Source organism: Pseudoroseomonas sp. WGS1072 (genome assembly GCF_049340465.1).
Lineage (GTDB): Bacteria > Pseudomonadota > Alphaproteobacteria > Acetobacterales > Acetobacteraceae > Pseudoroseomonas.
The window spans coordinates 1-56,918 of sequence record NZ_JBMPSU010000002.1 but is presented as its reverse complement, the minus strand read 5'-3'; the positions used below and the strand labels follow the sequence as shown (position 1 = coordinate 56,918).

Below are 56,918 nucleotides of genomic sequence, written 5' to 3'. Positions count from 1 at the left end.
GGCGCTCGGCGTCTACATCGTCGTGTTGGACTTCGGGGAGTACTGGCGGCACCGCTTCCAGCACATGTTCAGCTGGTGGTGGGCGCTGCATGCCATCCATCATGCTCAGCGGCAGATGACCTTCTGGACGGATGATCGCAACCACATCCTGGACGACGTGATCGGCGCCGTCTGGTTCGGCGGCATCGCCCTGCTGATCGGCGTGCCGCCGGGGCAGTTTCCCATCGTCGTCGTGGTGCTGCGCCTGGCGGAGGCGATGAGCCACGCCAATGTCCGCCTCTCCTTCGGCCGGGTCGGCGAGCGTCTGCTGGTCTCGCCGCGCTTCCACCGGCTGCATCACGGCGTGCTGGGCTCGGGCGAGTCGGGCAGGAACTTCGCCGTGCTGCTGCCGGTCTGGGACTGGATCTTCGGCACCGCCGACTTCCGGCGCGATGTCTTCCCGCGCACCGGGGATCCGGATCTGCCGGAGGAGATGGCGACGGGCGGATGGCTGCGGCAACAGGCCGTGGGGCTGCGCCGCATGGGCGCGGCGCTGTTCGGCCGGAGCTGACACCCGCCGGGGCAGGCACCTTTGGCCGAGCGGACCCCCTCAGGCGGAAGGTCCCACCCGGTGCTGGCGCAGGATGCGGCCGGTCGCCGCGTCCACCTCCGCCAGGCTGACCTCATAGCCCCAGAGCGAGGCCAGCAGCTCCAGCGTCACCCGTGCATCGTTCTCCACCAGCAGATGGCCCGACTGGGTGCGGTGCTCCAGCATCAGCCGCCGGTCGCCGCCGAGGTCGACATCCACGACCAGGATCTCGGGCGCCATGCGGCCGATCTCGTAGGTGCCGGCGAGGGAGCGGCGGATCTGGCGATAGCCCTCCTCGTCATGGATGGCATCGACCGTCAGATGCGGGCGGGCATGCTCGTCACGCAGGCGGAACAGCCGGAAGTCGCGGATGACCTTGGGCGAGAGGTACTGCAGCAGGAAGCTCTCGTCCCGGTATTCGGACCAGGCGTGGCGCAGGGTGCCGAAGGGGTCCCGGTTGCCGGCGAAGTCGGGGAACCAGCGCCGGTCCTCCGCCGTCGGCTCGGTGCAGATGCGCTCGATGTCGCGCATCACCGCGAAGCCCAGCGCATAGGGATTGAAGCCGCCGAAGCGCGGATCGTCGAAATCCGGCTGCGTCAGCACATTGGCGTGGGAGGACAGGAACTCCAGGAAATGCCCGTCATGGATCCGGCCCTGCTGATGGAACCGGTTCATGATGTAGTAGTGCGTCCAGGTGGCGCAGCCCTCGTTCATCACCTTGGTCTGGCGCTGCGGGTGGAAGTACTGCGAGATCAGCCGGACGATGCGCAGGATCTCCCGCTGCCAGGGCGCCAGGCGGGGGCCGAACTTCTCCAGGAAGTAGAGCAGGCTCTCCTCCGGCAGGCGCAGCCGCCGCTGCCGCTCGGCGACCGGGTCGGCCGCGGCGGGGGCGGCGCCGGTCTGCGGCAGGGTGCGCCAGAGATCGTTGAAGACCCGCTCGTCATGCTCCCGGCGCTCGCGCTCGCGCTTCTCCTCCGCCTTGAGGTCGAGCGGCTTGCCGGCGGTCGGGTGATGCACGCCCTGCGCCGAGAGGGCATGGGCGGCATCCAGGATCCGCTCCACCGCGGCGCGGCCGTGGCGTTCCTCGCAGCGGGCGATGAAGCCGCGGGCGAATTCCAGATAGTCCAGGATGCCGGAGGGATCGGTCCATTCCTGGAACAGCCGGTTGTTCCGGAAGAAGTGGTTGTGGCCGAAGGCGGCGTGGGAGATGACCAGCGCCTGCATCGTGGCGCTGTTCTCCTCCATCAGATAGCTGATGCAGGGCCTGCTGTTGATGACGATCTCATAGGCCAGGCCCTGCAGGCCCTTCCGGTACAGGCCCTCGTGCTGCATGAAACGCTTGCCGAAGGACCAGTGCTGGTACATCAGCGGCATGCCGTTCGAGGCATAGGCATCGAGCATCTGCTCGGCGGTAATGACCTCGATCCGGTTCGGATGGACCGAGAGGCCAAGCTCCTTCTCGGCGATCTCCTCGGCGGCGTCATGAATGCGGCGCAGCGTGCCGAAATCCCAGTCCGCGCCCTCGAACAGCAGCCCATCCCCGCTCATGGCGCGCGCTCCCTCGCCCGGGCCTCGCCGCGCGAGAAGAGGCTGCGGAAGACCGGGAAGATGTCGCGCTGTTCCGAGACGCGGCGCAGCGCCAGCCGCTCGGCCCGCGCCGCCAGCCCGGCATAGCCGCGCCAGAGGTCGCTGGTGCGGTGCAGCAGCGCCTCGGGCGTGCCGATCTCGATATAGGCGTAGTGCTGCACGGCCGGCAGGATCTCGGCCTCCAGCAGGGCGACGGCGTGGCCCGTGTCGCTCGGATGGTTGTCGCCGTCCGAGGCCTGGGCGCCGTAGATATTCCATTCCGTGGCCGGGTAGCGCTCGCGCTGGATACGGATCATCTCCGTCAGCGCCGAGGAGACCACCGTGCCGCCGGTGCGCGGATCGTGGAAGAAGGCATCCTCGTCCACCTCCTGCGCTGTCTCGGTGTGGCGGATGAAGACCAGGTCGACGCGCTTGTAGCGCCGCTCCAGGAAGACGTTCAGCAGCAGGAAGAAGCGCTTGGCCATCTCCTTCATCGGCTCGGTCATCGAGCCGGACACATCCATCAGGCAGAACATCACCGCCTTGGAGGAGGGGCGGGGCACCTGCTCGAAATTGCGGTAGCGGATGTCGATCGGGTCGATGAAGGGCACCCGGCCACGCCGCCGCATCACCTCGTCCAGCTCCAGCCTGGCCGCTTCCAGCCGGGCGGGATCGGCGCCGCTCGCCTCCAGGGTCTCGATCTCCGCCTCCAGCGCCTCCGCCTCAGCCGGCTTCGGGCGGCGCAGCCCGATGCGGCGGGCGAGCGACTGGCGCATGGTGCGGCCGAGGTCGAGCTGGGCCGGATTGCCGGAGACGGTGAAGCCGGCGCGGGACGGGGCGGGCTTCTCCATGTCCTTGATCTGGCGCTTCACCAGATCGGGCAGTTCGAGATCGTCGAAGAACAGGTCGAGGAACTCGTCACGGGTCAGCAGGAAGCGGAAGCTGTCCTCGCCATCGCCCTGGCCGGCGCCGGGACCGCTGCCGCCACCCCCGCCGCCGCCGCCCGGCGGGCGGGGGATGCGGTCGCCGGTGGAGAAGCTCTTGTTGCCGGGCAGGACATGCTCGCGCGCGCCGCCGCTGAAGACCGTGTGGAAGCCCGGCTCGGCCAGCGTCCTGGCCGGAACGGTCACCGCCTCGCCGCGCCCGTCCTCGCCCTTGCCCGCATCCCGCAGCGAGCGCGCGGCGATAGCCGCCTGGGCCGCGCGGGTCACGGCCGCCTTGGCCCGGTTGAGCACGCGGACCCGGTTCTCGAGGCTCTTGCCGTGGGGGTTGGGCCGTCGGTCGATGATGTCCAAGTCGGACGCCTCCCTCTGGTGGCCTCAGGCCGACTGCTTCACGCGCATGTACCATTCGACCAGGCGGCGGACCTGGCGCTCGGTATAGCCGCGCGCGACCATCCGGCTGACGAATTCGTCATGCTTCCGCTCGGTGTCCCCATCCTTCTTGGAGCCGAAGGAGATCACCGGCAGCAGATCCTCCACCTGGCTGAACATGCGCTTCTCGATCACCTCCCGCAGCTTCTCATAGGAGGTCCAGGACGGGTTGCGGCCGCCATGGTTGGCGCGGGCGCGCAGCGCGAACTTGACCACCTCGTTGCGGAAGTCCTTCGGATTGGCGATCCCGGCGGGCTTCTCGATCTTGGTCAGCTCCTGGTTCAGCAGGTCGCGGCTCATCAACTGGCCGGTGTCGGGGTCCTTGAAGTCCTGGTCCTCGATCCAGGCATCCGCGTAATCCACGTAGCGGTCGAAGAGGTTCTGGCCGTAGTCGTGGTAGCTTTCCAGATAGGCCTTCTGGATCTCGTGACCGATGAACTCGGCGTAGCGCGGCGCCAGCTCTCCCTTGATGAAGGCGAGGTACTGCCGCTCCACATCATCGGGGAACTGCTCGCGCTTCACCGCCTGCTCCAGCACATACATCAGGTGCACCGGATCGGCCGAGACCTCGGAGGGATCGTGGTTGAAGGCGGCCGAGAGCACCTTGAAGGCGAAGCGGGTGGAGATGCCCTCCATGCCCTCGTCCACGCCCGCGGCGTCGCGGTACTCCTGCATGGTACGCGCCTTGGGGTCGGTCTCCTTGATGTTCTCGCCGTCATAGACACGCAGCTTGGCGAAGATGGTGCTGTTCTCGTGCGGCTTCAGGCGCGAGAGGACGGAGAAGCGGGACAGCATCTCCAGCGTGTGCGGGGCGCAGGGCGCGCGGGCCAGCTCGGAGCCGCGGATCAGCTTGTCGTAGATCCGCGCCTCCTCGGTCGCGCGCAGGCAGTACGGCACCTTGACGACGCAGACGCGGTCGATGAAAGCCTCGTTGGTGCGGTTGTTCTTGAAGCTCTGCCACTCGGCCTCGTTGGAATGGGCGAGCACGATGCCGGTGAAGGGAATGGAGCCGATGCTTTCCGTGCCGACGTAGTTGTTCTCCTGCGTCGCCGTCAGCAGCGGGTGCAGCATCTTGATCGGCGCCTTGAACATCTCGACGAATTCGAGGAGCCCCTGATTCGCCCGGTTCAGGCCGCCGGAATAGGCATAGGCGTCCGAGTCGTTCTGGCTGAACTGCTCCAGCTTGCGGATATCGACCTTGCCGACCAGGGAGGAGATGTCCTGGTTGTTCTCGTCGCCCGGCTCGACCTTGGCGATGGCGATCTGCCGCAGGCGGGAGGGGTAGAGCTTGACCACGCGGAAGCGCGAGATGTCGCCGTCGAACTCGTCGAGCCGCTTGATCGCCCAGGGTGAGGCGATGCCCGAGAGGCGGCGGCGCGGGATGCCATAATCGCCCTCCAGCATGGCGCCCATGCGCTCGGGGTCGAAGAGGCCGAGCGGGCTCTCGAAGACCGGGCTGAGCGCGTGGCCGGCCTTCAGCACATAGATCGGCTGCTCCTCCATCAGCGCCTTCAGCCGCTCGCCCAACGAGGACTTGCCGCCGCCGACAGGGCCGAGCAGGTAGAGGATCTGCTTGCGCTCCTCCAGCCCCTGCGCGGCGTGGCGGAAATAGGCCACGATGCGCTCGATCGTGTCCTCCATGCCGTGGAACTCGCTGAAGGCCGGGTAGAGCCGCATGGTGCGGTTCATGAAGATGCGGCCGAGCCGCGCGTCGCGCGCGGTGTCGACGAGCTGCGGCTCGCCGATGGCCTTCAGCATCCGCTCGGGCGCCGAGGCATAGAGGCTGGGGTCGTCACGGCACGCTTTCAGCCACTCCGCCAGGGACATGTCCTGCTCGCGGCGGTCCGCCTGCAGGGAGGCGTGGAGGCGGAAGAGGTCGTCAGCATGTCCCATTTGTCTCGCTCCTACCTTCGCGGTGGTCCGGGCGGCGGCGGCCTTGGATCGCGCCGCCCGTCAGCGTGCTCGTTCAGCGTTTCCGGGGGCCGGGCGGCGACGCCGCCTCGCCTCCGATTCCCCCGGCCTCCGGCCCTGGCATGGCCCTCGCGTCCCGTCTCCGCCGGCGACGCCTTCCCGCCGGGAGGGGAAGACCCGGGCCGGCTTCCGCAGTGCAGCGTAATCCGCAAATCTGTCATGCTGCACACGAAAAGGTGTAATTCGGCAAAATTCGTTCAACCTGTGCCTTCGGCACCACGCCGGCCGGGCGGCGCACCGAACCCTGGAAAAGAATCTGGGTCGGAAATGGAATGCCGCAAGCGCGCGGCGCTCCTGACCAGCCAATACGGCCTCTTGGGCTGGCCGGCCGGCCGCCATCCTCACCCCTGGCGGGGTGCTCGCGGAATGGGATGTCCGTGCCGCATGAAGCCTTCAATCGCATCACTCGAGAGGCATCCGGCGGTTCGGCGGGATCGCCGGTCCCGCACGGGACGCCATCGGCGGAAAGCGTGCCATGAGATTCCCATGGGCGCGACAGATGTTACATCGTCGTGGCAGAAAGCCGGGACATCATCCCGGAAACGCACAATCGAACGGGAGGAAGGGAGAGAGGATGCAGGAGCAGGACACGCCATTGCTGGTCCGGCGCCAGGGCGCCGTCGTCCGGCTGGTGCTGAACCGTCCGGCGCGGCGCAACGCGCTGAGCGCGGACCTCATCGCCCGGCTGCGCGAGGCGCTGGAGTCGCTGCGGCGGGATGCGGGCGCGCGCATCGTCGTGGTCAGCGGCGCGGGTGGCCATTTCTGCGCCGGGCTGGATCTGGGCGAGGTGGGGGCGGCGGAGGCCACCGACGCCAAGCTGGCGGCGCAGCTCGAACGCAACCGCAGCATCGGCGCCTGCTTCGAGGCGCTCGCCGCCCTGCCGCAGGTGGTCATCGCCCAGGTGGAAGGCTCGGTCTATGCGGGAGGCCTGGGCTTCGTCTGCGCCGCCGACATCGCCCTGGCCGACGCCTCCGCCCGCTTCGCCGCGCCCGAGGTGCGGCGTGGCCTGGTGCCGGGACAGATCCTGCCCTGGCTGGTGCGCCGCATGGGCCGGAGCGCCGCCACGCGCCTGGTGTTGCAGGCGGGCGTCCTCGATGCCGGCGCCGCGGCGCGGGCGGGGCTGGTGCATGAGGCGGTGGAGGATGCCGCCGCGCTCGACCGGCGCGTGGCCGAGGTGATCGCGGAGCTGCTGCAGGGCGCGCCCGGGGCGCTGGCGGAGACCAAGCGGCTGATCGCCGCCCTGGGCCCGGTCTCCCCCCCGGCCTATGCGGAGACCGCGGCGCAGGCCTTCGCCCGCGCCGCGGCCGGGGAGGCCGAGGAGGGCATCGCCGCCTTCCGCGAGAAGCGCCCGCCCGCTTGGACGCGGGGCTGAGCCGCGGCGGCAGCGGGGGAGGGACGGTTTGCCGGCCACCGGCCGCCCCTATATCGCGTCGCACAATGCCCCTGCTCCCCGCTCCCGGCTCCGAGACGCTCATGCCCTGTCCATCGCCACACCTGCCGCGACCGGCGCGGCGGCACGCCTTCCCGACGGACCGCGCCGCGCGGCGGCCGACGTGACGGCGAGCGGTCAGGAGAGGGCCGAGGCGCGCCCCGGCGAGGGGATGGACGGCGCCATGGTCCTGGTCTTCGCCCTGGCCTGCGGCGCCATGGTGGCCAACCTCTACTACGCCCAGGCGCTGATCGGGCTGATCGGCCCGGCCCTGAGGCTGCCCGACAGCCTCGCCGGCCTCACCGTCACCGTGACGCAGCTGGGCTATGGCGCCGGGCTGCTCCTGCTGGCCTCGCTCGGCGACCTGGTGGAGAATCGCCGGCTGATCCTGCTCACCGTGGGCGGCACCGGCCTGGGGCTGGCGGGCATCGCCGTATCGGGCTCGGCCGCCGGTTTCCTCGCCGCCTCCTTCGTGGTGGGCTTCTGCGCCGTGGGCGCGCAGGTGCTGATCCCGCTCGCCGCGCACCTCGCCGAGGAGCGGAACCGGGGCCGGGTCATCGGCAATATCATGGGCGGGCTGATCGGCGGCATCATGCTGGCCCGGCCGGCGGCCAATATGGCGGCGGCCGGCTTCGGCTGGCGCGCCATCTTCTGGTTCTCGGCCGGACTGATGCTGGTGATCCTGGCGATGCTCTGGCGCATCCTGCCGCGTCGGTCTCCGCGCAGCGGCCTGCACTATGGCCAGATCCTGGTCTCGACGCTGCATCTGCTGGCCCGGCAGCGGGTGCTGCAGCGCCGGGCCGCCTATCAGGGCCTGGTCTTCGCCATGTTCAACCTGTTCTGGACGGCCGTGCCGCTGCTCCTGGCCGGGCGCTTCGGCCTGGACCAGCGCGGCATCGCCCTCTTCGCCCTGGCCGGGGCGGGGGGCGCGCTCGCCGCGCCACTGGCCGGGCGGCTGGCCGACCGGGGCCTGGTCTGGCAGGCCACCGGCCTCGCCCTGCTGGGGCTGCTGCTGGGCTTCCTGGCCGCCGGCTGGATGGCGGCGGCCGGCTGGCTGCTGGGCCTGGCCGTCGTCGCCGTGCTGCTCGATGCCGCGACCCAGACCAATCAGGTGGCCGGCCAGCGGGTGATCTACAGCCTGGCCGCCGAGGCGCGGAGCCGGCTGAACGCCGGCTACATGACGGTGGTGTTCCTTTGCGGCGCGGCGGGCTCCTGGCTCGGCGCCTTCACCTTCACCCATGGCGGCTGGTGGGCGACCGTGCTGACCGGTGCCGGCCTTGCCGTGATGGCGCTGCTGATCTTCGCCACGGAGCGGCGGCCCCGGTAGCGGGGCCCGGTAGCGAGAGCCCGGTAGCGGGGCCCCGGCTTCCGGGCGCCCTTTCCCGCGGGCGCGATCCGCGTCAGCATGGCGGCGGCGTCCTCCGCCCGGCGGGCCTGGCCCACGGGACCGGCACGACTGCCACACCCGGCCGCGACGGCGCGGCCCCCCAAGGATTGCGCGCGATGGGCGATACCCCCAGGATCATGCTGCTGACCGGCGCCAGCCGCGGCATCGGCCATGCCACGGTCAAGCGGTTCCAGAGCGAGGGCTGGCGCATCCTCAGCGTCTCGCGGCAGCCCTTCTCGGAGGAATGTCGCTGGCCGGGCGCGCGCTGGGGCCATATCCAGGCCGACCTGTCCAACCCCGACCAGGTGCAGGCGCTGATCGCCGAGGTGCGCGAGCGCCTGCCGGGCGGCCGGCTGCATGCCCTGGTCAACAATGCCGGCATTTCCCCCAAGGGGCCGGGCGGCGCGCGGCTCGGCGCGCTGGACAGCGACCATGCCGTCTGGACCTCGGTCTTCAACGTCAACCTCTTCTCCACCGCCGCCCTGGCCCGCGGGCTCTTCCCGGAGCTGAAGGCGGCCGGCGGCAGCATCGTCAACGTCACCTCCATCGTCGGCTCCCGCGTGCATCCCTTCGCCGGCGCGGCCTATGCCTGCTCGAAGGCGGCGTTGGCGGCGCTGACGCGGGAGATGGCGCATGAATTCGGCGCCCATGGCATCCGGGTGAACGCCATCGCGCCCGGCGAGATCGACACCGCGATCCTTTCCCCGGGCACCGAGGAGATCGTCGAGCGGCAGATCCCGATGCGCCGCCTCGGCCGGGCGGAGGAGGTGGCCGAGACCATCCTCTTTCTCTGCTCCGCCGCCTCCTCCTACGTGAACGGGGCGGAGATCCACATCAACGGTGGCCAGCACGTCTGAGCCACGCAGGGCGGAAGGTCGCGCATGCTCAAGGGACTTCACCCCTATCTGACGCCGGAGCTGCTGCGGGTCCTGGCCGCCATGGGCCATGGCGACACGCTGGTCCTGGCCGACGCCAACTTCCCCGCCGCCGCCCGGGCGCGCCGCCTGCTGCGCTTCCCCGGCCTCGAGGCCGATGCCGTGCTGCGCGCCATCCTGACCGTCCTGCCGATCGACGACTTCATCGACGACCCGGTGCGGGTCATGGCCGTGGTGGGTGATCCGGCGGCGCGGCCCGAGGCGGTCCAGGCCTTCGCCGCCGTCCTGGCCGAGGCCGGCGCGCCGCCGCCCGTGGCCATCGAGCGCTTCGCCTTCTACGAGCAGGCGGGCGCGGCCTTCGCCATCCTGCAGACCGGCGAGCGGCGGCTCTACGGCAACATCCTGCTGACCAAGGGCGTCATCGCGCCATGAGCGGCTGGGTCGATGCCCACCACCATGTCTGGCGCCTGTCGCGCGGCGGCTATGGCTGGCTGCGGCCGGCGCTGCCGATCCATCGCGACTACGGGCTGGAGGATCTGCGGCCGCAGCTCGGCGCCGTCGACACCACCGTGCTGGTCCAGGCCGATGCCACCGAGGCCGAGACGGCCTTCCTGCTGGAGGTGGCGCGCGGCTCCGGCGGGCTGGTGCGCGGCGTGGTGGGCTGGACCGACCTCGCCGCGCCCGGGGCGCCGGCGCGCATCGCCGCCCTGGCCGCCGATCCGCTGCTGAAAGGGCTGCGGCCGATGCTGCAGGACCTTCCCGAGGCCGACTGGATCCTGCGGCCGGAGGTGCGGCCCGGGCTGGAGGCGATGGCGCGCCACGGGCTGCGCCTGGACCTGCTGCTGCGCGCCGACCAGCTCGGCCTCGTGCCGGTCCTGGCACGGCGCCACCCGGATCTGCCGATGGTGATCGACCATGGCGCCAAGCCACCGATCCGCGAGGGATGCTGGCATCCCTGGGCCAGCCGGCTGGCCGCCGCCGCCGCCATGCCCTCGGTCCATTGCAAGCTCTCCGGTCTGGTGACCGAGGCCGCGCCGGCCTGGACGGAGCAGGAGCTGGAGCCCTGGGCCGGGCATATGCTGGCCTGCTTCGGGCCGGAGCGGATGATCTGGGGCAGCGACTGGCCGGTGCTGGAGCTGGCGGGCAGCTATCCGGGCTGGCAGGAGGTCACCTCCAGGCTGCTGACGGGATGCACCGGGGCCGAGCGCGCCGCCGTGCTGGGTGGCAACGCGCGCCGCTTCTACGGCCTGGGCTGACGCGGCCGGACCGGTGGCCGGCGAGGCCCCCTCTGGCCAGCCGGCCCGATCCGGCCCACCCTGCGTGCTCCCGCTCCGCCAATGGAGGCCCCGCGCCGCGCCATGACCGCTTCCGCTTCCCCTGCTCCGGTCGCTTTGCCTGAACTGCTGCGGCTGGGTGCCGTGCCCCTGGCACGGATGATCCGCGCGCGCGAGATCTCCGCGGTCGAGCTGATGCGCGCCTGCCTCGGCCATGTCGCGGCGGTGAACCCGGTCTGCAACGCCATCGTCTCGCTGCGCCCGGAGGAGGAGCTGCTGGCCGAGGCCGAGGCGGCCGACCGTGCCGTGGCGGCGGGGGCGGCGGTGGGGCCGCTGCATGGCCTGCCGCAGGCGATCAAGGATCTGGCGGCCACCCGCGGGCTGCGGACCACCCTGGGTTCGCCGATCTACCGCGACCAAGTGCCCCAGCAGGACGCCATCTTCGTCGCGCGCATGCGGGCCGCCGGCGCGATCCTCATCGGCAAGACCAACGTGCCGGAGTTCGGCTACGGCTCCAACACCTATAATCCGGTCTTCGGCGTGACGCGCAACGCCTACGACCCCTCGCGCATCGCCGGCGGCTCGAGCGGCGGCGCCGCGGTGGCCCTGGCCCTGCGCATGCTCCCGGTGGCCGATGGCAGCGACATGGGCGGCTCGCTCCGCAACCCGGCCGCCTACAACAACGTCTTCGGCTTCCGCCCCTCGCAGGGCCGCGTGCCGGCGGAGAATGCCGACCCGTTCTACACCCAGATGTCCACCGACGGGCCGATGGCGCGCAGCATCGCCGATCTCGCCATGCTGCTCTCGGTGCAGGCGGGGCGCGACGAGCGCGTGCCGCTCTCGCTGGAGGATCCCGGCTTCCGCTTCGAGGACCGGCTGGACTTCGACCCCGCCGGCCGCCGCCTCGCCTGGCTGGGCGATCTCGGCGGCCACCTGCCGTTCGAGGCGGGCATCCTCGAACTCTGCGAGCGGGCCTGCGGGCGCTTCAGGGCGCTCGGCGCCAGGGTCGAGGCGGCCCGGCCCGACTTCGACCCGGAGCGGCTGTGGCGCGCCTGGGTGGTGCTGCGCCAGCACAGCATCGGCGGCAAGCAGCGCGGCCTGATCGAGGACCCGGCGACGCGCGACCTGGTGAAGCCGGAGGCGCGCTGGGAGATCGAGGGCAGCCTGCGCCTGTCTGCGAACGACGTCTACGACGCCGGCGTGGCGCGCGGCGCCTGGTACCAGGCGCTGCAGGCCCTGTTCCGCCACCACGACTTCCTGCTGCTGCCGACGGCCCAGGTCTGGCCCTTCGATGCCGGAGAGCACTGGCCGAAGGCCATCGCGGGCCGCGCCATGGACAGCTATCACCGCTGGATGGAGGTGGTGGTCGGCGCCACCATGGCCGGCTGCCCCGCGATCAGCGTGCCCGCCGGCTTCTCGCCCGAGGGCCTGCCGATGGGCCTGCAGATCATCGGCCGGCCGCGCGACGATCTCGGCGTGCTGCGGATGGCGGCGGCCTATGAGACGCTCTGCCCCGAGCTGACCCGCCTGCCGCCGATGATCGCCGGATGAGCGTCCGGCGGGGGAGGGGCCTGCCGGTTCCTTGTGCCGCGGCGCCGAACGTGCTGGAAACGCTGGAAAGCCTTCCCCGAAGCCTCGGCCAGGAGCGGAACCGATGAACAGCCCGACCCCGACCGGACGCCCTTCCCCCGAGCCCCGCGCGCCGGCGGATGCGATGCCGCGGCTGGTCGGCGACATCGGCGGCACCAATGCCCGCTTCGCGCTCTGCGGCCCGGATGGACAGGTGCGGGAGGAGCGCAAGCTGCCGGTCGCCGACCATCCCGGGCTGATCGAGGCGGCCGAGGCCTATCTGGCGGGGCGCAAGGTGCGGGATGCCGTCTTCGCCGTGGCGACGCCGGTGCTGGGCGATACCGTCGCCTTCACCAACAGCGCCTGGCGTTTCTCGATCCGCGCGGCGCGGGAGCGGCTCGGCCTGCGCGACCTCGCCGTCATCAACGACTTCGTCGCCCAGGCCACCGCCATCCCGGCGCTCGGCGGCGAGGATCTCCGCGCGCTGAAGCCGGGCGAGGCGAAGGCCGGGCGGCCGAGGCTGGTGATCGGCCCCGGCACCGGCCTCGGCGTCGCCTTCCTGCTGCCCGACGGCCCGGCCTCCGGTGGCCGGGGATGGCGCGTGGCGCCGAGCGAGGCGGGCCACGCCTCCTTCGCGCCGCAGGACGCGCTGCAGGCCGAGCTGCTGCGGCGGCTGCGGGAGATCCATGGCGGCCATGTCTCGGCCGAGCGGCTGGTCTCCGGGCCCGGCCTGTTGCAGACGGCGCGGTCATTGGCGGAGATCCGCGGCACCGCCATCCGCTACGAGACGCCGCGCGATGTCTCGGACCGCGCCGCCGCCGGCGACTGTCCGACCTCGGCCGAGGCGGTGCGGCTGTTCTGCTTCCTGCTGGGCTCGGTGGCCGGCAACTACGCCCTGACCCTGCTGACCGAGGGCGGCGTGCATGTCACGGGCGGGCTCTGCCGCAACCTCGGCCCCCTGCTCGACAGGGAGGAGCTGATCCGCGGCTTCACCGCGAAGGGTCGTTTCTCGGGCTATCTGGAAACCATCCCGATCGGGCAGGTGTTGCGCCCGCATACCGGGCTGCTGGGCGCCGCCCTGCATCGCCACGTCTAGATCAGGGAGCGCGCCGATGCCGGGCAGCGAGACCGGAGGCGAGGAGAAGGGGGTCCGCCTCGTCTTCGACGGGCACGCCATCGAGGCACGGCCGGGCCTTTCCCTGCTGCAGGCCTGGATCGGCGCCGGGCTGCCCCTGACGGAGAATGTCGGCTGCCTCGGCCAGGGCGTCTGCGGCGCGTGCCGGGTGCTGGTGCGGCGGACGGGCGAGCGCATCGCCGGCACCGCCCTGGCCTGCGAGGTGGTGGCCGAGGAGGGGATGCAGGTCGCCTTCATCGATCATTTCCCGGCCCGGCGGCCGCACGCCTACGACCTCGAGGCGCTGGGCGACAGCTGGTCCATCCCCGAGCAGATCGATCGCGTCTTCCCCGAGGCGCGGCACTGCCGCCATTGCAGCGGCTGCGACCGCGCCTGCCCCAAGGGGATCGAGGTGCAGCGGATGGTCAACCTGGCCGCCGAGGGCCAGGTCTTCGCGGCGGCCGGGCTCTTCGACCACTGCGTCATGTGCAACCTCTGCGTCGCCGCCTGCCCGGAGCATATCGACCCCGCGCATCTCGGCCAGTTCGCCCGCCGGATGAGCGCCGCCCTGACCCTGCGCCCGGCCGACCTGATGCAGCGGCTGCACGAGATCGAGGGCGGCGGCCAGCGGATCGACCCGGACGCGCCCGGGGCCCAGCCACCCGCAGCCCCGCCGGCATGAGCGGCGGCCTGCCCTATGACGAGGCGATGCGGGCCTGGGCCGCCGCGGCCCCGGCGCCGGAGCGGGCCTGCCCCCTCGCCGTGCCGGAACTGCTGAAGGGCTTCCATCCCGATCATCGCCCCGGCGGGCTGGTGCCGCTGCGCGCCGGTCCGGATGCCGGGGCGACCGTGCCGCCCGAGCTGGCCGCGCTGCTCGAGGCGGATTCCCTGCTGGAGGACATCGACATCGCCGGAGCGCCGATCCTCGATGCCGACGTGCTGGTGCTCGGCGGCGGCGGGGCCGGGTGCGTCGCCGCGCTGACGGCGGCGCGGGCCGGCGCGCGGGTGCTGCTGGCCACCAAGCTCCGCATGGGCGATGGCAACACGGTGATGGCCGAGGGCGGCATCCAGGCGGCCGTGGGCGCCGAGGACAGTCTGCAGCGGCATTTCGAGGATACGCTGCGCGCCGGCCATTTCGCCGCCGACCGGGCGCTGGTCGCGGCCCTGGTGGGCGACGGGCCGGATTGCATCCGCTGGCTGATCCGCCAGGGCATGGGCTTCGACCTGACCGACGAGCGGCAGCGCATGGGCGGCACGCTGCTGCGCCGGAAGCCCGGCGGCGCCACGGCGGCGCGGCTGCTCTCCTACCGCGACTTCACCGGGCTCGAGATGATGCGGGCGCTGCGCGAGGCGGTGCTGCTGACCCCCGGCATCGCCCTGCTGGACCGCCATCCGGCGCTGGAGCTGCTGACCGACGACCGGGGCCGCTGCGGCGGCGCCGTCCTGCAGGACCTGGAGCAGGGGCGGCTGGTGCTGGCCCGCGCCGGCGCCACCATCCTGGCCACGGGCGGCGCCGGCCGGCTGCATCTCGCCGGCTTCCCGACCTCCAACCACTATGGCGCCACGGCGGACGGGCTGGTGCTCGCCTATCGCGCCGGGGCGCGCCTGCGCGAGGCGGACAGCTTCCAGTTCCACCCGACCGGCATCGCCTGGCCGCCGCACATGGAGGGCGCCCTGGTCAGCGAGGCGGCGCGCTCGGCGGGAGCGCGGCTGGTGAATGCGCGGGGCGAGCGTTTCGTCGCCGAGCTGGCGCCGCGCGACGTGGTGGCTTCCGCCATGCTGCGCGAACTGGCCGAGGGGCGCGGCGTCGTGCGCGACGGCCGGCACGGCCTCTTCCTCGATACGCCCAGCCTGGAGCGGGAGCAGCCGGGCATCCTAAGCCAGCGCCTGCTGACCCTGTCGCACCTCGCGCGTCGCGCCGGCTTCGATCCGGCGCGGGAGCCGTTCCTGGTGCGGCCGACGCTGCACTACCAGAATGGCGGCGTGGCGATCGACAGCGCCGGCCGGACCGCCCTGCCGGGCCTGCTGGCGGCGGGCGAGGTGACGGGCGGGCTGCATGGCCGCAACCGCATGATGGGCAATGCGCTGCTGGAGCTGGTCGCCTTCGGGCGCCGCGCCGGGGCGGCGGCCGCCGCCGGGGCGCGGGCCGAGCGGCCGCGCAACCTCGGCCTCAACCACCTCGCCGGCTGGCGACGCGGCCTGCTGGCCGCCGGGCTGGATCTCGGCCGCAAGGCGCCGCTGCTCTTTCCGCCCTATGGCAACGTCACCGCCGAGGGCCTGCTGGGGCGCGCCGCATGAAGGTGCTCACCGATCCGGCCGCCTGTGTCGGCGCCGACCTCGGGGCCTGGCTGGCCGGGGGCGGCGGCCAGGGCCTGGCCCGGGCCCTGGCCGACCCGGGCGCCATCCTCCCCGTGCTGGAGCAGTCCGGCCTGCGCGGCCTGGGCGGCGCAGGCTTCCCGACGCACCGCAAATGGGCTGGCGTCGCGGCGCAGCCCGGGCCGGAGCGGTGGATCATCTGCAACGGCAACGAGGACGAACCCGGCACCTTCAAGGATCGCTTCCTGCTGGCCGCGACGCCGCATCAGGTGATCGAGGGGGCGCTGATCGCCGCCCTGGCGGTGAAGGCGACCCAGGTGGTGCTCTACATCAACCCGCGCGAGAGGGAGGCGGTGCTCACCTGCCGCGCCGCCGTCGCCGCCTGGATGGCGCATCCGCTGGCCGCTTCCGTCTCGGCGGCGATCGGGCAGGCGCTGACGCTGCAAGTGCGGGAGAGCTCCGGCCATTACATCGGCGGCGAGGAGACCGGCGCGATCTCCAGCGTCGAGGGGGGCTTTCCCTTTCCCCGGCTGAAGCCGCCCTTTCCCTTCCAGCAGGGCGTGCACGGGGCGCCGACACTGGTGAACAATGTCGAGACCCTGGCCCATGTGCCGCATATCCTGCGGCACGGCGCCGCGTGGTACCAGGCCCTCGGCCTGGGCGGGGCGGCGGGCACCAAGCTCTACTCCCTCTCGGGCGACGTGCTGCGTCCCGGCCTGCACGAGCTGCCGATGGGCACCAGCCTGCGCGAGCTGGTCTTCACCCAGGGCGGCGGCATGCTGGCGGGGCGCGGCTTCAAGGCGGTCTTCACCGGCGGCCCCTCCAACACCCTGCTGACGGCCGGCGACCTCGACGTGGCGCTGGATTTCGAGAGCCTGCGGGCGCGCGGCTCGCGCCTGGGCACCGGGGCGATGATCGTGGTCGGCGAGGGCACCAGCATCCTTCGCAAGACGGCGGAGTATGTCGCCTTCTTCGCCAACAATTCCTGCGGCCAGTGCCCGCCCTGCAAGATCGGCACGCATCAGGTCTCGCGCATCCTGGAGCGGCTGGACACCGGAGCCGGCCGCGCCGGCGACCTGGCGGCGCTGGAGAACCTGGCGCGTCTGCTGCCGGGCAGCGGCCGCTGCGGGCTGGTGGACGGGGCGGCGACGGTGCTGGCCAGCTCGCTCGCGACCTTCCGCGCCGAATACGAGGCCGCCCTGCCGCGCGGCTAGTCGCGGGGGCACGCCGTGTGCCGCATCTCCACCAGGGCTTCGGGGGAATGCCAATCATGACCATGGAGACTGAGCGCTTTCACATCGTCACCGGCGGGCCCGGGGCGGGGAAGAGCACCCTGATCGCCGCCCTGGCGGCCGCGGGCGTGGCGACACGGCCCGAGGCTGGCCGGGCCATCATCCGGGACCAGCGGGAGATCGATGGCCCGGCTCTGCCCTGGCGCGACCGCGCCGCCTTCGCCGAGGCGATGGCGCTCTGGGACATGCGTTCGCACCGGGAGGCGGCGGAGCGGGCGGGGCCGGTGGTGTTCGATCGCGGCCTGCCCGATGTCATCGGCTATCTGCGCCTTTGCGGCCTGCCGGTCCCGGCGCATCTCGACCGCGCCGCCCGCCGCTTCCGCTACCATCGCCAGGTCTTCCTGGCGCCGCACTGGCCGGCGATCTTCCACGGCGACGCCGAGCGGCGGCAGGACGCGGCCGAGGCCGCGCGCACCTGCGGGATGATGGCCGAGACCTATCCGGACTATGGTTACGAGCTGGTGCCGCTGCCCCTCGCGCCGGTCACGGAGCGGCTGCGCTTCGTCCTGGCCCGGATCGGCGCTCCACTCAGCGCAGCGGCAGCAGCCAGGGCACCAGCGCCACGCTGACCGCCATGACGATCAGGGTGAAGGGCACGCCCACCCGCACGAAGTCGCCGAAGCGGTAGCGGCCGGGGCCCATCACCAAGGTGTTCACCGGCGAGGAGACCGGCGTCATGAAGGCGGCGGAGGCGGCCAGCGCCACGATCATGGCGAAGGGGTAGGGCGAGAGCTCCAGCTCCCGCGCCGTGGCGATCGCGACCGGCGCCATCAGCACCGCCGTCGCGGTGTTCGAGATGAAGAGGCCGATGAGGGCGGTCGCCGCGAAGAGGCTGGCCAGCAGCGCCTGGGGGCCGGCCTGTCCGACCAGCCCGATCAGCCCCTCCGCCGCCAGGGCGATGCCGCCTGTGCGCTGCAGCGCCAGGGAGAAGGGCAGCATGCCGACGATCAGCACGATGCTCTGCCAGTGGATGGCCTTGTAGGCGCTGTCGAGGTCGATGCAGCGGAAGCCCAGCATCATCAGGCACCCGATCAGCGCCGCATGCACGTGCGGCACCAGGCCGCTGACCATCAGCCCGACCACCACGGCCAGGCTGAGCAGGGCCTGCGGCGCGCGTGTGACGGCGGGCGAGGGCTCCTCCAGCTCGCGCGGCTGGTTCAGCAGCACGAAATCGCGGCGGCCGAGCTGCGAGCGGCGCAGCGCCTTCCAGGGGCCGACCAGCAGGAGCGTGTCGCCCGATTGCAGCTTCTCCTCCAGCAAACCGTCGGAGAAGCTCTTCAGCCCCCGGCGCAGCCCGGCGACGGTGAGGCCGTAGTGGCTGCGGAAGGCCGCCTCCAGCACGGACTTGTCCCTCAGTTCCGAGCCCGGGACGATGATGACCTCGGCCAGCCCCACGGCATGCGGCTGGGCGGCGGGGTCGAGGCCTTCCAGAGGCAGGGGATGGAGGCTGAGCTGGTCGCAGAGCAGGGCCAGCTGCTCCGGGCTGGCGGGGAGCGTCGCCACCAGCACGTCGCCACCCAGCAGCGTCACCTCCGCGGCGGCGTCCAGCATCTCGGCCGCGAGGCGCCGCCGCCGCTCGACCACCAGGACATTCAGCCCATGCCCGGCGCGCAGCCGCAGCGATCCCAGGCTGTGCCCGGCCAGGGGCGAGCCATGGCCCAGGCGCAGCCGGTGCAGCCGCCCCTCCAGGCTGTAGTCCCGGATCAGTTCCTGGAGGGTGGGGGCGGTGCCGCGCGCCTCGGCCACCGCCTCGGCCGCGCCGGTGAGCCAGCGCCGCGCCACCAGCATGTAGCCGATGCCGAGCAGCAGCACCGGCAGGCCGAAGGGCGTGAAGCCGAAGAAGCCGAAGCCCTCATGCCCCCACCGCTGCAACTCGCTGTTGACCACCAGGTTCGGCGGCGTGCCGACCAGGGTCAGCATGCCGCTGATCAGCGCGGCGAAGCTGAGCGGCATCATCAGCTGGCCCGGCGGCGCCTGGAGCCGCGCCGCGGCGCGCAGCACGACGGGGATGAACAGCGCCACCACGCCGGTCGAGCTCATCACCGAGCCGAGCAGGGCCACGATGAGCATGAGCAGCACGATCAGCCGCACCGTGCTGCCGGCGGCCCGCCTCACCAGCCAGTCGCCCAGGCGGCGGGCGATGCCGGTCCGCACCAGCCCCTCGCCCAGCACGAAGAGCGCCGCGATCAGCACCACGCTGGGGTCGCTGAAGCCGGCCAGGGTCTCGCCGATGGTCAGGATGCCGGTCAGCGGCAGGGCGACGAGCATGATCAGCGCCACGGCGTCGACGCGCGGCCGGTTGCGGATGAACAGCACGACCGCCAGCCCGAGCAGGAGCAGCACCAGGACAAGGTCGGCATTCATGCGCGCGGATCCCCTTGAGGCGGATGGCGACGAGGAGGGGCGATCCTCCTCCTGGGCGGGAGGGTCCCGGCACGGCCGGGGCAGCATGGGCCCAGGGATGACCCGGCGCGGCGCGCATCGCAACCCCGCCGGGACAGGGACGCCGTGGTGCCCGACTATCGCGGCAGCCGGGGAAGCCGCAGCCGGCCGCTGATGACCACCAGGCCGAGCAGCACCATGGCGGTGCCGAGCCATTGCACCGGCAGCAGCCGCTCGCCCAGCAGCAGGCCGCCGATCAGCGTGGTGTTGACCGGCACCAGCATCATGGCCAGGGGCGCCGCATTGGCGCCGGCGCTGGCCAGGATGGAGAAGTACAGGATGAAGGCGAGGGCGGTGCAGAACACGCCGAGCGCCAGGATCACGAGCCAGATGGCCGGAGAGGGCGGCGGCAGGGTCCAGGGCCGGTCGATCAGCAGCGCCAGCGGCAGCGAAAGCAGGGCGGCGGCGGTGATCTGGCCGGTCGCCGCGGCCACCGGCCGGACCCGCAGGCCACGGAGCCGGCGGCCGAGGATCGCCGCCAGGGCCTGGGAGAGGGCGGCCAGCATCGCCGCGCCGGCGGCGAGCAGGACACCGTCCGAACCGGGGATGCCAAGCATCGGCGCCATCAGCACCGCGACCCCCGCCACGCCGATGGCGGTGCCGGCCAGCCGCGTGGCGGTGAGCCGCTCGTCCTGTGTCAGCAGATGCGCGGCGATCGCGGTCAGGAAGGGCGTGGAGGCGTTCAGCACCGAACCGAGGCCGATACCGATCGTCTTCTGCGACCAGATAATCATGGTGAAGGGCACAAGGTTGTTGAGAATGCCCATGCCCAGGCAGGCCAGCAACACCTCGCGCCGGAGCGGCAGGCGCTGACGCAGAAGGGGCAGCAGCGCCGCGAGGACGGCCGCGGCAATGAGCGTGCGCAGCAGGACGACGGTCAGGGGCGGCAGCGCGGCGACCGAAAGCTTCATCAGCAGATAGCTGCAGCCCCAGAGAAGGGAGAGCAACGCCACCCGCAGCCAGACCGATGCCGTCACGCGTCACGCCCCCTCTCGGTGCAGCGCCTGGATGGCACCCGAGGCAGGTTGCCACAGGTCGCGCCGGCGCGGCAGTCCGATGCGCGGGCGGCTGTGGCACAGGATTGTGCAGGATGGCGCGAATATCGTCGCGGCGGGCCGGAACGGCGCCGCGCAAGCCGATTTGCCGCCTTGCCGCATCACCATGGCGCTGCCAAGCTTCGCGCGGAGGGCCAGGTTTCACCACGGTCCGGGATGCGGGATCGTTCGCCATGACCACCTTTCTGCTCCGCCGCCTGCTGCAGTCCATGGGCCTGTTGTTGCTTGTGTCAGTCATCGGTTTCGCGATCCTGCATCTCGCGCCCGGCGGCCCGCTCTCGCAGTTCGCCACGAGCGACATGTCGCAGGAGGATCTGGACCGCATCGCCCGGCAGCTCGGCCTCGATCGTCCGCTGCCGGTGCAGTATCTTGACTGGCTGTGGCGCATGTTGCAGGGCGACTGGGGCCGTTCCTTCCGCGATCAACAGCCGGTGCTGTCGATCATCGGCTCGCATCTCGGCCCCACGCTGGAGCTGATGCTGACCTCGACGCTGATCGCCATGCTGCTTGGCGCCTGGATCGGCATCCTCGGCGCCATTCGCCGCTACTCCATCTTCGACATGCTGGCGACCGTCGGCTCGATGATCGCGCTGTCCATCCCGACCTTCTGGTTCGGCCTTGTCGTCATCTATGTCTTCTCGGTCGAGCTCGGCTGGTTGCCGGCAGGCAACCGCTACACCGTGGGGGACGGCACCTTCCTCGACCGGCTGCACCACCTGATCGCGCCCTCGATGGTGCTGGCGCTGGTCAGCACCGCGATCTGGAGCCGCTACATGCGCTCCTCCATGCTGGACGTGATCAACCAGGACTATATCCGCACGGCACGGTCCAAGGGATTGCCGGAACGGCGCATCCTGCTGCACCACACCGTCCGCAATGCGTTGCTGCCGATGATCACCATCGCCGGCCTGCAACTGCCCTCGCTGCTCAGCGGCGCGCTGGTGACGGAGACGATCTTCACCTGGCCGGGAATGGGCCGCCTGTTCCTCGATTCCATCAGCTACCGCGACTATCCGACGGTGATGGGCATCCTGATGTTCAGCGCCGTGCTGGTGCTGCTCGGCAGCCTGATCGCCGATCTGCTCTACGGCGTCGCCGATCCCCGCATCCGCCTGTCCTGAAGGGGCGCCCCATGTCCACCACCGCCCCCGCGCCGACGGCATCCTCCGCCGCGCCGCCGCCCGTCGCCTTCCCGGCGTTGCGGCGATTCCTGCGGCACAGGCTCGCCATGCTCGGGGCGGGCGTGATCGTGCTGATGCTGGCCGGCTGCGTGATCGGACCTTCCCTGCTGCCCTTCACGGATGTCTTCATCGACATCCGCGCGCGCTTCTCGCCGCCCCTCTCCGGCGCGCATGTGCTGGGCACCGACCAGCTTGGTCGCGACATGCTGGCCCGGCTTCTGATGGCGGGGCGCATCTCGCTGGCCGTCGGCTTCGCGGCAATGGCCATCAGCATGGCGATCGGCGTCACCGTCGGGCTGGTCGCGGGATACTACCAGGGCATCCCCGGCATGGTTCTGATGCGCTTCGTCGATGCCATGCTCTGCTTCCCCAGCATCTTTCTGCTGCTGGCGATCTCGGCGCTGATCGAGCCCTCGGTGGAATCCATCGTGCTGCTGATCGCCATCACCTCCTGGATGGAGGTCGCGCGCATCGTCGAGGGGCAGATCCGCACGTTGCGCGAGCGCGACTTCGCGGTGGCCGCGGAAGCCATGGGCGCGCGGGATTCGCGCGTGATGTTCCGCGAGCTGCTGCCCAATGCCATGGCGCCGATCGTCGTCGCCGCGACGCTCAATGTGGCGCACGCCATCCTGGCGGAATCCTACATCAGCTTCCTGGGCTTCGGCATTCAGCCACCCACCCCGAGCTGGGGCAACATGCTCGACAATGCGCAGAGCTATCTGACCAGCGCGCCCTGGCTCGCGATCCTGCCCGGCGCCGCCATCGCCCTGGCCGTGACCTGCTTCAACTTCATCGGCGACGGCCTGCGGGATGCGCTGGACCCGCGCATGGAGGGGCGGTGATGGCCATGCCGGACGAGATGGCGCTCACGGATGTCCTCGATGTCCGCGGCCTCAACATCAGCTTCCACACCCGTCGCGGCATCCTGCCGGCGGTGCGCGATCTCTCCTTCCGGCTGGGCGAGGGCGAGACGCTGGCGCTGGTCGGGGAGTCCGGCTCGGGGAAGAGCATCACGAGCCTCGGCATCCTGCGCCTGACACCGCCGGCGCCCTTCTGCCGCATCGGGGGGCGGGTGCTGCTGCGCGACCGGAACCGCTCGGTGCACGACCTGACCGCCCTGTCCGAAGACGGCATGCGCGGCCTGCGCGGGCGCGTGGCGGCGATGATCTTTCAGGAGCCCATGACCTCGCTCAACCCGGTGCACAGCATCGGCGACCAGATTTCGGAGGCCGTGCGGCAACACCTTGGCCTTGGCCGCCGCGCCGCCCTCGAGCGGGCGGTGGAGCTGCTCGACATGGTGGGCATTCCCGCCCCGCGCCAGCGTCTCTCGGCCTATCCGCACCAGTTGTCGGGCGGCATGCGGCAGCGCGCGATGATCGCCATGGCGCTGTCCTGCGAGCCCTCGCTGCTGATCGCCGACGAGCCGACCACGGCCCTCGATGTCACCATCCAGGCGCAGATCCTGGAGCTGCTGCGCCGGCTGCAGGAGAAGACCCGCATGGGGGTGATCTTCATCACGCACAATCTCGGCGTGGTGGCGGAGATCGCCGACCGCGTCATGGTGATGTATGCCGGGCGCGTCGTCGAGCAGGCGGATGTGGTGCCGCTCTTCAAGACGCCGCGCATGCCCTATACGCGCGGCCTGCTGCGCTCCGTGCCGCGGCTGGACCTGGCGGGGCGGCGCGCGGGCGAGCTGGCGGCCATTCCCGGCAATGTGCCTGATGCGCTGTATCTGCCGCCGGGCTGCGCCTTCGCGCCCCGCTGCGACTATGCGCTGTCCGGCGTCTGCGATGTCGCCGTGCCGGATCTGGAGGCGGCGGGGGCGGGGCACTTCGTCCGCTGCGCCCGCTGGCACGAGCTGGCCCGGGAGGACGCGGCATGAGCGCGCCGGCGGATGTCCTGCTGCAGGTCGAGGATCTGCGGAAGTGGTTTCCGGTCGGGGCCGGCCTGCTGTCGCGGGCACGCCATCACGTCAAGGCGGTGGACGGCGTCTCCTTCGAGATCAGGAAGGGCGAGGTGCTGAGCCTCGTCGGGGAATCCGGCTCCGGAAAGAGCACGGTCGGCCGGACCGTCCTGCGGCTGGAGACGCCGAGCGGGGGCAGCATCCGCTTCGCCGGCCAGGATGTCACCCGCCTGAGCCGGGCCGCGATGCGGCCGCTGCGGCAACGGATGCAGCTCATCTTCCAGGACCCGTACGCGTCCCTCAACCCCCGCATGACCGTGGAGGATCTGGTTGCCGCGCCGCTCGACATCCACGGCGGCGCCGGAACGGCGGCGGAGCGGCGCACCAGGGTGGAGGCGGCGTTGCAGCTCGTCGGGCTGCCGCCGCAATCGATCACGCGCTACCCGCACGAGTTCTCCGGCGGCCAGCGCCAGCGCATCGGCATCGCGCGCGCCCTGATCACCGGACCGGACCTGCTGGTGGCGGACGAGCCGGTCTCCGCCCTGGATGTCTCGATTCAGGCCCAGGTGGTGAATCTTCTGCTGTCGCTGCAGCGGCGGCTCGGCCTGGCCATCCTCTTCATCTCGCACGATCTGGCGGTGGTCGGGCATATCTCCGACCGGATCGCCGTGATGTATCTCGGCCGGCTCGTGGAGGTCGCCGAGACACGACGCCTCTTCACCACGCCCCGGCATCCCTATACCGAGGCGCTGCTTTCCGCGGTTCCCATCCCGGACCCCACGCTTCGGCGCGAGCGGATCATGCTCAGCGGCGACCTGCCGAGCCCCCTCGATCCGCCCTCGGGCTGCTCGTTCCGCACCCGTTGCCGCTATGCGCTGCCCGATTGCGCCGCGGTGCGGCCGCCGCTGCGTGAGGTGGCGCCGGGCCATTTCAAGGCCTGCATCCGGGACGATCTGAACATGGCGGGCCAGGACTGGAGCGGATCGTAAAGGCCGAGAAACTCGAAGCGTGGACGAGTAAAGGTCACGCACTAATCCGCTACCACAAGATCAGTCACGATGGTTCCCGGCATAGATTCGAAGCCGTAAAGATACAATATCGTGAGGCGACAATCTCATCATGAGAGATTGACCTTGGTTGAAAGCCATTATTCATCTCGCCGAGACAGATGCATTGCATGATGAAACTTAAACCTCATCGACAGGCGGCAACTTCTGCCGCAACCAGGGCAATATCGGGTTGCGAGGCTTGAACTTAACATTTACAAAAATGTGAGCGAGCCGGGACCGGAGGAAAAGCCTTCCGGTTCAGAGGTATCGACCATTGACGAGATGGAAAGGGACACCGCCGCCGCCACAGGATCATGTGCAGGAAGGTGTGCGGGTCCCTTCGATCACCCTCACCATCCCATTTCACCTGCAGGATGATCGCGACGCTCCTCGTCGCTTCGCCTCGACACCTACTTCTTTCGACCGCGACTGGTCCTGGGATCTGTCATCTTCCGGGATGACATCGGGCATCTGATGCGATGCCCATCGCTGCGAGTGCGGTGATCGCCGCGCATCGCCAGATCCGGCTCCCGCCGGATCGGCGCCGATCAGGACGGTGCCAGCAATATCCGATGGTCGACAACCTTCCGGTTGTCGCCTCCGTGCGCGACCCGCGTACGCAAGCGGAGGCGGCCGCATGCCCGGCGCTCCTCCTTTCATCGCCTTCGCACGGGCCTGGCCGGATATGGCCGGGCGTGAAGGACCCCGCGCGCGTCCACCTCCAGGGTGACGCCATGACGGCTGCCGGCGCCCGGTGAGGGGCGGCGCGGCGCGCCATGCGGAGATTCCGCTGGCTAAACGATTTCTTAACGCACTGTCGCTTAGTCCTTAACGGATCGAGCTAGCAGCAAGGGATTTTCCATGGCCGCTCAGACCCCCATCCGCGCCGCTGACTTCATCGACAGCGTCGGCATCAACACGCATCTGTCCTGGGGCGGATCGACGAGTGCCTACGCCAACCGGACGGCGGTTCTGGAAGCCATCGACTATCTCGGTGTCTCGTTCATCCGCGACGGCTCGCCGACCGAGGGCTGGACCATGCCCCTGTACCGGACGCTGGCCGACAAGGGCATCCAGTTCAACATCGTCGTCACCGGGCCGGAGGTCACGCAGTACGGTAGCTACGCGAAGGATCTCCAGCGTATCGAGACCCTGCTGAAGACCCATCCCGACGCCGTTGTGTCGATCGAGGGGCTGAACGAGATCAACATGTTCGGCGTCACCTACAATGGCGTCAACACGGCGCATGACATCTCGATCGGCCGCGCGCTGCAGGCGAAGCTGCATGCCGAGGTCAATGCCCGCGCCCTGCTGGACGACATCCCGATCCTGAACCTGTCGGTCGGCGGCCTGACGGCGCAGGAGGCCGCGAAGCTCGGCGATCTCACGGCCTGGGCCGATTACGGCAACTGGCATGTCTACTTCGGCAATGGCGACCAGCCCGGCAAGAACATCGAATCCGGCGTGGCCAACGCCAAGAAGTTCTCCTCGGGCGATCCCGTGCAGATCACCGAGGCGAACTACTACACCGCGGTTCACGCCATGGAATGGGGCGGCGGCGGCGTCACCGAGGAAGTGCAGGCGAAGCTCAACCTCAACCTCCTCCTCGATGCCAAGCGGGCCGGTGTCGAGCGCACCTATCTCTATGAGCTGATGGACAACAGCACCAAGGCGGGCGCGACCTCGACCGTCGAGGGCAGCCTCGGCCTGTTCCATTCCGACGGCACGCCCAAGAAGGCGGCGACCGCCATCCACAACCTGCTCACCATCCTCGAGGATGACGGCGGCAATGCCGGCGGCTTCGCGACCAAGCCCCTGGACTTCTCGGTCAGCGGCCTTCCTTCCAGCGGCCGCACGATGCTGATGCAGGAATCGAACGGCAACTACGACATCGCCATCTGGGCCGAGCCGGACATCTGGAATGAGGCCAGCCGGACCGCGATCTCGGCGCCGAATTCCTCCGTCACCGTCAATCTCGGCAAGGTCGCCGGCACCATCAAGGTCTATGACCCGCTGATCGGCACCTCGCCCATCGCCACGGCGAGCAACACCAGCAAGATCACCGTCAATGTCTCGGATCATCCGCTGATCGTCGAGGTGATCGGTGTGAACGACGCCTCCGCCGCGGCGCCGATCGACACGGACAAGGCCGGACTGACGCAGACCATCGGCTCCGGCTCCGACAGCCTGTCGATCCGCATCAGCCAGGATGCCTGGAACGGCGACGCGCAGTACGCGGTGTATATCGACGGCAAGCAGGTCGGCAGCACCTTCACCGCGCATTCGCTGCACAACTCCGGTGTGACCGACACCCTGACCGTCAAGGGCGACTGGGGCGGCGGCGTGCACACCGCCGAAGTCAGGTTCCTGAACGACGCCTGGGGCGGCACCCCCACGACCGACCGCAACCTCTATGTCGAGAGCGCGACGATCGACGGCGCGAGCATCTCCGGCGCCGCCAAGGACCTGAAGTCGCCGGGCAGCGCGACCTTCACCTTCACCGCCTCGGACAGTGCCTCCGAAGCGCCGAGCGCGGCGCCGGCGCCCGCCGCCATCGTGCTCGACGGCAGCGACGCGCTGACCGGCGCGCTGGGCAACCAGAGCTGGGGCGGCGTCTCCGTCACCGGGCTCGGGATCACCGGCAGCGCGGCCAAGGTGAACAAGACCGCGGACGGCCTGGCCGTGCAGGGCAGCCGCTTCAACAACCAGATCGACCATGACCACGTCACCGGCCGCAGCGAGGCCATCACCCTGGACTTCGATACCGGCGTGGACTCGGCGACGATCCAGCTCAGCCGCATGGTGGCGAACGAGCATGGCTCCGGCGCGGAGCGTGGCGCCTGGAAGGCCTACAGCGATGCCGGCGTGATGGTCGCGCAGGGGATCTTCGACCCGACGCAGGGCACCAAGGTCGGCGACTCCTCCTACAGCTTCTCCATCGATCCCGCCGCCAGCTTCTCCAGCCTGGAGATCTCGGCGACGGGCTATGCGAAGCCGAACGGGGTGAATGACAGCTCGGACTTCGCCCTGGCCAAGATCACCTATCACCCCGACGCGGTGCTCTGACGCGACCGGCGGCCGGATGGAGACATCCGGCCGTCACGCGCGGCAGGATCAGCCGAGGCCGCGCAGCGCCACGAAGGCGCGGCCCTGGCCGGCGCCGTTGGACCAGCCGAGCAGGGCAGGGTCCGCGGCGCCTTTCGCCGCCACGGCGGTCCCGTCCTCCCCCTTCGCCAGCAGCCCATCCCTCACTTCGGCCGGGCATCGCACGGGCAGGGATGGCGCGGCCGTGACGACGATGGTCAGTTCGCCCTCCCGCGCATCCAGCATGCAGATCCCGGCCACCGGCGCATCGGAGCGCGTGCCGCGCCGGACCCGCCCTCCCGGTGCCATCTCCAGCACGTCGCCCTGCTTCACGCCGCCGCCTGTGGCCACCTGCAGGAACTGTCCCCGCCACTCGCCGGGTTCCTCCAGCTTCCAGTAGCGGTGCCCGTGCATGGTCGCGGCGGAGGGATGCAGCAGCGGCTTCCCGCTCTTGCGGCAGTTGTTGATGAGATGGCCGATATGGCCCTGGATCTCGCAGGCATGCGCGAAGTCGACGCGCAGCAGGGCCTCGTCGCCGGGCAGCAGGGCGAAGGGTTCCTTGAGCTGCAGCCAGCGCACATGCTCCGCCCGCTGGAAATCCCAGATGGCGCGTCGGCCGCGCCCATCCGCCGTCAGCCGGTTGGAATCCTGCCATTGGAAGTAGCAGGTGTCGAAGGTCGTGTTGCGGACCACGGCGCGGCGCGGCGTGTTCTCGTCCTGCAGCCAGGCGTTTCCCACATACTCGAACATGCAGTTCAGGAAGACACAGTTGCCGACCATGACCTCCATGCCGTTGCCGGCTTCCTTCATGATGGCGTAGGGACCGCCGCCGATGTAGCAGGAGATCATCGTGCAGCCGCCCATCTGCGTCGCCGGATGGACCGCGACGGCCGCCATCGTGCAGCCGCTGAACATGCACTTCTCGAACAGCAGGTCACCCCAGAGGTAACGGCTGGGGCTGGAGAAGTAGACATTGTAGTGGTTCTCGCGGCAGACCACGTCCTCGAAGCGGCTGTGGTCGCCAACGATGTCGAGGCCGGTGCGGAAGCGCCGCGCCCAGCAGCGCGTCATGCGCCGCCGCGAGCCCCATCCCCAGCCGCTCATCTGCGCCGGCGCCTTGCCCAGCACCGGCTTGTCGCCCGGACCTTCCAGGCAGATGTCCTGCCACAGCCCTTCATACATGCCGTCGCCCTCGCGCCGCCTGGGGCAGAGCACGGCGAAGCTGTCCGGTCCGAGATCCTGCGGCCAGCGGTAGATCGTGGCCAGCGGCCCTTCGCCCAGCCAGTTGACGGTGGTGCCGGGGTCGCCCCATTCCCGGCTTTCCGGGAAGGTGAGGGTCCGGTTGCAGACATAGCGACCGGCCGGGGAGACGACCACGCCGCCGCCCCGCGCCGAAACCATGTTGATGGCGCCCTGCGTGGCCGCCCAGTCGATCTCGTCCTCCAGGCTGGTGGCGTGCGGATAGTCGGCCCTGGCGGCGGCGAGGCTGCGGTAGCGCTGCTTCAGCGGATGGCTCCGCCCGTCGCCGATGGCGCCGAGGTCGCGCACCGAGACGAAGCCCTGGCCGCGCAGACCGGCGACGGTGAGGGGCCGGGCGACGCCGTCCCGGCCCAACGCATTCACCATCCCCTCGCGGTCCAGAGGGCCGGCGGGTGGCGTATCGGTCGCCATGGATCAGGCCACCAGCTGCGGCTCGGCCGGGCGGGCGGGACGATCCGGGGCGGAGCCGGGGGCGCGGCCCTGGCGGCGCATGGCGCGCGCCACCTCCTCGCGGATGCGGCGCTGGAAGACCGTGCGGTCGTACTGCGCGGCATGCCGGCGGATGGCCTGGGGGTCATAGGCATCGGGGTCGAAGCCGCTCAGCACGCCGGCCAGGCTGCCGGCCTCCTGCTCGGCGAAGAACTCACCGGTGACGCCGGGCCGCACCGTGTCCAGCGCGCCGCCCTGGCCGAGCGCGATGACCGGCCGGCCGGACGCCATGGCCTCCAGGGGGGTGATGCCGAAATCCTCGATCGCCGGCAGGATGAAGGCGGCGCAGCGCGCGTAGAGATCCGCCTTGCGCGCGCCATCCACACGGCCGACGAACTCGATGGTCGGGCCGGCCATCTGCTTCAGCCGCGCCGTGTCGCGCCCGTCGCCGGCGACCAGCAGCTTCAGGCCGAGCCGGTTGCAGGCCTCGATGGCGACATCCGCGCGCTTCCAGCCCACCAGGCGCATCAGCAGCAGGTAGTAGCCGTCATGCCGCGGCGCGACGTGGAACTCGTTGATGTCGATCGGCGGCGGGATCAGCGCGCTGCGGCGGCGATAGGTCTTGCGGATGCGCCGCTGCACCAGATCGCTGGTGGCGATCCAGTGATCCACGCCCTGCGCCGAGGCGATGTCGAGTCCGCGCAGCGGCGGGAGGAAGGGCGCGATCAGTCCGCGCTTGACCTTGCCGAAGCCCTCGCGCCGCGCATAGGCGTCGAAGTCCCAGAGGAAGCGCGAGGGCGAGTGGCAGTAGCAGACATGCGTGGTGTCCGGCCCGGTGGTGACATTGTGCGCGAAGTTGAAGGCGCTGCTGATCACCAAGTCGTAGCCATCCGTCACCAGGCTCTGCATGGCGAAGGGGTAGAGCGGGAAGACGATGCGGTGAAAGCGGTTGGCGCCGGGCAGGCGGTCGAGCCAGCTGGTGCGGATGCCCCAGTCACGGAAGCGCGGCGGCAGCAGGTCCGGATGATAGCTCGGCGCCATGATGGTGGCGTCCGGATAGATCGCGCGCAGCTCCTCCAGCACCTTCTCGGCGCCGCCATACTGGTTGATGACGTCGTGGACGATGGCGACCTTCATGCCCGGCTCTCCGCATGCGTGGCGACAACCTGGTCGTAGACCTCGGCGACCTTCCGGCAGAACACCTCGGGCGCGAAGACCTCGCGCGCCGAGCGGGCCGCCGCGGCGCCGAGCGCCGCGCCCTCCGGCCCGGCCGCGCGCGCGATGGCGGCGGCCAGGGCAGGGGCGTCGCCCGGCGCCACGATCAGCCCGGTATGGTCGTCCCGAATGCCCTCCTCCGTGCCGCCGACGCGCGTGGCGACGATCGGCCGGCCGAGCGCCATGGCTTCCAGCAGCACCATGCTGAGGGATTCGTGCTTCACCGAGGCCTGCACGACGACATCCATCGCCCGCATCCAGGCGCCGACATCGGCGCGGAAACCGGTGAAATGCACGCGGCCGCGCAGCACGGGGTTCTCGGCCATGGCGCGGATCTGCGCCTGGAAGCCGGCCTTGTCCTTCAGCGCTAGCGGGCCGACGATCCAGAACTGCGCCTGCGGATGGTCCCGCGCCAGCAGCTCCGCCGCACGCAGGAAGACGTCCTGCCCCTTGCGCGGCTCGATGACTCCGAAGACGCCGATATGCGGGCCGGGGCCGGTGACCTCGGCGGCGGGAGCGGGCGTCGGGCCGTCCAGCAGGCGCGCCTCGATGCCGTTCGGAATGACGCTGCCGCGGTCGAGATCGGCGCCGATGCTGGCCAACAGCGCGGTACCGGCGCCGGAGACGGCGATGTAGCGGCTGTAGTCACGCACCGCCTGGCGCAGCGCCAGCGCGTAGAGCGGACGGGCCGGCAGGGATTCATGGACGTGCAGCAGGATTGGCAGGCCGAGCGCCCGCGCCGCGCGGCGCGCATAGAGCGAGCCGACCGGATGATGCGCGTGGATCAACGAGACCTGCTCGTCGCGGCAGATCCGCTCCACCGCCGCGGCACCCTGGCGCCAGGCCAGCGGATAGCGCAGCAGCACGCGCGGATCGGCGGTGATGCGCATGCGGTCGAAGGGCGTGGGCGCCACGCGCAGCCCCTGCGCGCGCGCCGCCTCGGCCAGCTCGCCGCCGTCGGGGCAGGCCAGGATGGGCTCCCAGCCATGCCGGGGGAGGCCGCTGGCCAGGTTCAGGATGACCCGTTCCACGCCGCCCAGATGGCCGACGCGGTTGACGATCAGGACGCGGCGGCGCTCGGCGCGCGGGGGGAGGGCGTTCATGTGCGGACCGGCTCCGTCGCCGCCGGCCGCCGCGCGGGCGCGGGCGGCGGCGCGTCGGGAGCGGCATAGACCGAGGCGGGCGGGTCGGGCATCGGCGTGACATGCTGCCGCTCCCAGGCCTTGGCCTGCCGCAGGAACTCGCCGGAGGCATGCAGCCCGGCCCAGATGAAGCCGCGTGGCCCGAGCTTCCAGCAACCCGAGACGATGTAGATCCAGCCGAAGCGCAGCAGCGGCTTCAGGAACAGCATCAACGCGCTGGCCTTGCCGGTCTCGGACAGCATCCGGCCCTCGAGATCGGAGTTGCGGTCCAGCGTCTGCATCTGCGCCGAGATGGAGTAGTTGCGCCAGTGCAGCAGCGGCCCATCCAGCATGAGGGCGGCGCCGGGGACGCGGATCTCCTCATGCACCAGCATGGTCGGGTCCCAGTTGCCGAAGCGGCGGTTGAACAGGCGGATGAAGTTCATCCGCTTACTGCGCCGGCGCATGCTCGGCATCAGCCGGCCCAGGAATTCATCCTGGCGGTCCACCACATAGCCATTCCGCGGATCGGGGCCGGCGGCCAGCGCGGCCTGGATGGAGGCAGCGAGCTGCGGCGTGACGATCTCGTCGGAATCGATGGAGAGCAGCCAGTCATGCGTGGCCAGCTCGACGCCGCGCCGGTGCTGCTTGCCCCAGCCCAGCCAGTCCTGATGCACGACGCGCGCGCCGAGCCCTTCGGCGATCTCCACCGTGCGGTCGGTGCTGCCGGAGTCGAGGATCAGCACCTCGTCGGCGAAGGCGACGCTCTGCACCGCGCGGGCGATGCAGCCTTCCTCGTTCTTCGCCAGAATCAGGACGGTCAGCCTCGCGCGGGCCTCGCCGGAGGGCGACAGGGGGGTGGCGGTCATGCAAGATGTTCCCGTCTCGGCTGAAGGGGAGGCGTGGGATGTTCGGACGGCGCGGCCTGCTGGCCACGGGATTGGCTTTCCTGCCGGGCGGCCGGACGGCGCGGGCCGCCGGGACCTCGCTCATTCCCGCCGCGCATCCGGTGCTGGGCGATCATCTCGATCGCCTCCTGGAGCGACTGCCGGCCGGCACCCGGGCGGAACTCGCCGCGATGGGGGGCCGGCTGCGGCACGGTGGCCTGCTGGCCGAGGCCCTGCCTTTTCCCGCGGCGGCGCTCTTCGCCGGGTTTCCCGGCGGCATGGCGGCGGAGGAACTGCGGGACTGGCTGCGCCACCCCGAGGGGCTGCGGCTGTGGCGGCAGGGCTGGGCGGAGGCCGGCTTCCACGCCCTGCCCTGCGGTGTCCTGGAGACGCCCCTGGCCCTGCGGGCCGGTCCCGGAACCACCGCCGACGACCTCCGCCCCCGTGCCATGGCGGTGCGGCCAGGGCCCCTGGCCATGGCCTGGGAGAGTCTGCCGGCCGCGACGCAGGGCGAGGGCACGGATGCCGCCCTGGGCTGGGACAGGCCGGGGTGGGACAGGCTGGAGTGGGAGAGAAGCGGGCCGCGGGCCTTCGCCTGGCCCGCCGCCTACGGTCAGCTGATCGAACTCGCCATGCCGGCCGAGGACTGGCGCCGGCTTTCCGGGGCGGCGCGTGCCCAGCTGACTGACGCCTGTGCCCTGGCCCTGGCGGAGCCCGCCCGGCTGGAACCGGCGGCCCGGCCCTTGCCGCCGGCCCTGGCGATGGGGCTGGCCCAGGCCCTGGGCCATAGCCTCGCCCTGCTGGTGCCCGAGCCGGCGCGGCGTGCCTACGCGGCGGCGCGCCGGGCCCGCTGGATCGGCCCGGCCATGGCCTGACGGCTGCCGGGCCTGCCTCATGCGCCCTGCAATCCGCGACGCAACAGGGCGATGTCGGCCGCGCTGGGCAGCAGCGCCGGCAGCGGCAGCCCGAGCGTCCGACGCATGCCGAGCAGCAGCCCCGTCAGGCGCACCAACCCGCCGGCCAGCACCGCATAGGCGGCACCGATGGCACCGAGCCAGGGCACCAGCACCACCAGCGCCAGCGCCGTGGCGGCGAAGGAGACGGCCTGCACCGTCGAGGTGAAGCCGGGGCGGCCCAGGCAGAGGAAAAGCTGCATCGGCACCTGGCAGAGGCAGGAGATGGCGGCGCCGATCAGCAAGATATGAAAGATGCCGGCGGCGGCGGCGAACTCGGGGCCGTAGAGCAGGCGCAGCGCCAGCCCGCCCAGCACCCAGCCGCCGGCCACCATGCCGAACATGGCGTAGAGGATGACGCGGAAGAGCCGGTCGTGCATCGCCTTGGTCGAGGCTTCGTCCCGCCCGGCCATGGCCGGGAAGCCGACCGAGGCGACCGCCTGCTGCACCACCATCACGAGGCGCGACAGGCCGAAGGCGACGACGTAGAGGCCGAAATCCGCCTGCGACACCATCGTCACCAGCACCATGCGGTCGAGCGAGAGGGCGAGATTGGCCAGCACCGCATTGGGCGCGGCGCGGAGCGCGAAGGAGACGAGCGGACGCGCCTCCCGCCCGGCGCCGCGCCAGTGCGGCCGGCCCAGGCGCCACTGCCAGACCAGGAGCAGCCCCAGCACCAGCACCGCGCCGGCGAACATGCAGCCGGCCGCCAGCTCCGGCGTCATCGGCAGGGCCGCCGCGGCCACCAGGAGCAGCAGAAGATAGAGCAGCACATCGGCCTGATTGGCCGTGTTGGCCAGGCGGTACTGGCCGAGCGCGCTGAAGCTGTTCTTCAGCACCATGGCGATCAGCATCACCGGCGTGGCGGCCATCACCATGACCTGCGCGGCCAGGACGGTTTGCGGGTCGTAATTCCGGCCCATCAGCCAGGGCAGCAGCGCCAGCCCGACCAGGACACCGAGGGCCGAGAGGCCGAGGCCCAGGATGAGCGTCGCGCCCAGCACGGCGCCGGCGCGCTCCGGATGGCCCTTGGTGCGATAGACCTGCGCATAGGGCAGGCCGGCCAGCGCCATGGTGGCCAGGACCAGCGGCCAGAAGGTGATGGCGGCATAGGCGCCGCGCCCCTCCGGCCCCAGCATGCGGGCCAGGAAGACGCCGGTGGCCAGGTTCACCAGGGTGATGAAGGCCTGGCTGAACACCGTCTGCAGGAAGGCGAAGGCGGTGCGCTCGCCACGGACCAGCCCTCGCAGGCCGCGGCGGAGCGCGGCGCCGATCTCAGGCATGGAAATAGGCCGCGCGCAGCCCCCGGCGGTAGGCGCCGTGCGCCGGCGCCATCTTCGGATCGATGCCGTTCAGCACCACGCCGGCGATGCGCACCTCGGCCATCTGCAGGGCGGCGACGCCGTCCAGCACCGCCTCGCGATGCGACTTGCCCGACTGCGTGACCAGGATGGTCTCCTGCACCATGCGGCCGATCAGCGCGGCATCCGACACCGGGCCCACCGGCGGCGTGTCGACCAGCACGTAGTCATAGGCCTTGTCGGCGGCTTCCAGCAGATCGGCCATGGCCGTGGTCGCGAGCAGGTCCTGCGGCGCCACGGCCTCCCCCTCGAAACGGCCCGCCGGCAGGATGTCCAGGCCGGCGACACTGTCGGAGGCGACGGCGGCGGTGGCCGGAAGCCTGCCCGAGAGGACATCCACCAGCCCCTGCTCGGCCTCCCGGCCGAAGGCGGCGCGCGCCACGCCGGGGCGGCGCAGGTCGGCATCGATCAGCAGCACCCGGAGGCCCGAGGCGGCCAGGCTGCGCGCCAGGGCCAGGGCCAGGCTGGTCTTGCCCTCGCCCGGCAGGGCCGAGGTGACCGCCAGGCTGCGGATCCGGCCGATCCCGGTGCGGGGCAGCGCCAGCAGCATGCGCAGCGAGCGCAGGGCCTCCGCCGTGGCGGATTTCGGCTGATGCAGCACCTGCCAGTGCGGCGGGCGCCGGCGGGAGGTCTGCGGCAGCGCGACAAGCCCGCGCAGGCCGGTGGCCGCCTCCACCTCGCCGAGGTTGGCGAAGCCGGGGCGCAGACGGTCGCGCAGCATGGCGAGGCCCAGCGCGGTCACCGCCGCGACGACGCCGGAGATCGCCAGCAGCAGGCTCTTGCGCGGGAAGCTCGGCAGCAGCGGCGGCGTCCCGTAGGAAACCACGCGCGCATCGGCCTGCTGGATGCCCTCCTGCGCCGCGACCTGCTTCTGGCGGCTGAGCAGGTTCTCGTAGAGGGTGCGGGTGATGTTGACCTGCCGCTCCGCCTCGCGCGCAGGCGCGTCGTTGCGCTCATAGGCGCCCATCTCGCGCTCGAGATCGGCGACCGAGCGGCGCAACTCCATCTCCCGGGCGCGCGAGATCTGCACCTCGCTCTGCAACCCGCGCAGGACTTTGCCCACCTCCTCGCCGATCTTGCGCTGCACCTCGGAAACCTCGGCGCGCGCCGCGCGCAGGGACGGGTGGCTATTGCCGAACTGCGCGGCCATCTCGGCCTCGCGGCGGCGGGCGATCGCCTCCTGCTCACGCAGGCGCGAGATGGTGGCGGAGGCCTGCACGTCGGTGTCGGCATCGCCGGCGGCGGCCAGGCTGCGGCTTTCGCGCACGCGCTGCAGGCGGGCCTCGCGCTGCGCCAGATCGGCGCGGGCCATGGTCAGCTGGGCGTTCATCTCCGCCAGGCGCTGCGCCGTCAGGGAGGTGCCACCGGGCTGATAGAGCTGGAAGCGCTCGCGGTACTCCTGCAGCTCCCGCTCCGCCAGGCGCAGGCGATTGGCCTGCTCCTCCACCTCACGGTCGAGCCAGCTGCGCGCCGCGGTCAGAGCCTCGTTCTTAATCCGCCGCTGGTCCTCGATGTAGAGATCCACATGGCGGTTCACGATGCGGGTGGCGAGCTCGGGGCTGGACGCCTGGAAGGTCACGTTGATGACGAAGGAGCGGCCCGTATTGAAGACGGACAGACCGCGCTGATAGCTGGCGACCGCGATCTCGAAGCGCGTCTGCTCGTCGGGATCGCCGGCGAGAGCATCGGTCCAGCCGTCCAGCATTCGCGCCGCCGAGGTCAGGCCGGCGCGGCTGGCCAGATCCGCCAGGCCGCCCACGATGCGCGCGGACAGCGGCGGCGTCGGCTGGAAGTCGGCGAGCTTGGTCAGCTCGAGATCCTCGACGACACGGCGCATCAACTGCGGGCTGGTCAGGATCTCCACCTCGCTGCGCACGGCATTGCCGTCGATGCCTGTCGCCGGGCCGGTCAGCACCTCGCGCAATTCCGCGTAATGCAACTGGCGCGTGTTCAGCATCACCATCGCGCTGGAGGAATAGATGGGCTGAAGGTTGATGATCACCACGAAAGCGAGGGCGAGCCAGGCCAGGATCCAGAGCGCGATGAAGCGCCGCGAGCGCCGGAAGATCCCCGCCAGGGCACCGAGCGAGGTCTCCTTCGACGCATGCGATCCCTGCGGCAGGGCGAGAGCGGGGAGATGGCTCTCCCCTTGTCCGTCAGGAATGCGGGCCGGGATCATCGCGAAATCCTCTTGCAGGGGCCGGGGGACAGCGACATGGCGAGGCGTGGTGGCATCGGTGGGGGGCTCCGCTTGGCAGATCCTGGAAAGCCGGACCCGCCCCTACTGGGCGCTTCGACAGGCGGCCGAACATCCTGGAATGCAGGTTTTCTGGCCTTCGGCGAGCACTTGGCCGGATACTAAGTCACAGTGAACCGCAAGTAGAACAAGATAAAATTTGGTCAGATCCGCTTACGTGATCTCACATTTCTTTGACCTTCGGCGTGCCTGTCGATGCGCATAACGCATTGCAGCATTCCACCGCAAGCCAGTATCTATTCCGAGCACGACACAAGACCTGTAGCAAAAAAAATTCATATCTGGTTATTCAACCAAAAAGTTTCCCCTTGCGTGCGGGGGTGGATTCGTCACCCCTAAATGAACGCGCTTGGAGACCGATTGCATGTCAAGGCAAAATTATCGCGTCCTGGTTGCGGGCGGTTCGGGCTTCATCGGATCCAACCTCTGCCGCCGCCTGCTCGAACAAGGACATGAAGTCCTTTGTGTCGACAATTACTTCACGGGTTCGCGCTCCAACATCGCGGACCTGATCGGGAACCCCCGATTCGAGGCGATGCGCCACGATGTTACTTTCCCGCTTTATGTCGAGGTTGATCGAATATTCAATCTCGCCTGCCCGGCCTCGCCGGTGCATTACCAGTACGATCCCGTGCAGACGACCAAGGTCAGCGTGCTTGGCGCGATCAACATGCTTGGCCTTGCCAAGCGATTGAAGGCGCCCATCCTGCAGGCTTCCACCAGCGAGGTGTATGGCGATCCCACCCAGCACCCGCAGCGCGAGTCCTACTGGGGGAATGTCAACCCCATCGGGAGGCGCGCCTGCTATGATGAAGGCAAGCGCTGCGCCGAGACGCTTTTCTTCGATTACCGCCGCCAGCACGGCCTGAATGTAAAGGTCGCGCGGATCTTCAATACCTACGGTCCGGCGATGCATCCCGCGGATGGCCGCGTGGTTTCCAACTTCATCGTGCAGGCGCTGCGCGGAGAGCCCATCACGATCTATGGCGATGGCTCGCAGACCCGCGCCTTCTGCTATGTCGACGATCTGGTGGAGGGGCTGATCCGCCTGATGGACACGCCGCCCGAGGTCACCGGCCCAGTGAATCTCGGCAATCCCGGCGAGTTCACCATCCGCGAGCTGGCCGAGATGGTCATCCGCATGACCGGCTCCAGGTCGCAGCTCATCATGACGGCGCTGCCGGCCGATGATCCGAAGCAGCGTCGCCCCGACATCAGCAAGGCGCAGGAGCTGCTCGGCGGCTGGACGCCGAAGGTGCCGCTCGAGGAAGGGCTGGCCAGCACCATCGCCTATTTCCGCGAGGTGCTCAGCGGCGACGAGCCGCAGCCGCTGCCGCACATGGCGGCGGAAGCCTATGCCAATGCCCGGCTGCGCGTCGCCGCGCCGGAGGCGCCGCGGCCCGATCCGGCCGGCAGGCTCCGCGCATGAGGACCGGGCAGGCTTACAACGCCGACCTGCTGCGCCTTCTGGCGGAGCCGTCGCGGCCTGTCCGCCAGGGCGCGGGACACGCCTTCCGGGCGTCCAGCCATGCCATCAGGGTCTGCGTCGCCCTGGTCGACGCGCTGCAGGTGGCGGCCCTGGGCCTGCTGATCTGGGCGTTGTTCCCGCAGTCGATGGAGAATGGCTGGAGCGCCGCCGGCCTCGCCGTGCTGGCCGCGGTGCTGGCCGGCGTCACGCGCCGCGCGCTGCGGGTCGGCACGGCGCCGCAGCCGGATGCCGTCGCCGCCGTCGCCCTGCGCGCCGCCCTGGCCGTGGTGATCGCCGTCCCCACGGTGCTGTTCTGCGCCTGGATCGCCCGCCTGCCCGATGCCGGGGTGGGGCAGTCCATGCTCGGCTGGGGCCTGTTCTGGATCCTGGGCGCGGCGCCGGTGGCCTTCGGGCTGCGGCATCTCGCCAACCACATGGCGATCCGTCTCGGCCGCGCCGGTCCCGCCGTCGCCATCCTGGGCGATCCGGCGGAGCGGCAGCCGCTGGTCGATGTCGTGCAGCGCTTCGGCGCCTCCGGCTGGCACCTGGCCGCCTCCGCCGAGGAATCGCCGGAGACCCTGGAGCGCCTGGCCGGCCTGGCCGAGGCCGGTGAGCTCGACACGGTGATCCTGGCCTGCCGGGGCGAGGGCGCCCTGGAGCGGATCGAGGCCGTCTGTGCCCGCCTGGCGGACCAGCCGGTGCGGATCTGCCTCTCGCCCGGCTTCACCCCGGCCATGGCCGGGGCCCTGACCGGCCCGAGCCTGGCGGCCCTGCCGCTCTATGACCTGCGCGGCCGGCCTCAAAGCGGCTGGCCGGCGACGGCCAAGCGCAGCATGGACATCCTGCTGGCGGGTGGGGCGCTGCTGGTGCTCTCGCCGTTCCTGGCGCTGGTCGCGCTGGCCATCCGTCTGGAATCGCCCGGCAGCCCCTTCTTCGCCCAGTGGCGCTTCGGGCAGGGCAGCCGGCCCATCAAGGTCTGGAAGTTCCGCTCCATGTATGCCGATCGCGGCGACCGCACGGGTGCCGCGCGCACCCTGGCGCGCGATCCGCGCGTGACGCCGATCGGGCGGTTCATCCGCCGCACCAGCATCGACGAGCTGCCGCAACTCTTCTGCGTGCTGCGTGGCGACATGTCCCTCGTGGGCCCGCGTCCGCATCCGCTTCACATGCGCGTGGGCGATGCCTACTACTTCGATGCCGTCGAGGGCTATCGCGTGCGCCATGCCATCAAGCCCGGCCTCACCGGATGGGCGCAGATCAACGGTTCGCGCGGCGAGGTGGACACCCTGGCCAAGGCCCGCCGGCGGCTGGAGCTGGACCGGTGGTATCTGGACAACTGGTCGCTTTCCCTGGATCTCTGGATCATTCTGCGCACGGCGCTGGGCGGCTTCTCGACGCGCGGCGCGGATTGAGGCGGGTCCTCCCGCCCATGGCCAGGCTGCCCCGGCCTGTTCCGGGCCGGGGGCTTCCGCAGGCGGGCCTTCGCCTGCGGCCTATCATCAGCGGACGGCGCGACCATCCATGACACCAGCCCTGACCCTGCCGGCCCGCGGCACGCGCCTCGAGGAGGGGGGTGGCCTGCTGCAGGCGGATGCCATGCTGGCGGCCTGCGTCGCCCTGTTCCTGCCGCTGGCGATGCTGGCGGCCGGGCTGGCCGGCCCCCTGCGCCTGCTCTACCCGGCCATGGCCGTGGCGGCGGCCGGCTATCTCTACTTCCGCAACTCGCCCTGGTATGTCGGCCTGCTCGTCTGGCTGTTCTGCGCCTCGCCGCTGATCCGCCGCATGGTCGATCTGCCGCTGGGCTTCCAGCAGTCCAGCCCGATCCTGCTCGCGCCCTACGCCGCGGCGCTGTTCTGCGCCATCTCCTTCGTGACCTACCTGCTGCGGCCGCGGGCCAAGCTGATCGGGCCTTTCGTCGTCTTCCTCGTCTGCGTCGGATACGGCTGGGTGCTCGCCGCCTTCGCCGGCCGGCTGGCCTCCGGCATGGTCGATGTCCTGAAATGGGGTATCGGACCGCTGGTGGCCGTGCATCTGATGGCCCAGGCGCAGCAGTATCCGGCGTTTCACCGCGTCGTGCTGAACAGCTTCGGCATCGCCTGCCCGGCCATGGCGGCCTATGGCATCATGCAGTTCATCGAACCGACGCCCTGGGACGCGGACTGGGTCTCGAACATGATCCTGCAGGGCATGACCTCGATGGGCCAGCCCTTGCCCTTCGAGCTGCGCGTCTTCGGCACCATGCATTCCCCGGGTTCCTTCGGCGCCTTCCTGATGGTCGGGTTGATCCTGCTGATCGGCCGGCCGCTGCCGCTGGCGCTGCCCGGCATGGCGCTGACGGTGCTGGGGCTGGCGCTGGCGCAGTACCGCGCCATCTGGACCGGCACGGCGATCGGCGTGCTGCTGGTCCTGTTCGGCGGCACGGCGCGCGAGCGGATGCGGATCATCATCGGCGGCATGGTGCTGGTGCTCGCCATGGGTCCCATGATCGCGGTGCCGGAGATGCAGGAGACCATCACCAAGCGCATCGAATCCCTGACGACGCTCGCCGCGGACGAGAGCGGCGAGGACCGGCTGAACCAGTACCGCGAGTTCCTGGAGGGCGAGGACCGGCTGATCATCGGCGAGGGGCTGGCCATCACCGGCGCCTCCCGCCAGATGGACGGCAAGCAGGGCGTGGTGATCGACAGCGGCATCATCGAGGTCTACACGGCGCTCGGCATCATCATGGCCACGGTGATGTTCGCCGCCATGGCCGTGCTGGTGCTGCGAACCTTCCGGGCCTCGGATGCCGTCTCACCGCATATGCACCTCTACCGCGCCGTGGTGGTGGCCAGCTTCCTGCAGCTGCCCTTCGGCTCGGTGCATGTGGGCGAGGCGGGCTTCGGCGCCTGGCTCTGCCTCGGCCTCGCCATGGCCTCGATGCTGCCACGCAGTGACATCAGGAGAACGACGTGACGGACCGGCTCTGCATCGCCACCTGGATCGTGCTGGACAAGGTCGAGGAGGCGACGGACTTTCCGTCGGTCGGCGAGAACTCTTCCCGCGCCGCCTTCCAGCTCGTCTACTGGCGCTGCGTCGCGACCTTCTTCGCCACCAGCCTGGCGCATGATCCGGAAGCGTGCCACGTCCTCTATTCCAATGTGGATGTGGCCGAGGCGGCGCCGCCCGGCATTCTCGCCCATCTGCGCGCGCTGGGAGTCGAGTTCCGGCTCTGCGACATCACCTTCCGCTTGCCGAGCGGCAGTGTCAGCCGCTGGGGCAATCAGTTCTATGTCCTCGATGTCATTCGCGACTTCGCCGCGCATCCCGGGGGCGAGGCGCTGGTCCTGGTCGATTCCGACTGCGTGATCCGGCGCGCGCTGACGCCCCTGCTGCCGCGCATCCGTGAGCATCGCTGCCTGACCTATACGCTGCGCCCGCGGGACCAGAAGAATTACGAGCTTGGCCAGCTGCTCAACGGCATGAGCCATGCCCGCATGGGGCAGGTGCTCGAGGAGACCTTCGGCGTCTCGGTCGCGGAGCCGCCGCAGTATCACGGCGGCGAGTTCTTCGCCGCCACGCATGGCTTCTGCCGCGACCTCCTGCCGCGGATCGAGCAGCTCTGGCCCCGTGCCGTGGCCGAGGCGCGCTGGCCGGATTCGATCAAGGAGGAGGCGCATTTCCTCTCCATCCTGGCCTATGCCCAGGGCGTTCCGCCCTATACGGCGAATGACGTGATCCGGCGCATCTGGACCAACTTCGAGGACATCAACACCCAGCCCGACGATGCCGCGCTGGCGATCTGGCATGTCCCGGCCGAGAAGAAATATGGCATCCGCCGTCTGTGGCGGCATATGGAACGGCGCCGGCTGGTCGGCCAGAGACTGTCGCCGGAGACGAGCAACCGCTTGACCCGCCGCTATATCGGCGTGCCCCGGCGGGGGCCGGTGAAGCTCCTGCAGGATGTCGCGGAGAAGCTGCGCGAGCGGCTGCGTCAGCAGCTGGCCCGCTCCCGCCCTTCCGTCGCGCCCAAGATGCGGCGCGATCCCGCCAGCGGCTGAGGCCGGATCTCAGCCCGCCGCCAGCACCGGCTGAGCCTCGGCCCGCTGGTCGCCGGCGGCCGGCAGCGGCTGGATCAGGCCAAGACGCACCAGCTGCGCGGAGGATTCGTAGCGTTCCGATACCGCGCTGCTGAAGTCGACGCCCCCCTTCTTCTGCAGCCCCTCGACATAGCGCCGGTAATCGGCGCCGTCGTTCTCATAGGCGCCGCGCGACAGCTCGGCCCGGGCGCGCTGCTCGAAATCGCCCAGGAACTTGAAGTGCAGCAGGGCCGCCGTCGCCGCGGACATGCGGGCCCCATGCAGGTAGTGGCCGGCGGAGGCGTAGCGCAGGCCAGGCCGCCAGCGCACCAGGGGCACCTTGTTCAACAGGGGCGGATAGGGCGGGCGCAGGCGCTGGATGGCGGGGATGCCGCGGAGGCCGGGCATATCGGCCAGGCGATAGCGGATGGCGCGCGCGATGCGGGCCGGCGGACGCCAGTCCAGCATGTCGGGATAGAAGACGCGCAGACGCGGACCGCCGATGACGCGGCGCCCGCCATCCGGCAGCATCTTGATGCGGTAGCCGCTGCGGTCGAAGTAGGGGCAGGCCTGGAGGAAAGGCATTCCTGGCCGGTAATCCGCCGCGATGGCCGCGCCGCGCGGATACATGTCGAGCATCATGGCATGCAGGGCTTCCTCCTCCCGCGCCGCCAGTCGTGCGCAGAAGTCCGGCAGAGGCCGCGTCTCGCATCCGGCATAGATCAGCAGCTCATCGGCATCGACGACAACGCACCACTGTCCCATCCCATGGAGGTTGAGCAGCGGCTCGATCCAATCCATTCCGGCGCGTGCCGAGGACATCTTCTGCTGCGTGACGAAGAGATGGCAATCCGGCTGCTGCCGCAGGAAGTCGACGGAGCCGTCATCCGACCCGTTGTCGATCAGGAGGAAGCGGCCGACGCCGAGGTTCCTGTAGTGGTCGAGGAAAGCGGGAAGGCGGCCGGCCTCGTTGCGAATCTTGGCGAAGAGGCGGATCTCCCGCGGGTTCTCGGGGATGGGGCGCCCGTCCTCCGGCGGAAGCGGCGGCGGCAGCTTCGGCGTGTCGGTCACCTTGGCATCTCCTTCTCGGCGGCGGCGGCGGGGCGATTGTTCCGCGCCCCCCCTTTGTCGTCCATTCCGTTCGCGGCCCGCCGATTGACAAGCGCGCGATGGTCTTGGGCCCTCAGCGGGTTCGCAGGAACGCGGCGAAGGCGGCGAGCGTCTCCTCGCTGACGTGGTGCTCGATGCCCTCGGCATCGCGTTCGGCGACCTCGGCCGGCACGCCCACGGCCTGCAGCAGATCGACCACGACCCGATGCCGCGCCCGCACCTTGCAGGCCAGCGCATGGCCGGCCTCGGTCAGGAAAACGCTGCGGTAGGGCTTGGAATAGGCGAGGCCGAGGCTCTTCAGCCGGCTGATGCTCTTGATGGCGGTCGCGTGCGAGACGCCGAGGCGCCGCGCCAGGTCGGTCGGCCGCGCCTCGCCGTCCTCGCTGAGCAGGTCATCGATCAGCTCGACATAATCCTCCAGCACCGCGGAGGCGCGGCCGGCGCGGGCGGAGGCGTGGCGCGCCGCCTGGTCGCCCTCCGCCGGCATGTCGGCGGCCGCCGCAGGCCGGTCGGGAGGCGTCTGGCGGACCTCGGGAAGCTTGGTGTCGGGCGGCGTCATCAGAGCCGCAAGATGCCCCAGGGGCGAAGGTGTTGCAATCGCGGCAGATCGCATCAGATAAGTGTTGATTGTAGCCGAAGCTACAGGCTTAATATCCAGCATCAGATCGGTGACGCTGGCACAAGAGGACCTGAATGACCCTTGCCCCCTATCGCCGCGCCCTGCTGGCGGCCTGCGGCCTGACCTTCCTGCTGGCCACCGCCGCTCCGGCCCAGACGTCGGAGAAGGCCGGCCCGCTCCGGGTGGTCACGACCTTCACCATCCTTCAGGACATGGCCCAGGCCGTGGCGGGCGAGGCGGCCGTGGTGGACTCCATCACCCGCCCCGGCGCCGAGATTCATGACTATGAGCCGACGCCGCAGGACGTGGTGAAGGCGCAGAAGGCCGATCTGGTGCTGTGGAACGGCCTCGGCCTGGAACGCTGGTTCGAGCGCTTCTTCCAGCGCCTGGACGGTGTCCCTTCCGCCACCCTCAGCGAAGGCGTCGCGCCCATCGCCATCACCGAGGGGCCCTATCGCGGCCGCCCCAACCCGCATGCCTGGATGTCGCCGGCCAATGCGGCGATCTATGTCGAGAACATCCGCAAGGCCCTGTCGGCGGCCGATCCGGCCCGGGCCGCGACCTATGCCGCCAATGCCGCCCGGTACACCGCCGAGATCCGCGCCCTCGACGCGCCGATCCGCGAGCGCTTGGCGCGGATCCCCGAGCCGCAGCGCTGGCTGGTCAGCTGCGAGGGCGCCTTCTCCTACCTGGCGCGCGACTATGGCCTCCGGGAACTCTATCTCTGGCCGATCAACGCCGAGGAGGAGGGCACGCCCCGGCAGATCCGCCGGGCCGTGGACACCATCCGCCAGCACGCCATCCCGGCGCTGTTCTGCGAAAGCACGGTCAGCGACCGCGCCATGCGGCAGGTGGCGCGGGAGGCCGGCTCGCGCTTCGCCGGGACGCTGCACGTGGACAGCCTGACCGATGCGGGCGGCGAGGCGCCGACCTATCTGCGGCTGCTGGACTTCAACGCCAATGCCATCCTGGCCGGCTTCCGTGAGTGAGGCGCCGGCGGCCGGCCTCTGGCGGCGCCTTGGCCAGGCCCTGTCGGGCCGCCGCGCCACGCCGGGCGGGCCGCCGGGCCTTGTCGACCTGGTTGTGGAGGGGCTCGACGTGGCCTACGCCAATGGCCATGTGGCGCTGCGCGCGGCCGATCTGCGGCTGCGGCGGCCCACCATCTGCGGCCTGCTCGGCGTCAACGGCGCGGGCAAGTCCACGCTCTTCAAGGCCATCATGGGCATGGTGACGCCGGCGGCCGGCTCGGTCCGCATCGGCGGGCTGGCGGTGCGGGAGGCGCAGCGCCGCAACTGGGTCGCCTACGTGCCGCAGAACGAGGAGGTGGACTGGTCCTTCCCCGTCTCGGTGCGGGATGTCGTCATGATGGGTCGCTACGGCTACATGAGCCGCCTCCGTATCCCCGCCGCCGCCGATCGCGCGGCGGTGCGCGCGGCGCTGGAGCGCGTCGGCATGGCGGATTTCGCCGGGCGGCAGATCGGCCAGCTTTCCGGCGGCCAGAAGAAGCGGGTCTTCCTGGCCCGCGCCCTGGCGCAGGACGGGCGGCTGATCCTGCTTGACGAGCCCTTCGGCGGGGTCGATGTCACCACGCAGGAGCAGATCATGGCCCTGCTGCGGGAGTTGCGGGAGGAGGGACGGATCATCCTGGTCTCCACCCATGACCTCGCCAGCGTGCCGCAGCTCTGTGACGAGGTGGCGCTGATCAAGGGCACCGTGCTGGCCGCCGGCCCAACCGGGGCGGTCTTCACCCGGGCCAATCTGGCGAGGGCCTTCGGCGCGGGCACGGCCGCGGGGACCGGCGGCGGCGCGGTGACGCTGCTGGCCGAGCCGGAGGGCGGCACGCTGGTGCTCGGCGAGGGGGGCGAGATCCTCGGCCGGCTGCAGCCCGTCGAGGCCCCGCTGGATGTCCCGGCGCATGGCTGAGGCGCTGCTGGTTCCCTTCGACTACGAGTACATGCGCAACGCCATGCTGGTCAGCGCCCTGGTCGGGCTGGTCTGCGGTCTGCTCTCCTGCTTCGTGGCGCTCAAGGGCTGGTCGCTGCTGGGCGACGCGCTGTCCCACGCCGTGGTGCCCGGCGTCGCGCTGGCCTGGATCCTCGGCCTGCCCTTCGCCCTCGGGGCCTTCGCCTCCGGCCTGCTGGCGGCGTGGTGCATGGGCTTCATCCGCCGCAACAGCCGCATCCGCGAGGATGCCGCCATCGGCATCGTCTTCACCGCATTCTTCGGCGCCGGGCTGGTGCTGCTGACGCTCTGGCCGAGCAACATCCGGCTGCAGACCATCATCTTCGGCAACGTGCTCGGCATCGACCCGGCCGACCTGACGCAGATGCTGCTGGTCACCCTCGGGGTGCTGCTGGTCCTGGCGCTGCGCGGACGCGACCTGGTGCTCTGGGCCTTCGACCCGGTGCAGGCCCGGGCGATCGGGCTCGACACGCGGCTTCTGCAGGTGCTGCTGCTGGGCTCGGTCGCCGCGGTGGCCGTGGCGGCGATGGTGGCGGTCGGCGCGGTGCTGGTCATCGCCATGCTGGTCGCGCCCGGCGCCACGGCCTATCTGCTGACCGACCGCTTCGGCCGCATGCTGGCCCTGGCCGGCGGGATGGGCGCCGGCACCGCCTTCCTCGGCGCCTATGCCAGCTACTTCCTGGATGGCTCGACGGGCGGGCTGATCGTCAGCCTGCAGGCGCTGCTCTTCCTGCTGACGCTGCTCCTGGCGCCGCGCCACGGCCTGCTGGCCGGGCGCCGGGCGCGGCGGGCGGCCCTGGCGGAGGGTGGCGGGTGATGGACCTCCTGACCGCGCCCTTCGCGCACGGCTTCATGCTGGAGGCGCTCGGCATCGGCCTGCTGGTCGGCACCGCCTGCGCCCTGCTCTCCTGCTACATCGTGCTGAAAGGCTGGTCGCTGCTGGGCGACGCCGTCGCGCATGCCGTGCTGCCGGGCGTCGTCCTCGCCTCGGCCGCCGGCCTGCCCCTGGCGCTCGGCGCCTTCGCCGCCGGCATGGCCTGCGCGCTGGGCGCGGGCTTCGTGCAGTCGCACAGCCGGGTGAAGGAGGACACGGCGCTCGGCGTGGTCTTCACCGGCATGTTCGCGGCCGGGCTGGTGCTGCTCGCCTTCCTGACCACCGAGGCGCATGTCACGCACATCCTCTTCGGCAACATCCTGGGCATCGAGGCGGAGGACTTCTGGCAGACCCTGCTGGTGGGCGGCGCGACGCTGCTGCTGCTGGCCTTCAAGGGGCGGGACCTGATCCTCTTCTGCTTCGATGCCGGCCATGCCCGCAGCATCGGGCTGAACACCACGGCGCTGCGCTATCTCTTCCTGGCCCTGCTCTCGGCCGCGGTCGTGGCCGGGGTGCAGGCGGTGGGCGTGATCCTGGTGGTGGCGCTGCTGATCACGCCGGGCTGCATCGGCTATCTCCTGGCCGACCGGTTCGGCCGCATGGCGGCGATCAGCGTGGCCGCCGCGGCGGTCTCGGTCCTGGGCGGGTTGGCGGCCAGCTTCCATGTCAACGTCTCGCCGGCCGGCGCCATCGTCTGCCTGCTCTCGCTGCTCTTCGCCGTGGCGCTGCTGCTGGCGCCCCGGCACGGGCTGCTCGCCGCCCGCCGGGCGCGGCGCCGCGCCGCCGCGGTGCCGCGCTAGGCGGGGCGCTATCCCGCCGCCGTCTCGCCCGGAAGCCCGCCCGGCACCACCTCCGCCAGGCCGAAGGCGGTGCCGGCGCCGGTCGCCATCGCCCGCCGGGTCGGTGCGAAGGAGCCGAGATCGACCACCACGGCGGCCTTGAGCCGTTCGGGGACGCGGTAGGGCCTGGGTTCCGCTTCCGGGTGAGGATCCGGGATCGGCGAAGAACCGCTGTGCGAACCTCTGCTCTTCATGTCCGGCCCGAAGACAAAGAAAAACGGCCCGCGGCAGGGCCGGGGCCGTCGGTCGGGGCTGCAGGCCGCCTGCCTCAGCGGGAGCCGGCCTCCTCCTCGTTCCGGGTTCGGGGTGTGAGGCTCAGCGCCCGCTCCAGCCGGGGCAGCATCCGCTGCAGGCCCGCCAGGCGGTGGCTGGCGGAGGGCACGGCCTCGCCGCCCAGGGTACGCGCGATATGGTCGCGGCGAGCCTGCAGGGCGCTGCTCTTCAGCACGCGAAGATTGTCGTTCATGCTCATGGAATTCCCCCGTTCCTTGTTCTTGTCCACGGAAGATGTGCCGCCCGCCGGAGCCGGGCAAGGGCCAGCGGGGGCAGTTCAGACCTGCGCCTGATTCAGGCTGCGGCGGATGACGTCGGTGGTCTCGGCGAGAAAGCGTCGTGCGGTCCGTGGCAGTTCGGTGCGGCCGGACCAGAAGGCGTAGGCGATGGAGGGAATGGCCGGCTCGAAGGGCCGGACCGCCAGCTCACGGGGTGCCCGGCGGGGCGAGAAGGGGTCCACCACCGAGGCGCCGAGCCCGGCCGCGGCCAGGGCGCAGGCGGTGTCGGCATAGCGGACCTCGGCGCGGAAGAGAAAGGGCTGTCGCGCCTCCAGGAAGGCCTGCCGCACCGCCGCCCCCATGCGGCGCCCGGCCTCCAGCGCGATGAAGGGATGCGCGGCCAGATCCGCCGGCCGCACCACCGGCAGCGCCGCCAAGGGATGCTCGGGGCGGCAGACGCAGACCATGCGGTCCTCCAGCAGCGGCTGCGCCGTCAGCCCCGGCCGGTGCTCCAGGCTCAGGCCGAAGCCGAGATCCGTGGCGCCGGCCTCGATCTGCCGCTGGATCTCGTCGAGATCGCGGACATCGAAGAAGATCCGCACCCGCGGATTGTGCCGCAGGAAGAGATCGAGCGCGCGGGGCAGGGCGTGGTGCCCGAGCGGGGGCGTGCTGAGAATGCGCAGCCGGGTGATGGTGTCGTCACGCAGGTCCTGCAGCTTCTGCTCCAGGGCCGTGTGGATGGTGAAGAGCGGCTCCGCCTCCTGCTGCAGCATGCGCGCGGCCTCGGTGGGAAAGAGGCGGTTGTTGACGCGCTCGAACAGGGCGAAGCCAAGCTGCGATTCCATCTGCTTCAGGGCCGCGCTGACGGCGGGCTGCGACATGCCGAGAACCCGCGCCGCGGCCATGGTGGTCTGGAAGCGGAGGACGGCGCGCAGGATCTCCAGTTGCCGCAGGGTCATCCCGAGCAGCTATAGGCGGTTTCCCGGCCCCCAGGGAGCCCCTCAGGGAGCCCCCCAGGGAAACCGCGCAGGGGGAGGGAGCCGGGATGCGGGTCAGGCCCTCAGGCGCTGGCCTGATCCAGCCGTGCGATATCCTCCGGCCGCAGGGTCAGCGACACGGCCCTGACCAGGCTTTCCAGCTGGGTCCGGCTGGTGGCGCTGGCGATCGGCGCCGTCACGCCCTCGCGCGCGATGAGCCAGGCGAGCGCCACCTCGGCCGGCCTGGCGCCGTGCCGCTCCGCCACCTCGTCCAGGGCCGCCAGGATGGCGAGGCCGCGAGGGTTCAGATACTTGGCGATGCCCTGGCCGCGCTGGCTCTGCCCGAGATCCGCCTCCGAGCGGTACTTGCCGGACAGGAAGCCGGAGGCGAGGCTGTAATAGGTGATGACCCCCAGGCCCTCGCGCAGCGCGAGGTCGCGCAGCGGGCCGTCGAAGCCCTCGCGGTCGTAGAGGTTGTACTGCGGCTGCAACGTCTCGTAGCGCGGCAGGCCCTTGTCGCGCGCCGTGGCCAGGGCCTCGGCGAGCTGCCCGGCATCGAGGTTGGAGCAGCCGATGGCGCGCACCTTACCTTGCCGCAGCAGCGCGTCATAGGCGCCGAGCGTCTCCTCATAGGGGGTGCGCGGGTCCGGCCAATGGGACTGGTAGAGGTCGATCCGGTCGGTGTTGAGCCGGCGCAGCGAATCCTCCACCGCCTTGATGATCCAGCCGCGCGACAGGTCGCGGTGGCCCTGCCCCATGTCGGAGCCGACCTTGGTGAGCAGCAGCACCTTTTCGCGCTTGCCGGGATTGGCCCGCAGCCAGTTGCCGATGATGGTCTCGGACTCGCCGCCGCGGTTGCCGGGCACCCAGGCGGAATAGACATCGGCCGTGTCGATGGCGTTCAGCCCGGCATCGACGAAGCCATCCAGCAACCCGAAGGAGGTCTTCTCGTCCACGGTCCAGCCGAAGACATTGCCGCCGAAGACGAGGGGGGCGATGTCGAGGCCGCTGCGGCCCAGCGCGCGTTTCTGCATGTCCATTCTCCACAGCTCGGCGGAGGAGCCTCCGCCAGACCCTGCGGCATGTGGGACGGCGGGCCGGCAAGTCCAGGCTGCGGCGGGGCCGTCGGCTGCGCCGGGCGACCCAAGGGCAACCGAACGGACGATCAACGGGACGATATCGTGCTACCTCAGAAAACACCTTCCCTGGCCGTGCAAGGAGTGGAAGCATGGCGCCGCACCGGGCCACGGCGCCCAGGAGGGGAGACAAGAATGACCGACCGGAAGCCGGAAACCCGGCATCCCGAGACCCTGGCCCTGCATGCGGGCTGGTGGCGGGACGAGGCCACCAAATCCGTGGCCGTGCCGATCTATCAGACCACCTCCTACCAGTTCGACGATGCCGGCCAGGCGGCGCGGCTCTTCGCCCTGCAGGAGCTGGGCAATATCTACACCCGCATCGGCAATCCGACGACCGACGTGCTGGAGCAGCGGGTCGCGGCGCTGGAAGGGGGCGTGGCGGCGCTGGCCCTGGCCTCCGGCCAGGCGGCCTCGGCGCTCTCGGTGCAGAACCTGGCCAGGGCCGGGGACAATATCGTCGCCTCCACCGATCTCTATGGCGGCACCTGGAATCTCTTCGCCAACACGCTGAAGGACCAGGGCATCGAGGTCCGCTTCGTCGATCCCGCCGATCCGGAGGGCTTCCACCGCGCGACGGACGACCGCACGCGTGCCTATTACGCCGAGGCCCTGCCCAATCCGAAGCTGGAGGTCTTCCCCATCGCCGAGGTCGCGGCCATCGGCCGGCCGCTCGGCATTCCGCTGATCGTGGACAACACCGCCGCGCCGCTGCTGATCCGCCCCTTCGAGCATGGCGCGGCGGTGGTGGTGCATTCGCTGACCAAGTTCATCGGCGGGCACGGCAGCAGCATCGGCGGCATCATCGTCGATGGCGGCAATTTCGACTGGGCGGCGCACCCGGCGCGGCAGCCGGCGCTGCACCGGCCCGACCCCTCCTATCACGGCGCGCAATGGGTGGAGGCGGCCAGGCCGCTCGGCCCCATCGCCTATATCCTGAAGGCGCGCACCACCCTGCTGCGCGATCTCGGCCCGGCGCTCAGCCCCTTCAACGCCTTCCTGATCCTGCAGGGCATCGAGACCCTGCCCCTGCGCATCCGCGAGCACAGCCGCAATGCCAGCCTGGTGGCGGAGTTCCTGGCCGGGCGGCCGGAGGTGACGCGGGTGATCCATCCGGCGCATCACAAGGGTGTGGCGGCGGCGCGCACCGAGGCCTATCTCCGGCGCGGCCATGGCGGGCTGCTGGGCTTCGAGCTGGCCGGCGGAGCGGAGGCCGGGCGGCGCTTCATCGACGCGCTGCGCCTGTTCCACCATGTGGCCAATATCGGCGATGCCCGCAGCCTCGCCATCCATCCGGCCAGCACCACGCATTCGCAGCTCTCCGAGGCCGAGCAGCGGGCGACGGGCGTGACGCCGGGCTATGTGCGCCTCTCGGTCGGGCTGGAGCATCCGGACGATATCCTGGGCGACCTGCGCCAGGCGCTGGAGGCGGCCGGGCGGGGGTGAGGGCACGCGCCCCGCTTCAGGCGTGTTCCGGCGGGGCGTGTTCCGGCGGGGCATGCTGCGGCGGGGCCGTGACCGGCGCCTCCAGCCGCGCGCGCAGTTCCGCCTCCCGCCGCCGCGCCTGGATCAGGTGCCGCTCGCGCACCGGCCCATAGCCCCGGATAAGCTGCGGGATGGCGGCCAGCTGCACCGCCACGGCATGGCAGGCCGGGTTCAACCGGGCGCAGAGCCCGGCGATGGTGGCCTCGTATTCCCGGATCAGCGCCCGGTCGCGGCGGCGCTCGGCCGTGTGCCCGAAGGGGTCGAGCCAGCCTCCGCGCAGCCGGCGGGCGCGCGCCAGCCCCCGCAGCACGGGCAGGATCCAGGGGCCGAAGGCGCGCTTGCGTGGCTCGCCCGTGCGCGGATCGCGCCGGGAGAGCAGGGGCGGGGCGAGATGGAAGACCGGCCGCGCCTCGCCCTCGAAGCCCTCCCGCACCCGTTCGAGGAAGCCCTCCGCCGTGTGCAGGCGGGCCACCTCGTATTCGTCCTTGTAGGCCATGAGTTTGTAGAGGTTGCGCGCCACGGCCTCGGCGAAGCCGCCGAGCCCCGGGGCGCGCTCCGCCTCCGCGCGGCGCGCCCGCTCCACCAGGGCGGCGTAGCGCGCGGCATAGGCGGCATCCTGATAGGCGGTGAGGTCGGCGACGCGGCGGGCCACGATCTCCTCCAGGCCCCGCTCCAGGGCCGGCGGGGTGGCGCCGGGGCCGGCCGCCTGCCGGACGGCGGCCAGGTCCAGCGCGGCGCGGCGGCCCCAGGCGAAGGCGGCGAGGTTCATCTCCACCGCCGCGCCATTCATGCGGATGGCCTGGCGCAGCGCCTCCCCGCCCACCGGCAGCAGGCCCTGCTGCCAGGCATAGCCGAGCAGGAAGAGGTTGGTGGCGATGGCCTCGCCGAGCAGGCCGGTGGCCAGGGGCGTCGCCGCCAGGAAGCTGGCGCCGCCCGGGCCGCAGGCGGCGGCGATGCGCCGCTCCATCTCGGCGGCGGGCAGGCGCGGGTCGGGCTGGCCGGCGGCATCGCCGCTGCGCGCCTGGGCGGCGAAGCCGCGCACCATGTCGCTGGTCGCCTGCTCATGCGCGTTGACCACGGCGCGGGTGTGGCCCGGCCGCATCTTCAGCAGGCTGTCCGGCGCTGCGGTCACCACCAGGTCGCAGCCCAGCACCAGCCGCGCCTCGCCGGCAGCGATGCGGGAGGCATGCAACTGCTCCTGCCGCGCGGCCAGGCGCAGGTGCGACCAGACCGGCCCGCCCTTCTGCGCCAGCCCGGCCATGTCGAGCGCCGTCGCGGCCTTGCCCTCCAGCGCGGCCGCCGTGCCGATCAGCGCGCCGATGGTGATGACGCCGGTGCCGCCGATGCCGGTGACAAGGATGCCATAGGGCCGGTCCAGGGACGGCAGGGCGGGTTCGGGCAGCCCGGCATCGGGCGCCTGGAGCGCGGCGGGGCGCGGCCGGGGCCGGCCGCCCTCGATGGTGACGAAGCTCGGGCAGAAGCCCTCCAGGCAGGAGAAGTCCTTGTTGCAGGCCGACTGGTCGATGGCCCGCTTGCGGCCGAACTCGGTCTCCACCGGCACCACGGCGAGGCAGTTAGACTTGGCGCTGCAATCGCCACAGCCTTCGCAGACGCGGTCGTTGATGAAGACGCGCCGCGCCGGGTCGGGCAGCAGGCCGCGCTTGCGGCGGCGGCGCTTCTCGGCCGCGCAGGTCTGGTCGAAGATCAGCACCGTGGTGCCCGGGGTCTCGCGCAGCTCGCGCTGCACCCGGTCCAGCTCCCGCCGGTGCAGGACGGGGATGCCGGCCGGCAGGTCCGAGCCGGCATGGCGCTCCGGCTGCTCGGCCAGCACGATGACGCGCGCCACCCCTTCCGCCGCCACCTGCCGGGCGATCCGTGCCACGCTGGGTTGGCCCTCGACAGGCTGGCCGCCGGTCATCGCCACGGCGTCGTTGTAGAGGATCTTGTAGGTGATGTTGACGCGGGCGGCGACCGCCTGGCGGATCGCCAGGATGCCGGAATGCGCATAGGTCCCGTCGCCCAGATTGGCGAAGACATGCCGCGTCCCGGTGAAGGGCGCCTGTCCGATCCAGGCCACGCCCTCGCCGCCCATCTGGCTGAAGGTCTGGGTCTGCTCGGGGTTCATCCAGAGCGCCATGTAGTGGCAGCCGATGCCGGCCAAAGCGCGGCTGCCCTCGGGCACACGGGTCGAGCTGTTGTGCGGGCAGCCGGGGCAGTAATGCGGCAGGCGCTGCGCCGCCGCGGCGGGGGGCGGGGCGTCCTGCGCCTCCAGCCGCGCCAGCGCCGCGCGCAGCCCGGCATCCTCGCGCATCCGCAGCAGGCGGCGGGCGATGACGCGGGCGACGAGCCCGGCGGAAAGCTCGCCGGCGGCGGGGAGCTGCCAGTCATGCACCGGCAGGTCCCATTCGCCCTGGTCGTCGAACTTGCCGACGACGCGCGGCCGCACGTCCTGCCGCCAGTTGTAGAGCTGCTCCTTAAGCTGATACTCGATGAGCTGGCGCTTCTCCTCGACGACCAGGATCTCCTCCAGCCCCTCGGCGAAATGCCGCGTCCCCTCGGCATCGAGCGGCCAGGGCATGCCGACCTTGAACAGGCGGATGCCGGCCGCGGCGGCCGCGCCGTCATCGAGGCCCAGCAGCTCCAGCGCCTGGCGCACGTCGAGGTAGGACTTGCCGGTGCTGGCGATGCCGAGACGGGCGCGGGGGCTGTCGAGCACCACGCGGTTCAGCCCGTTCAGCCGGGCATAGGCCATGGCGGCATAGGCCTTGTAGCGCTGCAGCCGCATCTCCTGCGCCATCGGCGTGTCGGGCCAGCGGATGTTGAGCCCGTCCGGCGGCAGGGCGAAGTCGCCGGGGAAGAGTGTCTCGACCGCCATCGGGTCGAGGCGCACGGCGGCCGAGGTCTCGACCGTATCGGCCACCGCCTTCATCGCCACCCAGCAGCCCGACCAGCGCGACATGGCCCAGCCATGCAGGCCGAACTCGATCAGCTCCTGCACGCCCGAGGGGTTCAGCACCGGGATCATGGCCGCGGCGAAGATATGGTCGCTCTGATGCGGCAGGGTCGAGGACTTCGCGCCGTGATCGTCGCCGACCACCGCCAGCACGCCGCCATGGCGCGCCGTGCCGGCGGCGTTGGCGTGCTTGAACACGTCCATGCTGCGGTCGGCGCCCGGCCCCTTGCCGTACCAGAGGGCGAAGACGCCGTCATGCCGCGCGTCCGGAAAGAGCCCGACCTGCTGCGACCCCCAGGCGGCGGTGGCCGCGAGATCCTCGTTCAGGCCGGGCTGGAAGGTGATCCGCTCGGCCGCCAGGGCCTCGGCCTCCTTCCAGAGCGCCTGATCCAGCCCGCCGAGGGGCGAGCCGCGATAGCCGGAGACGAAGCCCGCCGTGTTCAGCCCGGCGGCGGCATCGCGCCGCCGCTGCAGCAGCGGCAGGCGGGCCAGGGCCTGGATTCCGGGGAGGTAGAGCAGCGGCGTGGCCTCGGCCCGCCGCAGGGGCATGTCGGGCATTCGTCGGACCTTCCCTGTCGGCCGCCGGAAGGCGAGGCTGGCGGCGGGGCCGGAGGGTCTGTCGCCCCGCCTGGCCTATGCCGCAGCATAACGGGGCGGCGGCGGAAGAGGCTTCCGAAACCATACGGGAACCACCCCGGCAGGGGAATCATCCCTCGAAGGAGGGCGTATCTTCGGAATGATCGTCCGATATTGCGCTGCAACACGGAAAATCCTGCTGCCATACGCCGGCGCGGTTGATCTGGAACGGCCGTCGCGCTGCGGCGTTGAATCGAGCGGACGCCCGGTGTCCCGCCGGGTGGAAGGAGCATCATGGCCAACAATCCCCGCTACAACACGGCCCGGCCGGACAATGTCGGCCCGCACGACCCGAACGAAGACCAGACCGACCCCAAGGCGCCGAAGCGGCGCCCGGAAGAGGCATACAAGAACGAGACCGAAGGTCAGGCGGCCGCGGTCATCCCCCCCAAGGGCAAATCCGGCGACTGAGGGGCGGCTCAGGCCACGCCGCTGCGCAGCAGGTCATGCAGGTGGATGATGCCGGCCGGCCTGTCGCCTTCCATGACGAAAAGGCTGGTGATCCGCAGCCGGTTCATCAGTGCCAGCGCCTCCTGCGCTAGCAGGTCGGGCGCCACGGTGCGGGGGCTGGGCGTCATCACCTCCCGCACCGGGCGGTCCACGAAGGCGGCCTCGAAGGCGCGGCGGACGTCGCCATCGGTCACCACGCCGATCAGGCGGCCGGCCTTGTCCACCACGCCGGTGATGCCGAAGCGCTTGCCGGTCATCTCGACGATGGCCTGGGAGAGGCTGGCATCGTCCGGCACCAGCGGCACGCTGCTGCCGCCATGCATCATGTCGCGCAGCTTGCGAAGCTGCGAGCCCAGCTTGCCGCCCGGATGGAACTGGCGGAAATCCGTCGCGGTGAAGCCGCGCAGCGACAGCAGGGCCACGGCCAGGGCGTCGCCGATCGCCATCTGCATGGTGGTGGAGGTGGTCGGCGCCAGGCCGTTGGGGCAGGCCTCCGGCATCACCGGCAGGATCAGCGCCACATCCGCCGCGCTGCCCAGCGCGCTGTGGGCGGAGGAGGTGATGGCGATGAGCTTCACCCCGAAGCGGCGCGTGTAGGCGACGATATCCGACAGCTCCGGCGCCTCGCCCGACCAGGACAGGGCGATCACCACATCCTCGTTGCGGATGATGCCGAGATCGCCGTGGCTGGCCTCGCCCGGGTGCACGAAATAGGCCGGCGTGCCGGTGGAGGCGAGGGTGGCGGCGATCTTGCGCCCGACATGGCCGGACTTGCCCATGCCGGTCAGGACGACGCGGCCCTCGGCGGCCAGGATCAGCCGGGTGGCTTCGTCCAGCCGGCTGCCCAGCGCCGCCGCCCCTTCCTGGCCGAGCGCGGCGCGCAGCGCGGCGAGCCCCTCGATCTCCAGCTCCACGGTACGGCGGGCCGC

The 56,918-nt window shown here is 71.0% G+C and carries 47 protein-coding genes (1 of these 47 running past the window's edge); 28 read left to right on the top strand and 19 right to left on the bottom strand.

The window, feature by feature from the left end:
- Positions 1–550 carry the 3' portion of a sterol desaturase family protein gene (locus ACF3NH_RS18445; protein WP_422924941.1) on the top strand. Its footprint begins 398 nt before the window's first position, so only the last 550 of its 948 coding nucleotides appear in the window; its start codon lies off the left edge, out of view; it ends in the stop codon at positions 548–550.
- 39 nt (positions 551–589) lie between these two features.
- Here the strand turns inward: ACF3NH_RS18445 and ACF3NH_RS18440 are convergent, their stop codons facing one another.
- Genes ACF3NH_RS18440 through ACF3NH_RS18430 form a run of 3 tightly spaced genes read right to left on the bottom strand, consistent with a single transcriptional unit; the run spans position 590 to position 5,400 of the window.
- The gene (locus ACF3NH_RS18440) at positions 590–2,116 is read right to left on the bottom strand and encodes a SpoVR family protein (RefSeq protein ID WP_198366762.1); all 1,527 of its coding nucleotides are present in this window, start codon (positions 2,114–2,116) and stop codon (positions 590–592) included.
- Positions 2,113–3,429, bottom strand: coding sequence for a YeaH/YhbH family protein (locus ACF3NH_RS18435; protein WP_422924938.1), 1,317 nt, complete (start codon positions 3,427–3,429; stop codon positions 2,113–2,115). Before ACF3NH_RS18435 ends, ACF3NH_RS18440 begins: the two co-directional genes overlap by 4 nt.
- 24 nt (positions 3,430–3,453) lie before the next feature.
- Positions 3,454–5,400: a PrkA family serine protein kinase gene (locus tag ACF3NH_RS18430; protein ID WP_198366760.1), complete on the bottom strand. Its 1,947-nt coding sequence runs from the start codon at positions 5,398–5,400 to the stop codon at positions 3,454–3,456.
- A 652-nt stretch (positions 5,401–6,052) separates the two neighbouring features.
- On the opposite strand from ACF3NH_RS18430, the gene ACF3NH_RS18425 reads away from it, so the two are divergent.
- From ACF3NH_RS18425 to ACF3NH_RS18375, 11 genes are all read left to right on the top strand, one after another.
- A complete protein-coding gene (locus ACF3NH_RS18425; RefSeq protein ID WP_422924936.1) occupies positions 6,053–6,850 on the top strand; it encodes an enoyl-CoA hydratase-related protein in 798 nt (265 codons plus the stop codon).
- 181 nt (positions 6,851–7,031) lie between these two features.
- Entirely contained in the window at positions 7,032–8,234 is a 1,203-nt protein-coding gene (locus ACF3NH_RS18420) for an MFS transporter (RefSeq protein WP_422924934.1), read from the top strand.
- A gap of 176 nt (positions 8,235–8,410) precedes the next feature.
- Positions 8,411–9,151, top strand: a complete 741-nt coding sequence (locus ACF3NH_RS18415; RefSeq protein WP_198366758.1) for an SDR family NAD(P)-dependent oxidoreductase — start codon at positions 8,411–8,413, stop codon at positions 9,149–9,151.
- A gap of 24 nt (positions 9,152–9,175) precedes the next feature.
- Positions 9,176–9,601: an RbsD/FucU family protein gene (locus ACF3NH_RS18410; protein ID WP_198366757.1), complete on the top strand. Its 426-nt coding sequence runs from the start codon at positions 9,176–9,178 to the stop codon at positions 9,599–9,601.
- Complete coding sequence (locus ACF3NH_RS18405) at positions 9,598–10,425, top strand: amidohydrolase family protein (protein ID WP_422924931.1); 828 nt, start codon at positions 9,598–9,600, stop codon at positions 10,423–10,425. The genes ACF3NH_RS18410 and ACF3NH_RS18405 overlap by 4 nt, the downstream gene beginning before the upstream one ends.
- Before the next feature lie 102 nt (positions 10,426–10,527).
- Positions 10,528–11,994, top strand: coding sequence for an amidase (locus ACF3NH_RS18400; RefSeq protein WP_422924929.1), 1,467 nt, complete (start codon positions 10,528–10,530; stop codon positions 11,992–11,994).
- A gap of 103 nt (positions 11,995–12,097) precedes the next feature.
- Positions 12,098–13,108 carry a glucokinase gene (gene glk / locus ACF3NH_RS18395; protein ID WP_422924927.1) on the top strand — a complete coding sequence of 337 codons (1,011 nt, stop codon included), beginning with the start codon at positions 12,098–12,100 and terminating at the stop codon, positions 13,106–13,108.
- 16 nt (positions 13,109–13,124) lie between these two features.
- Positions 13,125–13,808 (top strand): 4Fe-4S dicluster domain-containing protein, encoded by a 684-nt coding sequence (locus ACF3NH_RS18390; protein ID WP_422924925.1) that lies wholly within the window; start codon positions 13,125–13,127, stop codon positions 13,806–13,808.
- A complete protein-coding gene (locus ACF3NH_RS18385; protein ID WP_422924923.1) occupies positions 13,805–15,424 on the top strand; it encodes an FAD-binding protein in 1,620 nt (539 codons plus the stop codon). Before ACF3NH_RS18390 ends, ACF3NH_RS18385 begins: the two co-directional genes overlap by 4 nt.
- A complete protein-coding gene (locus ACF3NH_RS18380) occupies positions 15,421–16,656 on the top strand; it encodes a complex I 51 kDa subunit family protein (RefSeq protein ID WP_198366752.1) in 1,236 nt (411 codons plus the stop codon). Before ACF3NH_RS18385 ends, ACF3NH_RS18380 begins: the two co-directional genes overlap by 4 nt.
- Before the next feature lie 56 nt (positions 16,657–16,712).
- Positions 16,713–17,303 carry an AAA family ATPase gene (locus ACF3NH_RS18375; RefSeq protein ID WP_422924921.1) on the top strand — a complete coding sequence of 197 codons (591 nt, stop codon included), beginning with the start codon at positions 16,713–16,715 and terminating at the stop codon, positions 17,301–17,303.
- Here ACF3NH_RS18375 and ACF3NH_RS18370 read toward each other — a convergent pair.
- Positions 17,263–19,098, bottom strand: coding sequence for an SLC13 family permease (locus tag ACF3NH_RS18370; RefSeq protein ID WP_422924919.1), 1,836 nt, complete (start codon positions 19,096–19,098; stop codon positions 17,263–17,265). The two genes, ACF3NH_RS18375 and ACF3NH_RS18370, sit on opposite strands and share 41 nt — an antisense overlap.
- A gap of 155 nt (positions 19,099–19,253) precedes the next feature.
- Entirely contained in the window at positions 19,254–20,153 is a 900-nt protein-coding gene (locus tag ACF3NH_RS18365) for a DMT family transporter (RefSeq protein ID WP_422924917.1), read from the bottom strand.
- A 251-nt stretch (positions 20,154–20,404) separates the two neighbouring features.
- Here ACF3NH_RS18365 and ACF3NH_RS18360 point away from each other — a divergent pair, with 251 nt between their 5' ends.
- From ACF3NH_RS18360 to ACF3NH_RS18340, 5 genes are all read left to right on the top strand, one after another.
- Positions 20,405–21,352, top strand: a complete 948-nt coding sequence (locus ACF3NH_RS18360; RefSeq protein WP_422924915.1) for an ABC transporter permease — start codon at positions 20,405–20,407, stop codon at positions 21,350–21,352.
- 11 nt (positions 21,353–21,363) lie between these two features.
- A complete protein-coding gene (locus ACF3NH_RS18355) occupies positions 21,364–22,254 on the top strand; it encodes an ABC transporter permease (RefSeq protein WP_422924913.1) in 891 nt (296 codons plus the stop codon).
- A complete protein-coding gene (locus ACF3NH_RS18350; protein WP_422924911.1) occupies positions 22,254–23,294 on the top strand; it encodes an ABC transporter ATP-binding protein in 1,041 nt (346 codons plus the stop codon). Before ACF3NH_RS18355 ends, ACF3NH_RS18350 begins: the two co-directional genes overlap by 1 nt.
- Positions 23,291–24,304, top strand: a complete 1,014-nt coding sequence (locus ACF3NH_RS18345; RefSeq protein WP_422924909.1) for an ABC transporter ATP-binding protein — start codon at positions 23,291–23,293, stop codon at positions 24,302–24,304. Before ACF3NH_RS18350 ends, ACF3NH_RS18345 begins: the two co-directional genes overlap by 4 nt.
- Positions 24,305–25,225: 921 nt before the next feature.
- Positions 25,226–27,430: a carbohydrate-binding domain-containing protein gene (locus ACF3NH_RS18340; RefSeq protein ID WP_422924907.1), complete on the top strand. Its 2,205-nt coding sequence runs from the start codon at positions 25,226–25,228 to the stop codon at positions 27,428–27,430.
- Positions 27,431–27,478: 48 nt separating this feature from the next.
- Here the strand turns inward: ACF3NH_RS18340 and ACF3NH_RS18335 are convergent, their stop codons facing one another.
- Genes ACF3NH_RS18335 through ACF3NH_RS18320 form a run of 4 tightly spaced genes read right to left on the bottom strand, consistent with a single transcriptional unit; the run spans position 27,479 to position 32,342 of the window.
- Positions 27,479–29,119 carry a hypothetical protein gene (locus ACF3NH_RS18335; RefSeq protein ID WP_198366744.1) on the bottom strand — a complete coding sequence of 547 codons (1,641 nt, stop codon included), beginning with the start codon at positions 29,117–29,119 and terminating at the stop codon, positions 27,479–27,481.
- Positions 29,120–29,122: 3 nt separating this feature from the next.
- Positions 29,123–30,274 carry a glycosyltransferase gene (locus ACF3NH_RS18330; RefSeq protein WP_198366743.1) on the bottom strand — a complete coding sequence of 384 codons (1,152 nt, stop codon included), beginning with the start codon at positions 30,272–30,274 and terminating at the stop codon, positions 29,123–29,125.
- On the bottom strand, positions 30,271–31,455 hold the full coding sequence (locus tag ACF3NH_RS18325; RefSeq protein WP_422924904.1) for a glycosyltransferase: 1,185 nt from the start codon (positions 31,453–31,455) through the stop codon (positions 30,271–30,273). Before ACF3NH_RS18325 ends, ACF3NH_RS18330 begins: the two co-directional genes overlap by 4 nt.
- Positions 31,452–32,342, bottom strand: a complete 891-nt coding sequence (locus ACF3NH_RS18320; RefSeq protein ID WP_422924902.1) for a glycosyltransferase family 2 protein — start codon at positions 32,340–32,342, stop codon at positions 31,452–31,454. Before ACF3NH_RS18320 ends, ACF3NH_RS18325 begins: the two co-directional genes overlap by 4 nt.
- A gap of 38 nt (positions 32,343–32,380) precedes the next feature.
- On the opposite strand from ACF3NH_RS18320, the gene ACF3NH_RS18315 reads away from it, so the two are divergent.
- Positions 32,381–33,235, top strand: a complete 855-nt coding sequence (locus ACF3NH_RS18315) for a type 2 periplasmic-binding domain-containing protein (protein WP_422924900.1) — start codon at positions 32,381–32,383, stop codon at positions 33,233–33,235.
- A gap of 17 nt (positions 33,236–33,252) precedes the next feature.
- Here ACF3NH_RS18315 and ACF3NH_RS18310 read toward each other — a convergent pair whose 3' ends face one another.
- Together ACF3NH_RS18310 and ACF3NH_RS18305 are read right to left on the bottom strand one after the other, a co-directional pair.
- Positions 33,253–34,596 carry a lipopolysaccharide biosynthesis protein gene (locus ACF3NH_RS18310; protein ID WP_422924898.1) on the bottom strand — a complete coding sequence of 448 codons (1,344 nt, stop codon included), beginning with the start codon at positions 34,594–34,596 and terminating at the stop codon, positions 33,253–33,255.
- Positions 34,589–36,853 carry a GumC family protein gene (locus ACF3NH_RS18305; protein WP_422924895.1) on the bottom strand — a complete coding sequence of 755 codons (2,265 nt, stop codon included), beginning with the start codon at positions 36,851–36,853 and terminating at the stop codon, positions 34,589–34,591. Before ACF3NH_RS18305 ends, ACF3NH_RS18310 begins: the two co-directional genes overlap by 8 nt.
- Positions 36,854–37,280: 427 nt before the next feature.
- Here ACF3NH_RS18305 and ACF3NH_RS18300 point away from each other — a divergent pair, with 427 nt between their 5' ends.
- From ACF3NH_RS18300 to ACF3NH_RS18285, 4 genes are all read left to right on the top strand, one after another.
- The gene (locus tag ACF3NH_RS18300; RefSeq protein WP_422924893.1) at positions 37,281–38,360 is read left to right on the top strand and encodes a UDP-glucuronic acid decarboxylase family protein; all 1,080 of its coding nucleotides are present in this window, start codon (positions 37,281–37,283) and stop codon (positions 38,358–38,360) included.
- Positions 38,357–39,811, top strand: coding sequence for a sugar transferase (locus tag ACF3NH_RS18295; protein ID WP_198366736.1), 1,455 nt, complete (start codon positions 38,357–38,359; stop codon positions 39,809–39,811). The genes ACF3NH_RS18300 and ACF3NH_RS18295 overlap by 4 nt, the downstream gene beginning before the upstream one ends.
- 109 nt (positions 39,812–39,920) lie before the next feature.
- Positions 39,921–41,354 carry a hypothetical protein gene (locus tag ACF3NH_RS18290; protein WP_422924891.1) on the top strand — a complete coding sequence of 478 codons (1,434 nt, stop codon included), beginning with the start codon at positions 39,921–39,923 and terminating at the stop codon, positions 41,352–41,354.
- Positions 41,351–42,439, top strand: a complete 1,089-nt coding sequence (locus ACF3NH_RS18285) for a hypothetical protein (RefSeq protein ID WP_422924889.1) — start codon at positions 41,351–41,353, stop codon at positions 42,437–42,439. Before ACF3NH_RS18290 ends, ACF3NH_RS18285 begins: the two co-directional genes overlap by 4 nt.
- Positions 42,440–42,448: 9 nt before the next feature.
- Here the strand turns inward: ACF3NH_RS18285 and ACF3NH_RS18280 are convergent, their stop codons facing one another.
- Together ACF3NH_RS18280 and mntR are read right to left on the bottom strand one after the other, a co-directional pair.
- Positions 42,449–43,528: a glycosyltransferase family 2 protein gene (locus ACF3NH_RS18280; protein ID WP_422924887.1), complete on the bottom strand. Its 1,080-nt coding sequence runs from the start codon at positions 43,526–43,528 to the stop codon at positions 42,449–42,451.
- Positions 43,529–43,640: 112 nt separating this feature from the next.
- On the bottom strand, positions 43,641–44,126 hold the full coding sequence (gene mntR / locus ACF3NH_RS18275; protein ID WP_198366732.1) for a manganese-binding transcriptional regulator MntR: 486 nt from the start codon (positions 44,124–44,126) through the stop codon (positions 43,641–43,643).
- Positions 44,127–44,260: 134 nt separating this feature from the next.
- Between mntR and ACF3NH_RS18270 the strand changes: the two genes are divergently transcribed.
- The 4 genes from ACF3NH_RS18270 to ACF3NH_RS18255 are packed head-to-tail and all read left to right on the top strand — an operon-like array spanning position 44,261 to position 47,822.
- On the top strand, positions 44,261–45,175 hold the full coding sequence (locus ACF3NH_RS18270) for a metal ABC transporter substrate-binding protein (RefSeq protein ID WP_422924885.1): 915 nt from the start codon (positions 44,261–44,263) through the stop codon (positions 45,173–45,175).
- Positions 45,168–46,109, top strand: a complete 942-nt coding sequence (locus tag ACF3NH_RS18265) for a metal ABC transporter ATP-binding protein (protein WP_422924883.1) — start codon at positions 45,168–45,170, stop codon at positions 46,107–46,109. The genes ACF3NH_RS18270 and ACF3NH_RS18265 overlap by 8 nt, the downstream gene beginning before the upstream one ends.
- Positions 46,102–46,965 (top strand): metal ABC transporter permease, encoded by an 864-nt coding sequence (locus tag ACF3NH_RS18260; RefSeq protein ID WP_198366729.1) that lies wholly within the window; start codon positions 46,102–46,104, stop codon positions 46,963–46,965. Before ACF3NH_RS18265 ends, ACF3NH_RS18260 begins: the two co-directional genes overlap by 8 nt.
- Complete coding sequence (locus ACF3NH_RS18255; RefSeq protein WP_198366728.1) at positions 46,965–47,822, top strand: metal ABC transporter permease; 858 nt, start codon at positions 46,965–46,967, stop codon at positions 47,820–47,822. The genes ACF3NH_RS18260 and ACF3NH_RS18255 overlap by 1 nt, the downstream gene beginning before the upstream one ends.
- A gap of 8 nt (positions 47,823–47,830) precedes the next feature.
- Here the strand turns inward: ACF3NH_RS18255 and ACF3NH_RS18250 are convergent, their stop codons facing one another.
- The 4 genes from ACF3NH_RS18250 to ACF3NH_RS18235 form a co-directional block, all read right to left on the bottom strand.
- Positions 47,831–48,055, bottom strand: a complete 225-nt coding sequence (locus ACF3NH_RS18250; protein ID WP_422924880.1) for a hypothetical protein — start codon at positions 48,053–48,055, stop codon at positions 47,831–47,833.
- A 74-nt stretch (positions 48,056–48,129) separates the two neighbouring features.
- A complete protein-coding gene (locus ACF3NH_RS18245) occupies positions 48,130–48,333 on the bottom strand; it encodes a hypothetical protein (protein ID WP_422924878.1) in 204 nt (67 codons plus the stop codon).
- A 78-nt stretch (positions 48,334–48,411) separates the two neighbouring features.
- Positions 48,412–49,311, bottom strand: a complete 900-nt coding sequence (locus tag ACF3NH_RS18240; protein WP_198366726.1) for a LysR family transcriptional regulator — start codon at positions 49,309–49,311, stop codon at positions 48,412–48,414.
- A gap of 101 nt (positions 49,312–49,412) precedes the next feature.
- Positions 49,413–50,363 carry an aldo/keto reductase gene (locus ACF3NH_RS18235; RefSeq protein WP_422924876.1) on the bottom strand — a complete coding sequence of 317 codons (951 nt, stop codon included), beginning with the start codon at positions 50,361–50,363 and terminating at the stop codon, positions 49,413–49,415.
- Positions 50,364–50,600: 237 nt separating this feature from the next.
- Between ACF3NH_RS18235 and ACF3NH_RS18230 the strand changes: the two genes are divergently transcribed.
- Positions 50,601–51,911, top strand: a complete 1,311-nt coding sequence (locus ACF3NH_RS18230; protein WP_422924874.1) for an O-acetylhomoserine aminocarboxypropyltransferase/cysteine synthase family protein — start codon at positions 50,601–50,603, stop codon at positions 51,909–51,911.
- A 16-nt stretch (positions 51,912–51,927) separates the two neighbouring features.
- Here ACF3NH_RS18230 and ACF3NH_RS18225 read toward each other — a convergent pair whose 3' ends face one another.
- Positions 51,928–55,461 carry an indolepyruvate ferredoxin oxidoreductase family protein gene (locus ACF3NH_RS18225; RefSeq protein ID WP_422924872.1) on the bottom strand — a complete coding sequence of 1,178 codons (3,534 nt, stop codon included), beginning with the start codon at positions 55,459–55,461 and terminating at the stop codon, positions 51,928–51,930.
- Positions 55,462–55,773: 312 nt separating this feature from the next.
- Here ACF3NH_RS18225 and ACF3NH_RS18220 point away from each other — a divergent pair, with 312 nt between their 5' ends.
- Positions 55,774–55,950 carry a hypothetical protein gene (locus tag ACF3NH_RS18220; protein WP_198366722.1) on the top strand — a complete coding sequence of 59 codons (177 nt, stop codon included), beginning with the start codon at positions 55,774–55,776 and terminating at the stop codon, positions 55,948–55,950.
- Positions 55,951–55,958: 8 nt separating this feature from the next.
- On the opposite strand, the gene ACF3NH_RS18215 is transcribed toward ACF3NH_RS18220, so the two are convergent.
- A partial coding sequence (locus tag ACF3NH_RS18215) for a KpsF/GutQ family sugar-phosphate isomerase (RefSeq protein ID WP_422924870.1) occupies positions 55,959–56,918 on the bottom strand: 960 nt, incomplete at its 5' end.

Coding starts and splice junctions, on each gene's coding strand:
- ACF3NH_RS18350 (WP_422924911.1), top strand. CDS start 22,254: ATGGCCATGCCGGACGAGATGGCGCTCACGGATGTCCTCGATGTCCGC.
- ACF3NH_RS18340 (WP_422924907.1), top strand. CDS start 25,226: ATGGCCGCTCAGACCCCCATCCGCGCCGCTGACTTCATCGACAGCGTC.
- glk (WP_422924927.1), top strand. CDS start 12,098: ATGAACAGCCCGACCCCGACCGGACGCCCTTCCCCCGAGCCCCGCGCG.
- ACF3NH_RS18410 (WP_198366757.1), top strand. CDS start 9,176: ATGCTCAAGGGACTTCACCCCTATCTGACGCCGGAGCTGCTGCGGGTC.
- ACF3NH_RS18245 (WP_422924878.1), bottom strand. CDS start 48,333: ATGAGCATGAACGACAATCTTCGCGTGCTGAAGAGCAGCGCCCTGCAG.
- ACF3NH_RS18260 (WP_198366729.1), top strand. CDS start 46,102: ATGGCTGAGGCGCTGCTGGTTCCCTTCGACTACGAGTACATGCGCAAC.
- ACF3NH_RS18315 (WP_422924900.1), top strand. CDS start 32,381: ATGTTCGGACGGCGCGGCCTGCTGGCCACGGGATTGGCTTTCCTGCCG.
- ACF3NH_RS18355 (WP_422924913.1), top strand. CDS start 21,364: ATGTCCACCACCGCCCCCGCGCCGACGGCATCCTCCGCCGCGCCGCCG.
- ACF3NH_RS18425 (WP_422924936.1), top strand. CDS start 6,053: ATGCAGGAGCAGGACACGCCATTGCTGGTCCGGCGCCAGGGCGCCGTC.
- ACF3NH_RS18370 (WP_422924919.1), bottom strand. CDS start 19,098: ATGAATGCCGACCTTGTCCTGGTGCTGCTCCTGCTCGGGCTGGCGGTC.
- ACF3NH_RS18400 (WP_422924929.1), top strand. CDS start 10,528: ATGACCGCTTCCGCTTCCCCTGCTCCGGTCGCTTTGCCTGAACTGCTG.
- ACF3NH_RS18385 (WP_422924923.1), top strand. CDS start 13,805: ATGAGCGGCGGCCTGCCCTATGACGAGGCGATGCGGGCCTGGGCCGCC.
- ACF3NH_RS18230 (WP_422924874.1), top strand. CDS start 50,601: ATGACCGACCGGAAGCCGGAAACCCGGCATCCCGAGACCCTGGCCCTG.
- ACF3NH_RS18240 (WP_198366726.1), bottom strand. CDS start 49,311: ATGACCCTGCGGCAACTGGAGATCCTGCGCGCCGTCCTCCGCTTCCAG.
- ACF3NH_RS18235 (WP_422924876.1), bottom strand. CDS start 50,363: ATGCAGAAACGCGCGCTGGGCCGCAGCGGCCTCGACATCGCCCCCCTC.
- ACF3NH_RS18335 (WP_198366744.1), bottom strand. CDS start 29,119: ATGGCGACCGATACGCCACCCGCCGGCCCTCTGGACCGCGAGGGGATG.
- ACF3NH_RS18270 (WP_422924885.1), top strand. CDS start 44,261: ATGACCCTTGCCCCCTATCGCCGCGCCCTGCTGGCGGCCTGCGGCCTG.
- ACF3NH_RS18325 (WP_422924904.1), bottom strand. CDS start 31,455: ATGAACGCCCTCCCCCCGCGCGCCGAGCGCCGCCGCGTCCTGATCGTC.
- ACF3NH_RS18305 (WP_422924895.1), bottom strand. CDS start 36,853: ATGATCCCGGCCCGCATTCCTGACGGACAAGGGGAGAGCCATCTCCCC.
- ACF3NH_RS18310 (WP_422924898.1), bottom strand. CDS start 34,596: ATGCCTGAGATCGGCGCCGCGCTCCGCCGCGGCCTGCGAGGGCTGGTC.
- ACF3NH_RS18360 (WP_422924915.1), top strand. CDS start 20,405: ATGACCACCTTTCTGCTCCGCCGCCTGCTGCAGTCCATGGGCCTGTTG.
- ACF3NH_RS18295 (WP_198366736.1), top strand. CDS start 38,357: ATGAGGACCGGGCAGGCTTACAACGCCGACCTGCTGCGCCTTCTGGCG.
- ACF3NH_RS18345 (WP_422924909.1), top strand. CDS start 23,291: ATGAGCGCGCCGGCGGATGTCCTGCTGCAGGTCGAGGATCTGCGGAAG.
- ACF3NH_RS18255 (WP_198366728.1), top strand. CDS start 46,965: ATGGACCTCCTGACCGCGCCCTTCGCGCACGGCTTCATGCTGGAGGCG.
- ACF3NH_RS18290 (WP_422924891.1), top strand. CDS start 39,921: ATGACACCAGCCCTGACCCTGCCGGCCCGCGGCACGCGCCTCGAGGAG.
- ACF3NH_RS18430 (WP_198366760.1), bottom strand. CDS start 5,400: ATGGGACATGCTGACGACCTCTTCCGCCTCCACGCCTCCCTGCAGGCG.
- ACF3NH_RS18320 (WP_422924902.1), bottom strand. CDS start 32,342: ATGACCGCCACCCCCCTGTCGCCCTCCGGCGAGGCCCGCGCGAGGCTG.
- mntR (WP_198366732.1), bottom strand. CDS start 44,126: ATGACGCCGCCCGACACCAAGCTTCCCGAGGTCCGCCAGACGCCTCCC.
- ACF3NH_RS18380 (WP_198366752.1), top strand. CDS start 15,421: ATGAAGGTGCTCACCGATCCGGCCGCCTGTGTCGGCGCCGACCTCGGG.
- ACF3NH_RS18330 (WP_198366743.1), bottom strand. CDS start 30,274: ATGAAGGTCGCCATCGTCCACGACGTCATCAACCAGTATGGCGGCGCC.
- ACF3NH_RS18440 (WP_198366762.1), bottom strand. CDS start 2,116: ATGAGCGGGGATGGGCTGCTGTTCGAGGGCGCGGACTGGGATTTCGGC.
- ACF3NH_RS18405 (WP_422924931.1), top strand. CDS start 9,598: ATGAGCGGCTGGGTCGATGCCCACCACCATGTCTGGCGCCTGTCGCGC.
- ACF3NH_RS18220 (WP_198366722.1), top strand. CDS start 55,774: ATGGCCAACAATCCCCGCTACAACACGGCCCGGCCGGACAATGTCGGC.
- ACF3NH_RS18225 (WP_422924872.1), bottom strand. CDS start 55,461: ATGCCCGACATGCCCCTGCGGCGGGCCGAGGCCACGCCGCTGCTCTAC.
- ACF3NH_RS18250 (WP_422924880.1), bottom strand. CDS start 48,055: ATGAAGAGCAGAGGTTCGCACAGCGGTTCTTCGCCGATCCCGGATCCT.
- ACF3NH_RS18415 (WP_198366758.1), top strand. CDS start 8,411: ATGGGCGATACCCCCAGGATCATGCTGCTGACCGGCGCCAGCCGCGGC.
- ACF3NH_RS18375 (WP_422924921.1), top strand. CDS start 16,713: ATGACCATGGAGACTGAGCGCTTTCACATCGTCACCGGCGGGCCCGGG.
- ACF3NH_RS18390 (WP_422924925.1), top strand. CDS start 13,125: ATGCCGGGCAGCGAGACCGGAGGCGAGGAGAAGGGGGTCCGCCTCGTC.